Origin of the sequence: Corynebacterium sp. CMW7794, assembly GCF_001563605.1 — a bacterium.
In the GTDB taxonomy this organism is placed as follows: Bacteria; Actinomycetota; Actinomycetes; order Mycobacteriales; family Mycobacteriaceae; genus Corynebacterium; species Corynebacterium phoceense.
The window spans coordinates 1-57,671 of record NZ_KQ961723.1 but is presented as its reverse complement, the minus strand read 5'-3'; the positions used below and the strand labels follow the sequence as shown (position 1 = coordinate 57,671).

The 57,671-nt window shown below is 63.8% G+C and carries 50 protein-coding genes and 1 tRNA gene (1 of these 51 running past the window's edge); 38 read left to right on the top strand and 13 right to left on the bottom strand.

Annotated features, from left to right (window positions below; genetic code table 11):
- The 8 genes in view from HMPREF3227_RS03750 to HMPREF3227_RS03715 are tightly spaced (at most 27 nt apart) and all read left to right on the top strand, a layout consistent with a single transcriptional unit that may run on beyond the window.
- Positions 1-555: the 3' portion of a thiamine-phosphate kinase gene (locus HMPREF3227_RS03750; protein ID WP_082750237.1), read on the top strand. The gene continues 429 nt to the left of window position 1, outside the view; only the last 555 of its 984 coding nucleotides appear in the window; its start codon lies off the left edge, out of view; its stop codon occupies positions 553-555.
- Positions 555-1,157, top strand: coding sequence for a uracil-DNA glycosylase (locus HMPREF3227_RS03745; RefSeq protein WP_066484584.1), 603 nt, complete (start codon positions 555-557; stop codon positions 1,155-1,157). Before HMPREF3227_RS03750 ends, HMPREF3227_RS03745 begins: the two co-directional genes overlap by 1 nt.
- An 11-nt stretch (positions 1,158-1,168) precedes the next feature.
- Positions 1,169-2,506: a DAK2 domain-containing protein gene (locus tag HMPREF3227_RS03740; RefSeq protein ID WP_066510377.1), complete on the top strand. Its 1,338-nt coding sequence runs from the start codon at positions 1,169-1,171 to the stop codon at positions 2,504-2,506.
- Positions 2,507-2,510: 4 nt separating this feature from the next.
- Positions 2,511-4,583 carry an ATP-dependent DNA helicase RecG gene (locus HMPREF3227_RS03735; protein WP_066510371.1) on the top strand — a complete coding sequence of 691 codons (2,073 nt, stop codon included), beginning with the start codon at positions 2,511-2,513 and terminating at the stop codon, positions 4,581-4,583.
- 27 nt (positions 4,584-4,610) lie between these two features.
- On the top strand, positions 4,611-4,838 hold the full coding sequence (locus HMPREF3227_RS03730; protein ID WP_066484565.1) for an acyl-CoA carboxylase biotin carboxyl carrier protein subunit: 228 nt from the start codon (positions 4,611-4,613) through the stop codon (positions 4,836-4,838).
- Entirely contained in the window at positions 4,835-5,416 is a 582-nt protein-coding gene (rsmD, locus tag HMPREF3227_RS03725; RefSeq protein WP_066510369.1) for a 16S rRNA (guanine(966)-N(2))-methyltransferase RsmD, read from the top strand. Before HMPREF3227_RS03730 ends, rsmD begins: the two co-directional genes overlap by 4 nt.
- On the top strand, positions 5,409-5,882 hold the full coding sequence (gene coaD, locus HMPREF3227_RS03720; protein ID WP_066484558.1) for a pantetheine-phosphate adenylyltransferase: 474 nt from the start codon (positions 5,409-5,411) through the stop codon (positions 5,880-5,882). Before rsmD ends, coaD begins: the two co-directional genes overlap by 8 nt.
- On the top strand, positions 5,882-6,622 hold the full coding sequence (locus tag HMPREF3227_RS03715) for a sulfite exporter TauE/SafE family protein (protein WP_066484555.1): 741 nt from the start codon (positions 5,882-5,884) through the stop codon (positions 6,620-6,622). The genes coaD and HMPREF3227_RS03715 overlap by 1 nt, the downstream gene beginning before the upstream one ends.
- A gap of 318 nt (positions 6,623-6,940) precedes the next feature.
- Here the strand turns inward: HMPREF3227_RS03715 and HMPREF3227_RS03710 are convergent, their stop codons facing one another.
- The 4 genes from HMPREF3227_RS03710 to HMPREF3227_RS03695 form a co-directional block, all read right to left on the bottom strand.
- Positions 6,941-7,705 carry an amino acid ABC transporter ATP-binding protein gene (locus tag HMPREF3227_RS03710; RefSeq protein WP_066484552.1) on the bottom strand — a complete coding sequence of 255 codons (765 nt, stop codon included), beginning with the start codon at positions 7,703-7,705 and terminating at the stop codon, positions 6,941-6,943.
- A complete protein-coding gene (locus HMPREF3227_RS03705; RefSeq protein ID WP_066484544.1) occupies positions 7,706-8,629 on the bottom strand; it encodes an amino acid ABC transporter permease in 924 nt (307 codons plus the stop codon).
- Positions 8,622-9,503, bottom strand: a complete 882-nt coding sequence (locus HMPREF3227_RS03700) for an ABC transporter substrate-binding protein (protein WP_066510366.1) — start codon at positions 9,501-9,503, stop codon at positions 8,622-8,624. Before HMPREF3227_RS03700 ends, HMPREF3227_RS03705 begins: the two co-directional genes overlap by 8 nt.
- A 97-nt stretch (positions 9,504-9,600) precedes the next feature.
- A complete protein-coding gene (locus HMPREF3227_RS03695; protein ID WP_066484536.1) occupies positions 9,601-9,888 on the bottom strand; it encodes a hypothetical protein in 288 nt (95 codons plus the stop codon).
- A 66-nt stretch (positions 9,889-9,954) separates the two neighbouring features.
- On the opposite strand from HMPREF3227_RS03695, the gene HMPREF3227_RS03690 reads away from it, so the two are divergent.
- Complete coding sequence (locus HMPREF3227_RS03690; RefSeq protein ID WP_066510363.1) at positions 9,955-11,514, top strand: hypothetical protein; 1,560 nt, start codon at positions 9,955-9,957, stop codon at positions 11,512-11,514.
- Here the strand turns inward: HMPREF3227_RS03690 and HMPREF3227_RS03685 are convergent.
- Complete coding sequence (locus HMPREF3227_RS03685; RefSeq protein WP_066510357.1) at positions 11,511-12,323, bottom strand: DUF368 domain-containing protein; 813 nt, start codon at positions 12,321-12,323, stop codon at positions 11,511-11,513. The genes HMPREF3227_RS03690 and HMPREF3227_RS03685 overlap by 4 nt on opposite strands.
- 287 nt (positions 12,324-12,610) lie before the next feature.
- A tRNA-Leu gene (locus tag HMPREF3227_RS03680) sits at positions 12,611-12,684 on the bottom strand.
- Between the two features lie 99 nt (positions 12,685-12,783).
- Between HMPREF3227_RS03680 and polA the strand changes: the two genes are divergently transcribed.
- Both polA and HMPREF3227_RS03670 read left to right on the top strand, forming a co-directional pair.
- Positions 12,784-15,459, top strand: a complete 2,676-nt coding sequence (polA, locus tag HMPREF3227_RS03675) for a DNA polymerase I (RefSeq protein ID WP_066510354.1) — start codon at positions 12,784-12,786, stop codon at positions 15,457-15,459.
- Positions 15,443-16,378, top strand: coding sequence for a DNA glycosylase AlkZ-like family protein (locus tag HMPREF3227_RS03670; RefSeq protein ID WP_066510346.1), 936 nt, complete (start codon positions 15,443-15,445; stop codon positions 16,376-16,378). Before polA ends, HMPREF3227_RS03670 begins: the two co-directional genes overlap by 17 nt.
- Here the strand turns inward: HMPREF3227_RS03670 and HMPREF3227_RS03665 are convergent.
- Positions 16,375-16,800, bottom strand: a complete 426-nt coding sequence (locus HMPREF3227_RS03665; protein ID WP_066484507.1) for an RDD family protein — start codon at positions 16,798-16,800, stop codon at positions 16,375-16,377. The genes HMPREF3227_RS03670 and HMPREF3227_RS03665 overlap by 4 nt on opposite strands.
- Positions 16,801-16,811: 11 nt before the next feature.
- Complete coding sequence (locus HMPREF3227_RS03660) at positions 16,812-17,552, bottom strand: class I SAM-dependent methyltransferase (RefSeq protein WP_066510341.1); 741 nt, start codon at positions 17,550-17,552, stop codon at positions 16,812-16,814.
- A gap of 287 nt (positions 17,553-17,839) precedes the next feature.
- On the opposite strand from HMPREF3227_RS03660, the gene rpsA reads away from it, so the two are divergent.
- The 3 genes from rpsA to coaE all read left to right on the top strand — a co-directional run bounded on the left by rpsA (position 17,840) and on the right by coaE (position 22,390).
- Entirely contained in the window at positions 17,840-19,297 is a 1,458-nt protein-coding gene (gene rpsA, locus HMPREF3227_RS03655; RefSeq protein WP_066484734.1) for a 30S ribosomal protein S1, read from the top strand.
- Between the two features lie 341 nt (positions 19,298-19,638).
- A complete protein-coding gene (locus tag HMPREF3227_RS03650) occupies positions 19,639-21,705 on the top strand; it encodes a glucose PTS transporter subunit IIA (RefSeq protein WP_066510459.1) in 2,067 nt (688 codons plus the stop codon).
- An 85-nt stretch (positions 21,706-21,790) separates the two neighbouring features.
- Positions 21,791-22,390, top strand: coding sequence for a dephospho-CoA kinase (gene coaE / locus HMPREF3227_RS03645; RefSeq protein WP_066484502.1), 600 nt, complete (start codon positions 21,791-21,793; stop codon positions 22,388-22,390).
- Between the two features lie 137 nt (positions 22,391-22,527).
- On the opposite strand, the gene HMPREF3227_RS03640 is transcribed toward coaE, so the two are convergent.
- Positions 22,528-23,913 (bottom strand): DUF4185 domain-containing protein, encoded by a 1,386-nt coding sequence (locus tag HMPREF3227_RS03640; RefSeq protein WP_066510338.1) that lies wholly within the window; start codon positions 23,911-23,913, stop codon positions 22,528-22,530.
- A 399-nt stretch (positions 23,914-24,312) separates the two neighbouring features.
- Between HMPREF3227_RS03640 and uvrB the strand changes: the two genes are divergently transcribed.
- From uvrB to HMPREF3227_RS03625, 3 genes are all read left to right on the top strand, one after another.
- Positions 24,313-26,424, top strand: coding sequence for an excinuclease ABC subunit UvrB (uvrB, locus tag HMPREF3227_RS03635; protein WP_066510334.1), 2,112 nt, complete (start codon positions 24,313-24,315; stop codon positions 26,422-26,424).
- Between the two features lie 149 nt (positions 26,425-26,573).
- Complete coding sequence (locus tag HMPREF3227_RS03630; RefSeq protein WP_066484488.1) at positions 26,574-27,017, top strand: universal stress protein; 444 nt, start codon at positions 26,574-26,576, stop codon at positions 27,015-27,017.
- A 60-nt stretch (positions 27,018-27,077) separates the two neighbouring features.
- Positions 27,078-27,518: a universal stress protein gene (locus HMPREF3227_RS03625; RefSeq protein WP_066484484.1), complete on the top strand. Its 441-nt coding sequence runs from the start codon at positions 27,078-27,080 to the stop codon at positions 27,516-27,518.
- Positions 27,519-27,633: 115 nt separating this feature from the next.
- Here the strand turns inward: HMPREF3227_RS03625 and HMPREF3227_RS03620 are convergent, their stop codons facing one another.
- The 4 genes from HMPREF3227_RS03620 to HMPREF3227_RS03605 form a co-directional block, all read right to left on the bottom strand.
- Complete coding sequence (locus tag HMPREF3227_RS03620; protein ID WP_066510332.1) at positions 27,634-28,671, bottom strand: App1 family protein; 1,038 nt, start codon at positions 28,669-28,671, stop codon at positions 27,634-27,636.
- Between the two features lie 45 nt (positions 28,672-28,716).
- The gene (locus HMPREF3227_RS03615) at positions 28,717-31,005 is read right to left on the bottom strand and encodes a HelD family protein (RefSeq protein ID WP_066510328.1); all 2,289 of its coding nucleotides are present in this window, start codon (positions 31,003-31,005) and stop codon (positions 28,717-28,719) included.
- Between the two features lie 146 nt (positions 31,006-31,151).
- Positions 31,152-32,090: a DoxX family protein gene (locus HMPREF3227_RS03610; RefSeq protein ID WP_066510325.1), complete on the bottom strand. Its 939-nt coding sequence runs from the start codon at positions 32,088-32,090 to the stop codon at positions 31,152-31,154.
- Positions 32,091-32,196: 106 nt separating this feature from the next.
- Positions 32,197-32,799, bottom strand: coding sequence for an MBL fold metallo-hydrolase (locus HMPREF3227_RS03605; protein WP_066484466.1), 603 nt, complete (start codon positions 32,797-32,799; stop codon positions 32,197-32,199).
- Positions 32,800-32,912: 113 nt separating this feature from the next.
- On the opposite strand from HMPREF3227_RS03605, the gene uvrA reads away from it, so the two are divergent.
- The 21 genes from uvrA to tyrS all read left to right on the top strand — a co-directional run bounded on the left by uvrA (position 32,913) and on the right by tyrS (position 57,370).
- Entirely contained in the window at positions 32,913-35,756 is a 2,844-nt protein-coding gene (uvrA, locus tag HMPREF3227_RS03600; protein ID WP_066484464.1) for an excinuclease ABC subunit UvrA, read from the top strand.
- A gap of 27 nt (positions 35,757-35,783) precedes the next feature.
- Entirely contained in the window at positions 35,784-36,827 is a 1,044-nt protein-coding gene (locus HMPREF3227_RS03595; RefSeq protein WP_066510323.1) for a serine hydrolase, read from the top strand.
- A 220-nt stretch (positions 36,828-37,047) separates the two neighbouring features.
- On the top strand, positions 37,048-37,617 hold the full coding sequence (infC, locus tag HMPREF3227_RS03590; protein WP_141629043.1) for a translation initiation factor IF-3: 570 nt from the start codon (positions 37,048-37,050) through the stop codon (positions 37,615-37,617).
- Between the two features lie 38 nt (positions 37,618-37,655).
- Positions 37,656-37,850 (top strand): 50S ribosomal protein L35, encoded by a 195-nt coding sequence (gene rpmI, locus HMPREF3227_RS03585; RefSeq protein WP_066484451.1) that lies wholly within the window; start codon positions 37,656-37,658, stop codon positions 37,848-37,850.
- Positions 37,851-37,907: 57 nt separating this feature from the next.
- The gene (gene rplT, locus HMPREF3227_RS03580) at positions 37,908-38,291 is read left to right on the top strand and encodes a 50S ribosomal protein L20 (RefSeq protein WP_066484446.1); all 384 of its coding nucleotides are present in this window, start codon (positions 37,908-37,910) and stop codon (positions 38,289-38,291) included.
- A gap of 374 nt (positions 38,292-38,665) precedes the next feature.
- On the top strand, positions 38,666-39,475 hold the full coding sequence (locus HMPREF3227_RS03575; protein ID WP_066510321.1) for a TrmH family RNA methyltransferase: 810 nt from the start codon (positions 38,666-38,668) through the stop codon (positions 39,473-39,475).
- A 250-nt stretch (positions 39,476-39,725) separates the two neighbouring features.
- Positions 39,726-40,772, top strand: a complete 1,047-nt coding sequence (gene pheS / locus HMPREF3227_RS03570; RefSeq protein WP_066510317.1) for a phenylalanine--tRNA ligase subunit alpha — start codon at positions 39,726-39,728, stop codon at positions 40,770-40,772.
- A 29-nt stretch (positions 40,773-40,801) separates the two neighbouring features.
- Positions 40,802-43,336 carry a phenylalanine--tRNA ligase subunit beta gene (gene pheT, locus HMPREF3227_RS03565; protein WP_066510310.1) on the top strand — a complete coding sequence of 845 codons (2,535 nt, stop codon included), beginning with the start codon at positions 40,802-40,804 and terminating at the stop codon, positions 43,334-43,336.
- Between the two features lie 259 nt (positions 43,337-43,595).
- The gene (locus tag HMPREF3227_RS03560) at positions 43,596-44,075 is read left to right on the top strand and encodes a hypothetical protein (protein ID WP_141681527.1); all 480 of its coding nucleotides are present in this window, start codon (positions 43,596-43,598) and stop codon (positions 44,073-44,075) included.
- Between the two features lie 149 nt (positions 44,076-44,224).
- Positions 44,225-45,271 (top strand): N-acetyl-gamma-glutamyl-phosphate reductase, encoded by a 1,047-nt coding sequence (argC, locus tag HMPREF3227_RS03555; RefSeq protein ID WP_066510307.1) that lies wholly within the window; start codon positions 44,225-44,227, stop codon positions 45,269-45,271.
- 58 nt (positions 45,272-45,329) lie between these two features.
- Positions 45,330-46,484 (top strand): bifunctional glutamate N-acetyltransferase/amino-acid acetyltransferase ArgJ, encoded by a 1,155-nt coding sequence (argJ, locus tag HMPREF3227_RS03550; RefSeq protein WP_066484418.1) that lies wholly within the window; start codon positions 45,330-45,332, stop codon positions 46,482-46,484.
- Between the two features lie 13 nt (positions 46,485-46,497).
- Complete coding sequence (gene argB / locus HMPREF3227_RS03545) at positions 46,498-47,433, top strand: acetylglutamate kinase (RefSeq protein WP_066510304.1); 936 nt, start codon at positions 46,498-46,500, stop codon at positions 47,431-47,433.
- Entirely contained in the window at positions 47,430-48,623 is a 1,194-nt protein-coding gene (locus HMPREF3227_RS03540) for an acetylornithine transaminase (protein WP_066510302.1), read from the top strand. The genes argB and HMPREF3227_RS03540 overlap by 4 nt, the downstream gene beginning before the upstream one ends.
- 3 nt (positions 48,624-48,626) lie before the next feature.
- Positions 48,627-49,550 carry an ornithine carbamoyltransferase gene (gene argF / locus HMPREF3227_RS03535; RefSeq protein WP_066510300.1) on the top strand — a complete coding sequence of 308 codons (924 nt, stop codon included), beginning with the start codon at positions 48,627-48,629 and terminating at the stop codon, positions 49,548-49,550.
- A gap of 21 nt (positions 49,551-49,571) precedes the next feature.
- Positions 49,572-50,051 (top strand): arginine repressor, encoded by a 480-nt coding sequence (locus tag HMPREF3227_RS03530; protein ID WP_066484402.1) that lies wholly within the window; start codon positions 49,572-49,574, stop codon positions 50,049-50,051.
- A gap of 219 nt (positions 50,052-50,270) precedes the next feature.
- Positions 50,271-51,485, top strand: a complete 1,215-nt coding sequence (locus HMPREF3227_RS03525) for an argininosuccinate synthase (protein WP_066484400.1) — start codon at positions 50,271-50,273, stop codon at positions 51,483-51,485.
- Between the two features lie 6 nt (positions 51,486-51,491).
- Positions 51,492-52,931, top strand: coding sequence for an argininosuccinate lyase (gene argH, locus HMPREF3227_RS03520; RefSeq protein ID WP_066484398.1), 1,440 nt, complete (start codon positions 51,492-51,494; stop codon positions 52,929-52,931).
- A gap of 219 nt (positions 52,932-53,150) precedes the next feature.
- The gene (locus tag HMPREF3227_RS03515) at positions 53,151-54,659 is read left to right on the top strand and encodes an amino acid permease (protein WP_066484395.1); all 1,509 of its coding nucleotides are present in this window, start codon (positions 53,151-53,153) and stop codon (positions 54,657-54,659) included.
- A gap of 61 nt (positions 54,660-54,720) precedes the next feature.
- Positions 54,721-55,749 (top strand): ornithine cyclodeaminase, encoded by a 1,029-nt coding sequence (locus HMPREF3227_RS03510; protein WP_066484716.1) that lies wholly within the window; start codon positions 54,721-54,723, stop codon positions 55,747-55,749.
- A gap of 112 nt (positions 55,750-55,861) precedes the next feature.
- Entirely contained in the window at positions 55,862-56,044 is a 183-nt protein-coding gene (locus HMPREF3227_RS03505) for a Trm112 family protein (RefSeq protein ID WP_066484388.1), read from the top strand.
- A gap of 66 nt (positions 56,045-56,110) precedes the next feature.
- The gene (gene tyrS / locus HMPREF3227_RS03500) at positions 56,111-57,370 is read left to right on the top strand and encodes a tyrosine--tRNA ligase (RefSeq protein WP_066484386.1); all 1,260 of its coding nucleotides are present in this window, start codon (positions 56,111-56,113) and stop codon (positions 57,368-57,370) included.
- Positions 57,371-57,671: the final 301 nt, after the last annotated feature.

Here is a 57,671-nt window from a genome sequence, read left to right as displayed (position 1 = left end):
GTGTCCATTACCGCCATCGGCGCGCTGGGCGGCGACCGCCAGGCGCTCACGCTCGACCGCGCGCGCCCCGGCCAACAGGTCGTCGCGCACGGCAAGATTGGTTGGTCCGCTGCCGGCCTCGCGCTGCTCGAGCGCTTCGGCCGCGCGCTGCCCGAAGAGCATTCCGAGCTCTGGCCGCTCATCGACGCCCACTGCGCGCCGTGGATTACCCCCGGCCGCGGCCAAGTCGCCCGCGCCACCGGGGTGACGGCGATGACCGATAACTCGGATGGCCTCATCCCGGACCTCAGCACCATCGCCGCGTGCTCCGGGGTAAGCATCGACCTCTTCGCCGACGCCATCAAGCCGGATCCTCTGCTCGTTCAGGCCGGCGCGCTGCTGGGCCGCGACCCGCTCGAGTGGGTCCACGCCGGCGGCGAGGACCACACGCTGCTCGCCACGACGGCCAAGCCGGCCCCCAGCGGCTTCCGCGTCATCGGCGAGGTCGTGCGCGGCGAGAGTGTGACCGTCGACGGCAGGCCGTCCCCCTATACGAAAGGCTGGGCCTCCTTCTAATGCACCCCACCTGGGAAAATATCCTTCACGACGTCCCGCGCCCCCACATCGACGGCGAGTTCCTGCCGCCCGCAGCTGACGTCTACCGCGCCTTCGACATGCCGCAGCCCGACGTCAAGGTACTCATCGTCGGCCAGGACCCGTATCCCACGCCCGGCCACGCCATGGGTCTGGCATTCTCCACCGCAGCAGGCGTGAAACCCCCGCGCTCGCTCGTCAACATCTATAAGGAACTCTACGACGACCTCGGCATCGACGCGCCGCACGACGGGGATCTGACGAAATGGACCGAGCAAGGCGTCCTGCTGCTCAACCGCGTGCTCACCACCGCGCCGGGTCAGGCGGGTGCGCACCGTCGCCAGGGCTGGGAGGCCGTGACCGAGGCCGCCATCCGCTCGCTCAACCGGAAGCCCATGGTCGCCATCCTCTGGGGCAAAGACGCCCAAGCCTGCGCGCGGTTTATCCCGGATGTCCCGCGCATCGAGTCGCCGCACCCGTCGCCGCTGTCCGCGCGCCGGGGCTTTTTCGGCTCACGGCCGTTCTCCCGTGCGAATCAACTTCTGGCGGACCAAGGTGCCGCCCCCGTGGACTGGCGCTTGTAAGATACGTGACTATGTCTCAACCGGAATCCTTAGACGCGGACGGCCTCTACCACTGGGCGCAGCGCGCCGTGGCGGAGCTCGCCCGGCACCGCGCCGATATCAACGCACTCAACGTGTTTCCGGTCCCGGACGCTGACACCGGCTCCAATATGGCGCACACCATGGAGGCTGCGCTCGCGCAGGCCGACCGTGGCGGTGACGTCGCCGAGGCCCTCGCCGTCGGCTCCGTGCGTGGCGCCCGCGGCAACTCCGGCATGGTCTTGTCCCAGGTCCTGCGCGCGCTCGCAGACTCCACCACGGACTCCCGCGTGGACGCCGCCGCGCTTGCCGATGCCCTCTCGCTCGCCGTCGAGCTCGTCGACCGCGCCATCGCCGACCCTGTCGAAGGCACCATCGTCACCGTCTTGCGCGCGTCCGCCGCTGCTGCCGATGCCGCCCTCGCCGAGGGCATAGCTCTCTACCCGCTGCTCCAGCGCGTGCTCGCCGCGGCACAGGAAGCCCTCGATGCGACGCCGTCCCAGCTGCCTGCCCTGCGCGAGGCGGGCGTCGTCGATGCCGGCGGCGCGGGCCTGCTCGTGCTGCTCGATGCGCTGCGCGCGGAGCTCGACGGCGCGCAGCTCACCGAGGCCGCCGTACCCGCCGAGTCCACCGGCGAGCTCGAAGTCATCTTCTACTTCGAAGGCGACGTCGACGCGCTCACAGCCGACATCGCGCCGCGGGGCAATTCGCTCGTCGTCGCCCGCGATGGCGAGCGCGCCGCCCGCGTGCACATTCATACGACCGAGGCCGGACCGCTCGTCGAACTCGCGTTTGCGCGCGGCGCCGTGTCGAACCTGCGCCTGGAGGCGCTGCCGGGCGTGCCGGAGGGGGCATCGGAAAGCGTGGGGCGCACGGTGTGGGCTGCGGCTCCGGCCGGTCCCTTGGCCGAGCTCTTCGCGGGCGCGGGCGCAGAGGTCGTTGAACCCGGCCGCGCCGTCGAGGCGAACCCCGGCGATATCTTCCTGGTCAACGGCTCGAAGGGCGACGCCGGGGAAGCGCGCGTCGTGCCCACAGATTCCTACGTCGCGGGCATCGCGGCGCTGTCGGTCTACGATCCCACGAACGCGGACACCGATGCCGTGGTGTCGACCATGCGCGATGCGGCGCGGTCCATGCGGGTCGTGCGCCCGGCGGCGGTGACCTTTGATGCGCTCGTCGTGGCGACGCGCCGTCTGCTCGCCGAGGGCGGGGAACAGGTGACGATCCTCTCCGCGCGCGCCGTGGACGCGACGGCGCTAACATCGAAGCTCGGGGTGGAAGTCATGGCGCTCACGGCCCCGGGGATCGAAACGGAAATCGGAGTGGAGTAGGCACATGTTGGGGTGGCGTGACGACCGGCCGTTGGCAGACGTCTTGCCTGCGGAGGCCGTAAAAACCCTGCGGAAGTCCTTTAAGTTTTCCACGTGTGGCGACCTGCTCGCGCACTATCCGCGCACATACCTGCGCGGCTCGACGGATGTCGGGGCCGGCGGGGCCATCGAGGGCGAGTACGTCACCGTCACCGCGTCCGTCGTCAACGTCACTCAGTCCGAGACGCGCACGGGCAAGCGGGTTATCAACGTGGCGCTCGACAACGGCTTCCAGGCCGCGTTCTTCGGCCAAATGTGGGTCTTCCGCGTGCTGCGGCCGGGCGCGCGCGTGATCATCGCCGGCAAGCTGAAATTTTTCCGGCATACGCCGCAGTTGCAGAACCCCAAGTTCATGCTGCTGGGCAAGGATGCGAAGAAGGCCCAGGGGACGAAGGAGTTTCGGGAGCTGGCGATGTTCGGCTCGCTCGCCGAGCTGCTCGCGGACCGGCCGTGGATTCCCATCTACCCGGCGACGGACAAGGTGAGCTCGTGGTTCCTGCTCGGTGCCATTCACCAGGTGCTCGAGTCGCTGCCGGAGATCCCGGAGCCCCTCGACTACGAGGTGCCGCTGAGCTATGACCAGGCGCTGCGCCAGGTCCACGAGCCGCCCTTCGAGGGCCCGTATATGGCCATCCACCGCTTGAAGTACAACGAGGCGTTAACGGTAGGGCTCGTCATGGCGCTGCGCCGCCGCGATGCGCTGGGCCACGTCGCCCCGGCTTTGCCGCCGCGCGAGGACGGCCTGCGCGCGGCGCTGCTGTCCTCGCTGCCGTTCGAGCTCACCCAGGGGCAGCGCGACGTGCTCGGCGAAATCTCGCACGATATCTCGCAAGTCTTCCCCATGCAACGCCTGCTCCAGGGCGAGGTCGGCTCGGGTAAGACGATGGTCGCGCTGCTTGCGATGCTTCAGGCCGCGGACTGCGGATACCAGTCCGCGCTGCTCGCGCCCACGGAGGTCCTGGCCGCGCAGCATTTCGCGTCGATTTTCGCGCAGGCTCCGGCGGGGGTCAACGTCGTGCTGCTTACCGGCTCGATGAAGACGGCGGCCAAGCGCCAGGCGTTGCTCGATATCGTCAGCGGCGAGGCCGACATCGTGATCGGAACGCACGCGATCATCCAGGACACCGTGGAGTTCTACGACCTGGGTCTCGTGGTCGTCGACGAGCAGCACCGTTTCGGCGTCGAGCAGCGCGACACGCTGCGCGGCAAGGCACAGCAGTATCCGCACATGCTCGTGATGACGGCGACGCCCATTCCGCGCACGATCGCCATGACGGTCTTTGGCGACCTGTCCGTCTCGACGCTGCGCGAGCTGCCCGGCGGACGCAAGCCCATCCAGTCCTTCGTCGTGCCGGAGTCCAACGAGGCGTGGGTCGCGCGCGGTTGGGCGCGCATCCGCGAGGAAGTCGCCAAGGGCCACCAGGCGTATATCGTGGCGCCGCGCATCGAGGAGGCCGGCGGCGTTAAAAAGCTCATGGAGGAACTTGAATTCGGGCCGCTGCGTGGGCTGCGCTTGGCGATGCTCCACGGCAAGATGTCCGATAAAGACGAGGTTATGGCCGCCTTCGCACGCGGGGAGTACGACGTGCTCGTCGCCACGACCGTCATCGAGGTCGGCGTCGACGTGCCGAATGCGACCATCATGCTCATTCGCGAGTCCGAGAACTTCGGTGTCTCCCAGCTCCACCAGCTGCGCGGCCGTGTGGGCCGTGGCGGCAACGCCTCGCTGTGTCTCTTCCACACGCTAGCCGCGCCCGGGTCGGCGTCGTTCCAGCGCGTGAACGCCATTGCTCAGACGAGCTCCGGCTTCGACTTGGCCGAGCTCGACCTCGCCAACCGCAAGGAGGGCGACATCCTGGGCACGCTGCAGTCCGGCGAGCACCGCACGCTGCGGTTGCTCAACCTGCTTACCGACGGCGAGACCATCTCGCGGGCCAGCTTCGACGCCACCGGGCTCGTGGCGCGCAACGAGCAGCTTGCGCGAGAACTCGTTGCGGAGCTCACGGAGGACGAGCAAGCGTATCTCGACAAGTCCTAGCGGAAGCCGTGCGCTAAGGTGTTACGCATGAACATTTGCGCGCCTTTTGCTGGTATCGTGCGCTACCACGTCGCCGCGGGCCAAGCCGTCGAGGCCGGGCAGGTCATCGCCACGGTCGAGGCCACGAAGCTTGAGTCTCCCGTCGCTACGCCTGGGCCCGGCGTCGTCACGTCCTTGGCACACGCGGACTTTGATGACGTCCATGGGGGAGACGTTCTGGCCGTCGTGGGGGCATTGGAAGCAGGTGCGGCATGACGCGCATTATCGCAGGCGAAGCGCGCGGACGCCGGCTCAAGGTGCCCGAGGAAGGCACCCGGCCGACCTCGGACCGTGCGCGCGAGGGCCTGTTTTCTTCGCTCACCATGCGCTGGGGCTTTGAGGGATCGCGCGTGCTCGACCTCTTTGCAGGCTCCGGCGCGTTGGGACTCGAGGCCGCCAGCCGCGGTGCCGACGAGGTCGTGCTCGTCGAGCAGTCTTCCGCTGCCGCCCGCGTCATCCGCCATAACATCGGGGTGGTCAAGCATCCAGGCGTGACGCTCAAGGAAATGAAGGTGGGCACGTATTTGGCGACGGCGCCGCGCGGGTACTTCGACATGGTGCTCGCGGACCCGCCCTATGCGTTTGATGACGTGGACGGGCTCGTGGCCGCCATTGAGCCGGTGCTTGAGGACCGCGCCATCGTGGTCATCGAGCGGCCCGTGGACTCGGCGCCGACGGTTTGGCCTGCCGGGTTTACGGAGACGGGCCAGAAGTTGAAGAAGCGCACGTTTGGTATCGCGCGCATGGATATGGCGATTTTCGACCGAAGCGAACTGAAGGCGAGCAATGACTAAGAAGGCCGTGTGCCCGGGGTCCTTTGACCCGATGACGATGGGGCACCTGGACATTTTCACCCGCGCGAGCCACCTCTTCGATGAGGTGACAGTGCTCGTGACAGGTAACCCGGATAAGCCGTCAGGGCTGTTCACGGTAGAGGAGCGCGTCGCGCTTATCCGCGAGGTCGTGCCGGAGAATATCAAGGTCGATTTCTGGTCGGGCTTGCTCGTGGACTACACCTCGGAGCACCACATCGACACGATCGTAAAGGGGCTGCGTTCCTCGCTCGACTACGAGTACGAGCTGCCCATGGCGCAGATGAACCGTCGTCTCACCGGCGTAGAGACCACTTTCTTGCTCACGGATGAGAAGTACGGCTACATCTCGTCCTCGCTGGCCAAGCAGGTCGCGCAGTTCGGCGGCGACGTCACCGGGCTCTTCCCAGAGCCCGTCCATCGAGCAGTCGTGGAAAAATTCGCGTAATGCTCGTCGCTCTGGGTGTTTTTGTCTCTATCTTCCTCGGCTCCTGTCTTCAGCGCGTGTCTGGCATGGGTATGGGACTCGTGGGCGGGCCGCTGCTCATGCTCTTGCTCGGTCCGGTGCAAGGCATCATGGTCATTAACGTGTTGGCGTGTATCAACGCGGCGATGCTCACCTACACCGCGCGCGAACGCGTGGACTGGCGCAAGTTCGGTGCCATTGCCTCCGTCATGGTCTTTGGCTCCATCCCGGCGGCGTTCCTCATTCGCTCCATCGATACCGCACCGTTGCTCGTCATCGCGGGCGCGGCGCTGCTCATCGCGCTCGGCGTGGTGACCTTTGGCAAGAAGTATGTGCCGCACCTGCACGGCCTGGGTCCCATGCTTTCGGCCGGCGTGCTGGGCGGCTTTACGAATACGCTCGCGGGCATCGCGGGCCCCGTCATCACGGTCTACGCGCAGGCGGCGCGCTGGGAGCACTCCATGTACACGGCGACGCTTCAGCCCATCTTCATGGTCGGCGGCGCCATCTCTGTGACGGCAAAACTCGTCACGGGTGCGGGATCGCTCTCACACGCCTCGTGGCTCGTATGGCCGGCGGGCATCCTGGGCATGATTCTGGGCATCGCCATCGGCACGCGCCTGGCTGGGCGCATTCCGCGCGACAAGGCGCACATGCTCTCGCTCGCCGTGGCCGCAGCGGGTGCCGCCGTGGCGATGTTCCGTGGTGTGGGTCAGCTCTAGCTGTTCGCGAATTCCTCCTCGAGCAGTTGCCTTTCTTCTTCCACCCACGCCGCTCTAAGACCCCGCGACCATCCATCTCGTTGACGGCGTTGTGATAGTGGCACGCAATCGTAAGTTTCTCCGACTCGGTCAAGCCGCGTACCTCGTCTGCGATGTCGAGCCCCGGGCCAACAGGCTGGCCAGCTTCCCCATAATGGTCGTGCACCATACACTCAAACGAACGCAGTCCTCCGGCAAGCGGAGGACTGCACATTTTTTGTGGAACCCAAAAGATACTGGGGCACAAGCTGCGCGAACGGGGTCGCGGCGGCGATAACTTTACAGCAGGGAGGACAGGAAAGACTTCGTGCGATCGTGCTGCGGGTGGTCGAAGACCTGTTCCGGAGTTCCGTGCTCGAGGACGCGGCCGCCGTCCATGAAGTAGACGGTATCGGCGACCTCGCGGGCAAAGCCCATCTCGTGAGTGACAACGAGCATGGTCATGCCGCCGGCGGCGAGGTCCTTCATGACACGCAGGACTTCGCCCACGAGCTCGGGATCGAGGGCAGAAGTCGGCTCGTCGAAGAGCATGAGCTTCGGATCCATGGCGACGGCGCGGGCAATAGCCACGCGCTGCTGCTGGCCGCCGGAGAGCTGGACGGGGTAGGCATCCGCCTTGTGGGCGAGGCCTACTTGGTCGAGGAGCTCCATGGCGCGCTTTGTGGCGGCATCGGCAGGCTGCTTTTTGACCTGGACGGGAGCCTCGATGATGTTCTCGAGGACCGTGCGGTGGCTAAAGAGGTTGAAGGACTGGAAGACCATGCCGATGTCCTGGCGCTGGCGGGCGGCTTCCTTCTCCGAGATCTCGTAGAGGACGCCGTCGCGCTCCTTGTAGCCGATGATCTCGCCGTCGATGTAGAGGCGGCCAGCGGTGACCTTCTCCAGGTGGTTGCAGCAGCGCAGGAAAGTGGACTTGCCGGAGCCGGAGGGGCCGAGGAGGACGGCAACTTCGCCGGGCTGGACGGTGAGATCGATGCCCTTCAAGACCTCGAGCTGGCCGAAGGCCTTGTGGACGTTAACCGCCTCAATCATGGGAGTAGTCATTTACTTGCCCTCCTGGGTGTCGGGGATGACGGAGATATTGCGGGGGATGGTGCCTTCGGCGTCGGCGAGGGAGGCCAGCTGGCGGGCAGTGAGCTCGCGGGTGGCGCCGCGCTCGAAGTAGCGCTCGAGGTAGTGCTGGCCAACCATGAGGATGGACGTGATGACCAGGTACCAGGTCGCGGCGACGAGGAGGAGCGGGATGGGCTCGAAAAGAGCGGCCGAGATATCCGTGGCGCGGCCAAAGATTTCGTGAGTGTAAGGGATGGCGACAACGAGAGACGATGTCTTGAGCAGAGAGATGAACTCGTTGCCGGTCGGCGGGATGATGATGCGCATGGCCTGGGGGAGGACGGTACGGCGCATGGTCATGGCCCAGCCCATGCCGAGGGCCTTGGAGGCTTCCTTCTGGCCCTCGGGGACGGAGGAGATGCCAGAGCGGACGATTTCGGACATGTACGCGGCCTCGTTAAGACCGAGGCCGAGGACGGCGAGTACAAAGGCGTTGGTCAGCACGCCCTCGAGGGAAATCTCGGCGAAGCCCAGGTTAATGGACTGGTAGAGCGCGGAGAGCAGGCCCCAGAAGACGAGCTGGACGTAGACTGGGGTGCCCCGGAAGATCCACAGGAAGACCCAGGCGACGGCGCTTAAAACCGGGTTGGGCGAGAGACGCAGGACGGCGAGGAGCACGCCGCCGACGACGCCGATGATCATCGCCAGCAAGGTAATGGCGATAGTGTGCAGCGAGGCCACTGCGATGCGCGTGTCGAAGAGGTACTGGAAGTACGTGCCCCAACCGTAGGCCTCGTTGCGGGCAGCGTCGATGATAAACCACGCGGCGAGGACGACGAGGAGGACGGCGAAGCACACGCGCCATGGATGGCGCAGCGGGCGCGCCTCGATCTTTTCAGGAGCTGAATTAGGCATTGATCGGCCTTTCGTTAATCATGGCGTGCTCGACGAGTCCTTCGTCGATGCCCCATTGGTGGAGAATCTCGGCGTAGACGCCGGTGTCGATGAGATGTTGGAGAGCCGCTGCGGCGGCGGGGCCGAGCGAGGAGTCCTTGGGAACTGCGAAGCCGTAGGGGGCGGCATCGAAAATTTCGCCGGTGGTCTCCATCTTGCCGTCCGCACGGTTGACAGCCCAGGCGGCGACAGGGGAGTCGGCAGACAGGGCGTCGGCGCGGCCGGTGAGCACGGCGAGCGCCGCGTTGTCGGCCGTGTCGTAGGACAGGATGGTGATTTCGTCCTTGCCTTGCGCGAGGCATTCCTCGTTCTTCGGGCGAACGTCGTCGGTTTCGGAGACCGTCGTGCGCTGCACAGCGACGGTCAAGCCGCAGGCATTGTTGGGATCGACCGGATTATCCGGGCGTTGGACCCACTGGATGCCGGCGTAGAGGTGGTCGATGAAGTCGTAGTTCTTACGGCGTTCCTCGTTGTCCGTAAAACCGGAGCCGCCCATATCGGTCTGCCCGGAGGAAATGGCCGGCAGGATCATGGAGAAGTCCTGCTGCACCGGCTTGAATTCGAGGCCCATGGTTTGGGCCACGGCGCGGGCGAGATCCATCTCGAAGCCCACGATGTTGCCCTCGGAGTCCTTGAATTGGAAAGGCGCGAAGGGCGGGTTGGTGCCGACGGACAGGATGCCGTCAGAGTCGGAGACCATCGCGGCGATCTCGGGGACCGCCTTGACGTCGATCTGCTGCCAGCCGTCGGGGACGGCGGGCTCGACGTTGGTCACGCAGCCTGTCAGCGCGAAAGCGCTCAGCAGAACCGCGGCCAGCGGAAGCGTGTGTTTCATATGTGCAGCCCTTGTCGAAGCTCAAAGTGGAATCCGGCCGCAATGAATGAATTGCGGTGGGATGTATTATTTCCAAATTAGCACGGGGCTGCCGAAACTAAGGGATCAGGCGCATGATTTCGCCGACGATGGAGCCGACGACCACGAAACCGAGAAGCGCGAAGGCGCCGTCGACGAGCACCTGGAGGAATTTATTGGTGGCCTCGTTGTCCGTGGGCGAGACGTTTTCGTCGAGCCACTTGATGTAGGACGAGCCCTTGAGGTTGGACTCGCTGGAGGCGTCCGACTGGGATACCTGAGACGAGGATTGGTCAGCGGCGATGGCCTGCAGCGGGGCGAGGGTGACCGTGGCGGCGGTAGCGATGGCGACGAGAGTGCGGCGCATGGAAACTCCTTGGGGTAAAGCGTCTACAGTCTGGGGTCTAACCCTAGCACCGGAGGAGGCGAACGTATGAGGACGTGGATCCTCGTTGCCCTGGGACTCGCCGCGCACGCGGCGCTGGCCGCGGGCGGATGGTTCTACTGGGACGACTTCACGCTGCAGGCGCAGGCGCGCGAGACTGGCTGGTGGGAGCTCATGTGGACGCCGCATGACGGGCACCTTATGCCGGCGGGCTGGATCGTGGTCAAGGTGCTGGCGCACGCGGCGTATCTGTCGTGGCCGGCGGCGCTGGCGGCGTTGCTCGTTCTCCAGGCAGGAGCGGCGGTGGCGGTGTTCGCAGGGTTGCGCGAGGTCGTGCGGCTCATGGATGGGCCGACGTGGCGCGTCGATACGGGGCTCGCGGTGTATTTCCTGTTGCCGGTGGGCTGGCCCGCGGCGGCGTGGTTCGCGGCGGGGCTTGCGTCGCTGCCGGTGCAGGCGGGCCTGGGCCTGGCGATGTGGGCCGCAGCGCGGTGGGTGCGCACGGGCCGGGAACTGTGGATCGTGCCCGCGGCCGTACTGGGTGCGGCGGCGTTCTCGGAGAAGGCCTTGCTTATCGCGCCGGTGGTGGTCGCGGTTCTGCTGCTCGCGCGGCGGCCGTGGTGGCCCGTGGCCGTGGCCGGCGGCGTGCCGACGCTTGTGTGGGGCGCGCTCTACCTGTGGCTCGTGCGCCGGGAGACAGAGCCGGTGGGCGGACTGCTGGGCTTCGTGGCGGAAGGCTACCTGCGGGCGGCCGTGCCGGGCATAAGTGGGACCGCTTGGCAGTGGCAGCGCTGGCATCCGGGCCCGCCGTTCCTTGATGCTGCGTGGTGGTCCCTCGCGGCGGGTGTCGCGGTACTCGCTTACGCCGCGTGGCGGCTGCGCCGCTGGGCGTTGCTGCCGCTGCTTTATCCGATCGTGCCGCTCGTGGCGCTCTACCTCGCGCGTTCGAATGCAGAGGCAGGCGTAGAGCAGGCCATGGCGCTGCGCCAGTTCGCGGAAGGCGCGGTGGTCGCGGCGTTCGCGGTGGCGGCGGGCTGGCGGCCGGTCCGCCATGCGGCGTACAAAACGGTGCACAAAGCGGTGGGGGCGGTGCTCGCGGCGAGCGCGCTCGTGGGCCTCGTGGCCTTCGGCGCGCGGTGGTGGGACCAGCCCGCCCGCGAGTATGTGGGCACCCTGCGCGCGGCCGAAGGCCCGGTCCTCAACCAGGACGTGGATTGGGATGTGCTCAGCCCGGCGGTCGCGCCGTACAACACGGTGGCGGCCCTGGCTCCGGAGAAGGTGGCGCCGGCCGTCGAGCGGCTCCAGCGCGTCCAGCCTGATGGGACGGTGAGGGATGTGGAGATGTGGAATATGAGGGCAACGGAAAGCTCCTGCGCGGGGGAGCTGGCCCTCGATGGGCCCTTGATGGACCGCGAGTGGACGGTGCGTCTGAATTATCTCGCGCCTGCGGAGGGGGACATCGCGGTGGCGCTGGACGGCGCGGCCACGACCTTCACGGGGAAGGAGGGTCTGCACCAGGTGTATCTGCACGTCACCGGCGGCGGCTCAACCCTGCGGGTGAGCGCGCCGGCGGGCACGTGCTTCGGCGTGAGCCAGATTGGGCTTTAATTCTTCGCCATGCGGCGGTCGATGAGGATGAAAGCACCGACGATGGCGATACCCGCCGCCATGGCGAGCACAATGCTTCCGATGCCCGCATCCTGGCCTTCGCCGAAGGGCCACAGCGCGCGCAGGGAGCCGAGCATAAAGCCGGACATCGCCATCAGCGTCGGCGCGCGGTGGTTATCGAGCAGGTAATTGAGGAGCTTGACGAAGCCCGCGAGGCCGCACAACGCGCCCGCCATGAAGACAAGCAACGTGGGAATGTGGCGGTCCGAGACTGCGCCGATGATGGGGGCGTAGAGGCCCATCGTAAGCAGGATGAGCGAGCCGGATACGCCCGGCAGGATGAGCGCGCACACCGCGATGGCGGCGGCGAAGAAGACGATGATGAGGCTCGGGTCCTCGTGCGGGGCGGAGGTGAAGCCGGTGACGAAGAAAGTGGCGACGGCCGCGACGATGAGCGCAATCCAGCCCGAGGGCTTCTTCTTTTCTTCCGCGCCGAGCATGGACAGCGGCACGATAACGGAGATGGCGACCATGCCGAAGAAGAGCGCGTTGGACACCGACACCTGGGACTCGACGAAATTGTGGAGGATCGTGGAGAACCCAAAGACGGCGGCGAGCATGCCCACTGCGACCGAGATGAGGAAGCCCCACTCGATTTTCTTGAACTTGCACGAGAAAATGAAGTTGGCGTTGTGCAGGGCGCGCTCGTAGATGCCGACGATGAGCGCCACCGTGCCGCCCGAAATGCCCGGGACGAGCTCGGCCATGCCGATGAGAGCGCCGCGCACGGCGTTGAGTATGTAATGCATGCGCCTCAAGATATAGGGGACAGGTGCACGAAGGGGACTGCCGCGCGGGTGAGTACTGGTGAAACCACCAGGGCGATCTGAAATGCTGCGTCGCGCGGATCCGGTCAGCGCAACCGTGGAGGAGGCGCCGTCTGCTCGTCCTTTGCGTTGATGATAACCGAGCGTACACGGGCTGATATTTCTCCCCAGCGGTTCGCTGGCGGGAGGATTTCTTGGGACATTGAGTCGATTCGTGCGCTATGCATGCACAATCGCCGGCCAGAAATTTCTCTGACCGGCGATGATTGTGCCCCTGGTGAGACTCGAACTCACACTGAACGGGTTTTGAATCCGTTGCCTCTGCCAATTGGGCTACAGGGGCGCACGCGTCCTTCAACGCTGGGACATACTTTAGCGGAATCCAATCCTTGCGTCCTAATCGGTACACCCATCCGGCGAGCAGCGGCCCATGGCCTCTAGGATGGGCCAGGTGACTGACTCAACGACGCCTCGCCTTTTGCTCATCGACGGCCACTCCATGGCTTTCCGCGCGTTCTACGCGCTGCCGGCGGAGAACTTCTCTACGACTGGCGGCCAGCACACCAACGCGGTCTACGGATTTTTGTCCATGCTGGCCAATATCGTGGCCGAGGAGAAACCGGATTCTATGGCCGTGGCCTTCGACGTGGGACGCAAGACGTTCCGCACGGAGATGTTCCCGGAGTACAAGGCGCAGCGCGAGGCCGCGCCGGAGGAGTTCCGCGGCCAGGTTGAGCTCATCCGTGAGGTCCTGCAGACGCTGGGCATTACGACGCTCTCGCGCGAGAACTTTGAGGCCGACGACATCGTGGCCACGCTCGCAACGGAGGCGACGAACTACGACACACTCATCGTCACCGGCGACCGTGACTACCTGCAGCTCGTCAACGACACGACGACGGTGCTCTATCCTATGCGCGGCGTGTCGACGCTGCATCGCTTTACGCCCGCCGCGGTGGAGGAGAAGTACCAGCTCACCCCGGCGCAATACCCGGACTTCGCGGCGCTGCGCGGCGACCCGTCGGATAACCTGCCGGGCGTGCCTAAGGTCGGCGAGAAGACCGCCACCAAGTGGATCCTCCAGTACGGTTCGCTCGACGAGCTCGTCGCCCACGCGGACGAGATTAAGGGCGTGGCGGGCCAGAACTTCCGCGACCGCATCGAGCAGGTGAAGATGAACCGCACGCTCACGCAGATGATCACGGACATGGACCTTGAGGTCGGCCCGGACGATCTCGCATTTAGGGGCGCGGCTGTCGCCGAGGTCGCCGCGAAGTTCGATGAGCTCGAGTTCGGTACTAACCTGCGTGAGCGCGTGTTGGCCGCTATCCCCAACGACGGCGGCAGCGCGCCGGAGGCGCAGCCGGCCGACGCGCCGACAGTGACTGTGGATGAGCTCAACCCCGGCGAACTGGCCAGCTGGCTCACCGGCTCCGCCGGCGAGCGAAAGAGTGGAGTCGCCGTCTACATCCAAGGCAACGGTCAGCCCGGTCGTGGCGATGCGTCGGCCCTTGCGCTCGTCGATGCGGAACATCACGGCATCCAGCTCGAGCTCGCGGACTTGGATGCCGCGGACGATAAGGCGCTCAAGGCCTGGCTTGAAGACGAAGAAGCGCAGAAGTATCTGCACGACTCCAAGGCGGCGTACCACATGCTGCTGGGCCGCGGCATTGAACTGGCGGGCGTCGCGCACGACACGGCGCTGGCCGCGTACCTGCTGCGCCCGGGTCAACGCACTTACGAGCTCTCGGACGTGTACCAGCGCCACCTGCAGCGCACGTTGGGCACGCCCAGCGATCAACTCTCGCTGCTAGAGGACACCTCGCTCGTCGATTCGGCGCTCGCCATCGCGGAGCTGGCCGTGGCGCTCACGGCGGACCTCGAGGAGATCGACTCGCTCGAACTCTACGCCGACCTCGAGCTGCCGCTCGCGGGCATCCTCGCGCGCATGGAGGCCACCGGCATCGCGGTGGACATGAGTCGCCTGGAGGACCAACTCGAGCTCTTTGCCGAGCAGGTCGCGCAGCAGGAGCAGGCCGCGCGCGAGATTGCTGAAGACGACAAGCTCAACCTCAATTCGCCCAAGCAGCTTCAGGTCGTCCTCTTCGAGACGCTCGATCTGCCGAAGACGAAGAAGACAAAGACCGGCTACTCCACGGCCGCGAAGGAAATCGAGCAGCTTGCCGCGGAGCACCCGCATCCGTTCCTCGACCACCTCCTCGCGCACCGCGAGTACCAAAAGCTCAAGGTCACCCTCGAGGGCCTTATCAAGACGGTGCAGCCGGACGGGCGCATTCACACGACGTTCAACCAGACAGTTGCCTCGACCGGTCGACTCTCGTCCGCCGAGCCGAACCTGCAGAATATCCCGGTGCGTACTGAAGCGGGTCGCAAGATTCGCTCCGCCTTCGTCGTCGGCGAGGGCTACGAGACGCTGCTTACTGCGGATTATTCACAGATCGAGATGCGCGTCATGGCTCACCTGTCGGACGACCCGGGGCTCATCGAGGCTTACCGCGAGGGCGAGGACCTCCACAATTACGTCGGTTCGAAGGTCTTCGACGTCCCCGTCGACGAGGTCACGCCCGAGCTGCGCCGCCGCGTCAAGGCTATGTCCTATGGTCTCGTCTACGGTTTGTCCGCCTTCGGCCTGTCCCAGCAGCTGGGCATCCCGGCTGGCGAGGCGAGGACCATCATGGAGGCGTACTTCGACCGCTTCGGCGGCGTGAAGCGCTACCTCTCCGAGGTCGTCGAGCAGGCCCGCAAGGACGGCTACACCGCGACCATTTTCGGCCGCCGCCGCTACCTGCCGGAGCTCAACTCGGATAACCGCCTGGCCCGTGAGAACGCCGAGCGCGCCGCGCTCAACGCGCCGATTCAGGGCACGGCGGCGGACATTATCAAGATCGCTATGATCCGCGTCGACCGTGCGCTGCGCGGCATGAAGTCCCGCGTGTTGCTGCAGGTTCACGACGAATTGGTCGTCGAGGTCGCGCCGGGCGAGCGCGACGAGGTCAAGGCCATCCTCGAGCGCGAGATGGATTCCGCCATCGAGCTCAAGGTTCCGCTCGAGGTCTCCACCGGCGAGGGCACGGACTGGGATGCCGCAGGCCACTAACCGCGCGCTCGGCCGCGCCCGCCTCGCCACCCAAGGCCTAAGCACTCGCCGTTGGGCCTCGCCTGCCGATGCCGCCTCCGCCTTCGGTCTCATGCAAGGCCAAGACGTCGCCTCGGCGTTGCTCTCGCTGGAGCTGCGTGGCGGTCAGCTCACCGATGCGGACTGGGCCGAGCTGGTGCGCGGTTATCCCATGCGCAACACGTTGTTCGTGGGGACGCGCGCGGACATGGGCTGGATGACGGACCTCTGCGCGCGGCCGTTCAAGGAACACGTCGGGCAATTCCGCGACGTCCTCGAAGAGATTCCGGAATCCGGTTTTAGCCGCGCCGAGTTTAAGGCCCTGGCCACGCGCCTTCATCCGGAGCTGCCGCAGTACCGGGTGCTGCGCACGCTCATGGAGGAAAACCTCGTCTATTACACGGGGCGGGAGCAGCTCGTCACGCGGTTGCGCCTGCCGGGTCTCGCCGAGGTCTTCGGCGAGACGGAGGCCGCGCGCCGGGCGGCCGTCACGGAGCTCGCCACGCGCTACTTCCGGACGCATGCGCCGGCGACGCTCGATGACTTCGCGTGGTGGTCGAAGCTACCCAAGCGCACCATCGCCGCGGCCGCGCGCGACCTGCCGGATGACCTCGAAGTGCGTGATGGTCAGGTCATCGCCCTTGACGCGCCCGCACCCACTCCGCGCACGGCCTTCCTTCTCGGTGGTTTCGACGAATACATCCTTGGCTACCAGGACCGTCTCTTCGCGAGGGACGTGCAGACTCACGAGGTCCTCGTGCCCGGCAACCGCGGGGTGTTCCGTCGGCCCGTCGTCGTCGACGGCCAGGTGCGCGGCATGTGGACGAAGGCAGGCATCGAGGACCGTGGCATCCCGGCTTACGCGCAGCCGAAGCTCCGCCGCGCCTTTAAAGCACTCTAGGAGTGTCGTTCGACCATCGCGCCCGCGAGCAGGTCGAAGGGAGTCTGGCCCACGGCAAGCACGCTGAGCGCCAGGACCGCGACAATGATCTCGGTCGTGTACTGCGCCCAGCCCGCGCCGGTGAGGGTGAGCAGCGGCAGGAGGAGGTATGCGTTGCGCAGCGCCGCGCCCACGACGCCGCGGCGTGTTGCGAGGATCTCGAGTCGCAGAGACCACTTGCCTAGCGAGGTGTTCTTCCACCCCTCGAGGCCTACGCGGTAGGCGAAGAAGACCAGGGGAGTGAGCAGCGCCTCGACGTTGAAGGCCGGGTCGGCGAGTGCAAGCCAGGCCGCGCGCACCGCGATGACAACGACGGCGACGAGGAGGCCGTCGATCCACCACGCCAGTCCGCGGCGCACGAGCAAGAGGGCATTATCACGCATGGTGGATAAGCCTAGCGTTTCTCGTTCACGCAGCAGAAGATGGCGGTTCCGGGGAAGATCTCCCCGCGCAGCGGCGACCACTGGCCCCACGTCGTGGTGAGATGCTCGGGCCACTCCGGCTCGATGAGGTCCACGATGCGGAACGACCCGTCGGTCTGGAGGGCACGCAGCCACTGGCCCATGGTGCGGTGGAACTCGGCGTAGGTGAGCTCGCCGTCGGGCGAGTGCTCGAGGTAGGCGCCGTCGAAGTAACTCATCTCGGCGGTAAGCGCCTGCGGGTCGTCCGGGAAAATCCAACGCATGGGGTGGGGGACTGCGGCGACGAAGCGGCCTGCGGGGCGCAGGACGCGGGCGGCATCGGCAAGCGCAGCGTCGAGATTTTCAATAAAGGGGAGCGCGCCGAAGGCGGAGAAGACAACGTCGAAGGTGTTGTCGGCGAAGGGGAGGACGAGCGCGTCGGCCTGGACGAGGGGAGCGCCTTCCGGGGCACGGTCCAACATGGCGCGCGAGATATCCATGCCGATGGCGTAGGCGCCCTCGCCACGCAACCATGCGGTACACGGCGCGGAACCGCAGCCGAGCTCCAGGACGCGCTTGCCTCGGACGTCGCCTAACAGGTGGGCGTCGCGCTCGTGCAGCATCTCCGGGCACCAATAGAAACTTGAGAGATACTCAGGATGTTCCGAGTGGTATCGGGCGGCGTCCTGGTCCCAAAATGTCCGATTTGCCTGCGATGACGTCCGAATAGGCATTGTTTCTCCGATTGTTATTGTCGCGAGCCGCGCTGGCCGCGCGTAGCGTCGATTGTGTGCGGTGGGCGCGTCACCATTGTGTAGTGAGCTGCGAGTATGTAAGATGTTAAAGGCGTGTCTATGCCGCGCGCGCTTCCCGGCTACCGTAGGAGAGTCTCGAAGGGTGCAGCGACGGGATCAAAACCATCCTCCAACTAGTGCAGCTTTGCGCTGGTCGCGGGACGTTTTGAGATGACACGTAAATGTCCATTTACGACCTCCTACACCACATTCGGAGCATTTCTTACATGCCTACTTCTAACACCCCTCAGGTTGCGATCAACGATATCGGAACCGCTGAGGACTTCCTCGCCGCCGTCGACGCGACCATCAAGTACTTCAACGATGGTGACATCGTTGAGGGCACCGTCGTCAAGGTCGACCACGACGAGGTTCTGCTTGACATCGGATACAAGACCGAGGGCGTTATCCCGTCCCGCGAGCTGTCCATCAAGCACGACGTTGACCCGGACGAGGTCGTCGAGGTCGGTGACACCATCGACGCACTTGTTCTTACCAAGGAGGACAAGGAAGGCCGCCTGATCCTGTCCAAGAAGCGTGCTCAGTACGAGCGTGCCTGGGGCGCTATCGAGGATCTGCAGGCCAAGGACGAGCCGGTTACCGGTACCGTCATCGAGGTCGTCAAGGGCGGCCTCATCCTCGACATCGGCCTGCGCGGCTTCCTGCCGGCATCGCTCGTCGAGATGCGTCGCGTCCGCGACCTGGAGCCGTACATCGGCCAGGAGCTGGAAGCCAAGATCATCGAGCTCGACAAGCAGCGTAACAACGTTGTTCTGTCCCGCCGTGCATACCTCGAGCAGACCCAGTCTGAGGTCCGCTCCGAGTTCCTGCACCAGCTGCAGAAGGGCCAGGTCCGCAAGGGCGTCGTGTCCTCCATCGTCAACTTCGGCGCCTTCGTCGATCTCGGCGGTGTCGACGGCCTGGTTCACGTTTCCGAGCTGTCCTGGAAGCACATCGACCACCCGTCTGAGGTCGTCACCGTCGGCGACGAGGTCACTGTTGAGGTTCTCGACGTCGATCTCGACCGCGAGCGCGTCTCCCTGTCCCTGAAGGCTACCCAGGAAGATCCGTGGCGCGTCTTCGCCCGCACCCACGCTGTGGGCCAGATCGTCCCGGGCAAGGTCACCAAGCTCGTTCCGTTCGGTGCGTTCGTTCGCGTCGAAGAGGGCATCGAGGGCCTCGTTCACATCTCCGAGCTGGCTCAGCGCCACGTGGAGGTTCCGGACCAGGTCGTCACCGTTGGCCAGGAAGTCATGGTCAAGGTCATCGACATCGATCTCGAGCGTCGTCGTATCTCCCTGTCTGTTAAGCAGGCAGACGAGGACTACACCGACGAGTTCGATCCGTCGAAGTACGGCATGGCCGACTCCTACGACGAGCAGGGCAACTACGTCTTCCCCGAGGGCTTCGATCCGGAGACCAACGAGTGGAAGGAAGGCTTCGACGAGCAGCGTCAGGCTTGGGAGGCTCGCTACGCCGAGTCCGAGCGTCGCTTCAACCTGCACACCGCTCAGATCGAGCGCAACCGTGCAGCTGCCGCCGAGGCTGCCCAGCAGTCCGAGGCTTCGAACTACTCCTCCGAGTCCGCCGATGCAGCTCCGGCATCGAACGACAACGAGACTCACGGTTCGCTGGCTTCCGATGAGCAGCTCGCTGCTCTGCGCGACAAGCTCGCTGGCAACTAAAGGCTTTACGCCTTTCGCTCGTGCCGGTGTCTAACGCACCGTGCATGAACGAGGCCGCCGTCTGATTGAGGAATCAATCAGGCGGCGGCCTTCGCGCGTCTTGCTATGGCTCGCCACGCGTGAGAAATGCAACGCGCTGCTGTGATCTTTAAGACGCCCACGCGGGGCATAGGCACGTTTGTTCAATAGTGACCTTGCCTTTTGTCTCTGTTAAGTGTGCGTTAAGGCACAATCGGGCGTCTACGGTCTTTTGATCATGCCCGGATTAGAGTAATCTTCACAATGATATAGCCGCACACTGAGTGGTTATCACCATACGTCTCAATGAAGAGGAGTACGCCGTGGCATCGACCAAAGATACCGCGCAGCACATCATCAAAAATATTGGTGGCGCTGACAACATTACGTCTCTGACGCACTGCGCAACGCGCTTGCGTTTTCAGCTTGCTGACCCATCCAAGATTGACGAGAAGACTCTCGAATCTGACAAAGCCGTTCTCGGCACCGTGCACCAAGGCGAGCACGGATACCAGGTCGTCATGGGCGGCGGCGTCGCTGACTACTATCAGGCAATCATTAAGGAGCCAGGCATCGATCCGTCGGGCGAGCACAAGGGCAACGCACGCGGCCCGAAGATCGGTGCCGACGGCAAGAAGGAGTACGGCGGCATCCGCAAGACCGGGTGGGTCGACTACTGCTTCGAGTTCCTGTCTGACACCTTCCGCCCCATCCTGTGGGCGCTGCTCGGTGCCTCGCTGATTATCACCTTGCTCATTCTGGCCGATACTTTCGGCCTGCAGGACTTCCGCGCCGACATGGAAGACCAGCCGGCGGGCTACCAGCTCATGCATGCGATGTGGAGGTCAGTCTTCTACTTCCTGCCCATCATGATTGGCGCCACGGCGTCGAAGAAGCTGGGCGCGAACGAGTGGGTTGGCGCTGCTATTCCGGCCGCGTTGCTCACCCCGGAATTCATGGGTCTGTCCAATATCGCAGAGACGACCACGTTCCTGGGTGGCGACGCACAGAAGGTCGAGATCTTCGGCCTGCCGCTCATTCTCAACGACTACTCGTCCCAGGTCTTCCCGCCGCTGCTCGCTGCTATCGGTCTGTATTGGGTGGAAAAGGGCCTGAAGAAGATCATCCCGAGCTCTCTGCACATGGTGTTCGTGCCGTTCTTCTCCCTGCTCATCATGATCCCGCTCACGGCCTTCCTGCTCGGCCCGTTCGGCATTGGTATCGGCAACGGCATCTCCAACTTCCTGGCCGCCGTCAATAATTTCTCGCCGTTCGTCCTCGCTATCGTCATTCCGCTGCTGTACCCGTTCCTCGTCCCGCTTGGCCTGCACTGGCCGCTCAACGCGATTATGGTGCAAAACCTCGCCACCCTGGGTTACGACTTCATTCAGGGTCCGATGGGTGCCTGGAACTTTGCCTGCTTCGGTCTCGTCGCCGGCGTCCTCGTTGTCTCCATCAAGGAGCACAACAAGGCCATGCGCCAGGTCGCCACGGGTGGCCTCGCCGCAGGTCTGCTTGGTGGTGTTTCCGAGCCGTCCCTGTACGGTATCGTTCTGCGCTTTAAGAAGACCTACCCGCGCTTGCTGCCGGGCTGCTTCGCTGGCGGTGTCGTCATGGGTATCTTCAACATTAAGGCCAACGCCTTCGTCTTTACCTCGCTGCTTACTATCCCGGCCATGACCCCGGCTCTGGGTTACCTGCTCGGTGTCGCCGTCGCATTCTTCGTGTCCTTCTTCCTCGTCCTCTTCTTCGACTACCGTTCCCCGGAGGAGCGCGACGAAATCCGCGCCCAGATTGCGGCCGAGCGCGAGGCTGAGGGCAAGGAGCCGGTCGAGGTTGTCACTCCGGCTGCCGATGCCGCCCCTGCCGCAGCCGCCGCTGCAGCCCCGGCCGCCGTAGCCGTTGCCGCTCCGGCTTCCGAGGCCATCAAGCTCGACTCGCCGCTCGAAGGCGAAGCTGTAGAACTGTCCGAGGTTCCGGACCCAATTTTTGCTGGCGCCAAGCTCGGCGAGGGCATGGCCATCAAGCCGACCGGCAACACGGTCTACGCACCGGCTGACGGCAAGATCCTCACGGTCCAGAAGTCTGGCCACGCGGTCGGCCTGAGCCTCGATAACGGCGTCCAGCTGCTCATCCACGTCGGTCTCGACACCGTCGAGCTGGCCGGCGAGGGATTTACCGTCCACGTCGAGAAGAAGCAGCGCGTCTCTGCAGGCGACAAACTCATCACCTTCGACCATGAGTTCATCGAGTCCAAGGGCTACAACCTCATCACCCCGGTTGTCGTCACGAATACCTCCAAGTTCTTCTCCATCGAGGGCAAGGCCGGCGCGGTGACCCCGTCTGACCAGCTGCTCACGGTCACGCCGAAGACAAAGTCCGAAGAGTAATCAGCTCGCTTCGCCGCCGCGCTCGTCGCGGCGGCGTTCGCGTTTTTCCTGCCGGTGGCCCGCAGCTGTCGTAGGCTTGAACACCATGAAGCTCATTGGACTCACTGGCGGTATTGGCAGCGGCAAGTCGACGGTCGCGAGGCTGCTCGCGGAACGCGGGTGGAGCGTCGTGGACGCTGACCAGATAGCGCGCGAGATCGTGGAACCGGGGGAGCCGGCCCTCGCGGAACTCGTGGAGGCCTTCGGTGCAGACATCCTCGACGAGGCGGGCACGCTTCAGCGTGCCGAGCTCGCCCGCCGCGCCTTCGTCGACGCTGAGCACACTGCGAAACTCAACGCTATTACCCACCCGCGCATCCAGGAGCGCACACAGGAGCGCTTCGCCGAGGCGCGCGTCGCCGGCGTGGAGTACTGCGTCTACGATATGCCGCTGCTCGTGGACAATGGGCTCGATAGGGACATGGACGAGGTCCTTGTGGTCAACGTCGACGTGGAGGAGCGCGTGCGGCGTCTCGTCGCCCACCGCGGACTCGACGAGGCCGACGCCCGCCGCCGCATCGCGCAGCAGGTGCCCGACGAGGTGCGCCTGGCCGCGGCGACCTACGTCATCGACAACAACGGCGTGCTCGAGGACTTGGCACTCCAGGTCGATCGCGTCGCCGCCGCCATCGAGAAGGCCGAGTAACGCACCCGCATTGCTGCCCGACGAGTCTCGCTGCCGCGGCCGATCCTTGTCCCCTCCGCTGCGAAAAATGCGGCAACCGCGCGCCTCAGTCCGAGGACCGGCGGCGTGCGGTGTGCGCGTGAAGAAGCGAAGAAAGGCTACTTGTCTTCAGCGACGACGTCGCCGACGACCTTGACGCTGATATCCGCCGATGGGTTGTTCACGGCGTAATCGAGGTCGGTACGCATGACGTAGGTGTTGTAGTCGCCCCACGTCGACAGGACGTAGTAGAGGTTCTGGTCGTCGAGCTTCGGCAGAATGAAACCGCCGTAGAGCTGCGGGACATCGTGGCCGGAGATGAGCTCACGCGGCGCGGACCATTCGCCCTCGGGCGTATCGGCGGTGCGCATGACGAGTGCGTACTTGGCGGAGTCTAAGTACAGCGCCACGTACTTGTTGATGTACTTGTTGTAGACAACGGACATCTCGCCGAGCTTGCCAGGGTTCGAAGGACCGAAGACCGGCTCCAGGTCGCGGCGATCGGAGCTCCAGCTGTGGCCGTCCCAGTACTCGAAAGCAGACTCGGACGGGAACTCGCTTTCCTTGGCGCGGGAGAGATACGCGGTGCCCGCGCGGCCGTTCGGGGTGGAGTAGCGGTAGACGTAGCCGTCCTTGTCCGGGGTCTGGAGGAACGCGGACATCTGGAGCTTCTCGTTGCCGGTGTCGTAGCCCTTGCGGCCCGGCAGGATGATGTCGTTTGTGGCGTGCTCGTTGACGCGGGTGGAGTCACCGACGACGGACCAGGTGCGGCCGTCGTCCGTGGATTTCATGGTCGCAGCGTAGTTGGTGACCCACGGTGCATCTTTCGGCCATTTCTTGACGGACATGTAGTCGATGTAGTGGGTGCCGTTGATTTCGATGCCGGCGGTGGGGATGGTGGTGTGCTCGACGCCTGGGTTCTTCTCCGAGGAGATGAACTCGCGGGCCGTGCCGGAGCTCTGCCAGCCGTCGGAGGTGAGCGCCTGGTGGAGGCTCACGCCGTCGCCGTAGTTGAAGTCGCGGGTGCGCAGCAAGACATTGGAGCGCCAGCCGTTGCCCGAGCCGCTGCAGGAGAAGGTGTCGCCAAAGGCGAGGTACATGCGCGGCGTATTTTCTTCCGAGTTATCGAGGTAGGCGATGCCCAAGTCCGTGCTTGTGATACCCCACTTGCGGTCCGTGCGGTCCGGAGAGGAGGGGCCGGTGAGGAAGTGCATGGAGCGCGTTGGGCCCTCAGCCGTGATGAGCTGCTTGGCGACGCCCGTGGACGTTGCTTGCTTGACGGCGTCGGCCTGGGCGGGGCTGAGCGAGGAACCGCCGAAAGAGGAGCCGGCGAAGGAACCGAGGAGATCGGCAGCAGCATTGGCCTTGGGGCTTCCCACCTGGGAGGTGGACTGGGACGTGCACTGCTCCGCCTGCGCGACCGGAGTGGGTGCAAGGGTAGTAAACGGCAAGATGGCAATCGCTGCCGCGGTCGTAGACAGCTTGAGGAGAGAGGACTTCTTCATGGAGCCTTAGTCTAAACGTTTTGCGGCGCGAATGTTCATGTTGCCGCTGTGAGTTGTTCGCTGTGAGTTGTTCATTGTGGGGGATGAAGGTCCAGGGCCAGAGGAACGTGGGATTGTGGGCTTTTCAATAATCACACGGCCGTCGAGCTGCTCTCCGCCCTGCGCACCGGGACCTTTTGCCTCGCGGACTTTCGGCGCTCGTGCGTGCCGGTGGGTGAGGCGGCATCGGAAAGCAGGTGCATGGATGGGGAAGTCGAGGCCTGTGTGGCGCTCGGGGCGCACGCGAGCCAGCCGGTGGCGGATCGACGCCGTGTGGGAAGCCACAGGCGAGGCGGAGCGCTGGCCGCGGGCGATGCTATCGGCTAAGCCTGAAGGTGCGCGGGCGCTAGACTGGGCGGCATGGCTTTTGCTGCTGAACACCCCCTGCTTCCCGAATCCGAGCACCGCGTCGTTGGCGACATCGAGCGCAGAGAGAAGAAATTCGAGGTCGTCTCCGAATACAACCCGTCGGGCGACCAGCCCGCGGCGATTGCGGAGCTCGACGAGCGCCTGAGCCGCGGCGAGCGCGACGTCGTCCTCATGGGTGCGACCGGTACCGGTAAGTCGGCGACGGCCGCGTGGCTCATCGAGAAGCAGCAGCGCCCGACGCTCATCATGGCGCCGAATAAGACGCTCGCCGCGCAGCTGGCCAACGAACTGCGCCAGTTGCTACCGAATAACGCGGTGGAGTACTTCGTCTCGTACTACGACTACTACCAGCCGGAGGCGTATATCGCGCAGACGGATACCTACATCGAGAAGGACTCTTCGATTAATGAGGACGTGGAGCGTCTGCGCCACTCGGCGACCTCGGCGCTGCTTTCGCGGCGTGACGTCGTGGTCGTCTCCTCGGTGTCCTGTATCTATGGCTTGGGTACGCCGCAGTCCTACTTGGACCGCTCGGTGGTGCTCGATGTCGACGATGAGGTGGATCGCGACCGCTTCCTGCGCCTACTCGTGGATATTCAGTACGAGCGCAATGACGTTGGTTTTACCCGCGGCACGTTCCGCGTTAAGGGCGACACCGTGGATATCATTCCGGCCTACGAGGAGCGCGCAGTGCGCATCGAGTTCTTTGGCGATGACATCGACGGTCTCTACTACATCCACCCGCTCACCGGCGACGTCATCGAGCAGGTCAACGAGGTCCGCATCTTCCCCGCGACGCACTACGTGGCGGGCCCGGAGCGCATGGCGCGCGCGGTCGAGGACATCAAGGCGGAGCTCAAGGAACGCCTCGAAGACCTAGAAAACCGCGGCAAGTTGCTCGAGGCCCAGCGCCTGCGCATGCGCACGGAGTACGACCTCGAGATGATCGAGCAAGTCGGCTTCTGCTCCGGCATCGAGAACTACTCGCGACACATCGATGGCCGCCCCGCGGGCTCGGCGCCAGCGACGCTGCTCGATTACTTCCCAGAAGACTTCCTTACGATCATCGATGAGTCCCACGTCACCGTGCCGCAGATTGGCGGCATGTTCGAAGGCGATATGTCGCGTAAGCGCAACCTTGTGGAGTTCGGCTTCCGCCTGCCTTCGGCGGTGGATAACCGGCCGCTCACCTTCGACGAGTTCGAGGAACGCGTGGGACAGACCGTCTATATGTCGGCGACGCCGGGCAACTTCGAGCTCACCGCATCCGACGGCGAGTACGTGGAGCAGGTCATTCGCCCGACCGGCCTCATCGACCCGAAGGTCACGGTGCGCCCGACCAAGGGCCAGATCGACGACCTCATTGACGAAATCCGCACCCGCACGGAGAAGAAGGAGCGCGTGTTGGTCACGACGCTCACTAAGCGCATGGCCGAGGACCTCACGGACTACCTGCTCGAGCACGGCATTAAGGTACGCTACCTGCACTCCGATATCGATACGCTCCAGCGCGTCGAGCTCCTGCGTCAGCTGCGCATGGGCGAATACGACGTGCTCGTGGGCATCAACCTTCTGCGTGAGGGCCTCGACCTCCCGGAGGTCTCGCTCGTGGCTATCCTCGACGCGGATAAGGAAGGCTTCCTGCGTTCCACGACGTCGCTCATCCAGACCATCGGTCGCGCCGCGCGTAACGTCTCCGGCGAGGTCATCATGTACGCGGATAAGGTCACTGACTCCATGGCCGAGGCCATCGAGGAGACGGAGCGCCGCCGCGAGAAGCAGATTGCGTACAACAAGGAACACGGCATCGACCCGCAGCCGCTGCGCAAGAAGATCGCGGACATCCTTGACCAGGTCTACGAGAACGCGGATGCTGCCGATGCCGCCGAGGGCGCGGCGGCCGCGTCCGACCCGGCGTCCATGGTGGAGCGTCCGGATGTTTCGTCCATGGCGACGGAGGAGGTCCAGAAACTCATCGACGACCTCACGGCGCAGATGGGCGAGGCAGCGCGCGAGCTCAAGTTCGAACTTGCCGGCCGCCTGCGCGATGAGATCATGGATTTGAAGAAGGAGCTGCGCGGTCTCAAGGAGGCGGGCATCTAGCGACGGATGTCGCGCGCGGCAGCTGGCGCGGCAAAAGCTCGCCGCGGGTTCGTGCGCGAGTTTATACTCAACAGTAGTGTGTGACGAATCGCACCATGAGTGGGGCGCCGTCACTTTTTCTCAAGTGTTGATGTGAAAGGAATTCTCTCATGCGGTATAAGACTATTGCGGTGGGAACGGACGGCTCTGATACCTCGCTGCGTGCCGTGCGCACCGCTGCGTCGATGGCGGCGGCGTACGACGCGGAGCTCATCATTGTCTCCGCGTTCGGCAGCCACGAAAACGTGGGCACGCGCTCGGGCGGAACTGCGGAAACGCCGATTATCTCCGAAGACATGTCGCAGACCTTCCTTAAGTCTGCCCAGGATGTTGCCGCGGAGGAGGGCGCGAGCAAGGTGCGCATTATCGCGAAGTCCGGCGACCCGGTGGCGACGATGCTCGAGGTGGGCAAGTATCACCGGGTTGACCTGCTCGTGGTGGGCAACAAGGGGCGCAATTCTGTGCGCGACCGCGTCATGGGGTCCGTGGCGACGGAGCTGATGCGCAAGGCATACGTCGATGTCGTTGTGGCGCACACAACGGAGGATCGCTAAACCTGCCAAATGGGGCTAGACTGGAACATCGACTGAGATCCCCCTCTATGAAAGGCCGCCATGAGCGATTACAACAAGATTGTCGTCGGTACCGATGGTTCCAAGTCCTCCCTGCTTGCAGTGGAGCGCGCAGCCAAGATGGCTGCCGCTTTCGACGCCACGCTGATTATCGGCTGCGCGTACTACGAGAACAAGGAAGAGGCGTCCAAGACCCTGCGTCAGGACTCCGTAACCATTCTGGGTGACGACAAGGCGAAGGCAAACCTTTCCGCAGGTCGCGAGCATGCAGAGAAGTTCGGTGTGAAGAGCATCGAGACCGCCGTGCGCCCGGGCACCCCGGTGCAGGCCCTCATGGCCATCGTTAACGAGTTTGGCGCCGACCTCCTCGTTGTGGGTAACCGCGGCATCAACTCCCTGACCGGTCGTCTGCTGGGCTCCGTCCCGGCCGACGTTGCTCGCCAGTCCGACTGCGACGTGATGATCGTCCACACTGTCAACTAAGACGGTGGCCGCGCCGAGCGCGCCGCGAACAGAAAGCCGGCCGGACTGAATTTTCGTTCAGTCCGGCCGGCTTCGTCGTGTCCGGTTCTAGAAACCAAGGTGGAGAAACACCGGTTTAGAATTCCCTCGCGCGGTAGGCCTCGAGGAGTTTGTTGCCGTCCGCGCCCTGGATGAAGGGGAGGGGGCCGAGCGCGGAGTCGCGTTCGTCCACGAGCGGGGTGAGCGAACCGTGGGAGAGCAGCTGCTCGCCCGGGGTGAGATTGCGGATAGCGATGGCTCGGACGCGGTCTGGGTGCTCCTCGGCTGCGTCGCCGTACGTGAGCGGGTCGTGTTGGCCGTCGTCGCCGACGAGAATCCACTTAATCTGCGGGAACGCAATGAACAGGTTGCGCAGCTGGACGCGCTTGTGTTCCTTGCCGCTGCGGAACAAGCCAGTGGGCGTGGGCCCCCAGTCCGTGAGCAGCATGGGGCCCTTGGGCAGGCCATTGTGCTCCAGGAAAGTCTCGAGGGTATCGAAGGTGTTCCAGGCACCGGTCGACAGGTAGATGACGGGCGCGTTGGGGTGGTCTTCGCGTAGCTTCTCGTAGAAGCGCGCCATGCCCGGTACCGGCTGGCGGGCATTTGTGCGCTTGACCCAGGAGTTCCAGGCGGCGGTCATGGCGCGAGGCAGCCAGGTGATGAGCACCGTGTCATCGATATCGCTTACAATGCCGACATCCTGGTCGTCGCCGACGATGAGAACCTCCGCCGTCGTGGGCGGCTGGTCAGTGGGGATACCAGCGTTGGGATCTGCGAGGACCTCGATGGTCACGTCGTGCCAGCCGGGTGTGAGTCCGTGCCCATGGAGCTGGACGTCCACGTAGCCCTGGGCCGTGGAGTGCGTCGTGGCGGAGGCCTCGCCCGCGGTCACGCGGACGGGGATGCCGGGGGCTTGGACAGTGAAGAACTGCCGGTAGCCGCGCTGTGCCCACGCCTCGTTCTCGGGGGCTGCGGGATCGCCGTAAAGCACGCGGCCCAGCACGTGGACAGTCTCTTCGGAGCCATAGCCCTTGTAGGCAGTGACCTGAGGAAGCCAGCCACGCGCGGCGCTGCGCCGCACGTTGTAGTCGTTGATGGTGCGTTCAGCCTTACGGACGATATCTGAGAGTGCCATGGCCCCAGACTACGGAATCTCGCCCGACCGTGTCCCTCGGCTGCGTTAGCTTTCGGGGACCTCGGCGGGCAGCGGGCCGACGACGGTGAGCGTCTGCGTCGCGCGGGTCACGGCGACGTAGAGGTTCTGCCAGCCCTGTGGCGAGGCCTCGACAATGGCCCGCGGCTCGACGACGGTGACGTGGTCGAACTCGAGGCCCTTGACTGACTCCGCGGTGGCGGCGGTGACCACGGCGTGAAGGCGGCCTTCGGAATCGGTGAATGAAACTGTCTCGGAGCCCACCGCGTCTCGCGCGGCGTCGAGCGCGGCGGCGGTCTCGGCGTCGAGTTCGTCGGCGCCCGCGAGGAAGCGTACTGGCTCGCCGTCGCGGACGGCTTGGGCCGGGGTGGCGTCGGGGTCGATGACGGCGAGCAGGCGATTGGCAACCTCGGTGACGGGCTCGGGCGTGCGGTAATTGACCGTGAGCGCGTGGTGGCGGAACCGGGTGCCGACGAAGGCTTCGAGGGTTTCGGCCCAGGAGTCGACGCCTGCGGGGGAGCCGGTCTGCGCGGTGTCGCCGACGAGCGTCATCCAACGCGAGGGGCTGCGGCGGAAGACCATGCGCCACTCCATGGGCGTGAGCTCCTGGGCTTCGTCGATGATGACGTGGCCGTAGGCCCACGTGTGGTCAGCCTGGGCGCGCTGCGCCGTCGTGCGGTGGTCGCGGACCTCCTGGCGGCGGGCGAGGTGCTCAGCGTCGATGACGTCGGCAGCGGAGAGGATTTCCGCGTCAAACATGTCGTCGTCGTTATCTGTGGAATCTGACGAGGACAGGATGTCGAGGGCGTCCTCGGCGTCCGCGATCTGCTCGCGCCACGCGCGGTCTTCGGCCTCCTGCTGTTGCTGAGGGTCGGGCATGCCGATGAGGACGGCGAGCTCGTCGAGGAGTGCAGCATCGGAGGCGCTCCACGCCTCCGCGTCGGCGCGGTAGAGCGCCTCGCGCGTCTCGTCGTCGTAGTCGCCCGCGGCGAGGTCGATGGCGTCGCGGTCGCCGAGGAGCTCCGCGAGGACCTGCGTGGGCGTAAGCTCCGGCCAGTGCTCGTCAATGAAGTCAGTGACGACGCGGGTCTCCGCGAGATCGTCGTGGAGCTGATCGATGTCCGCCTGGCCGAGGAGGTTCTCGCCGCCGAGCGGGTCAGCACCGATCTTGTCTGCGAGTTGGCGGGCGAGCTGATCGATAAGGTGTTCCGCGAAGGCGCCGCGCGCGTCATTGTGCGGGCGGCGCGAGCGCCGTGCGCGGGTGCGCGCGGCCTTGACCATCGCCGGTGTCACAGTGAGGTCGAGGTTATCCACGCGCAGGGTCGCGGCTGATTCGGGGAGCGTTTGGTAGGCGCGCACCGCGTTAGTGAGAATTTCAACCATGGCCTCCGAGCCTTTTACTTCGCGGGCGTCGAGCGACTCGGGTTGCGTGCCCTCCACGCCGGGGAACATCGAGCCCACGGTGGCGAGCACGACGCCGGTCTCGCCGAGCTCGGGCAGGACGCGCGAAATGTAATCGAGGAACGTCGGGTTCGGCCCGATGATGAGCACGCCGGTGCTAGCGAGCAGATCGCGGTGGTTGTAGAGGAGGTAGGCCACGCGGTGGAGCGCGACGGCGGTTTTGCCGGTGCCGGGGCCGCCCTCGACGACCATGACGCCGCGTGTGGCGTCACGAATGATCTCGTCCTGCTCGCGTTGGATGGTCTCGACGATGGAGGCCATGCGGCCCGTGCGGGCGCGCTGCAGTGCGGCGTGGAGGGCGGACTCTCCAGCGACGTCGCTGGAGGCGGCACGGCCAAGCTCGGCGCCGGAGAGCACCTCGTCGTTGATGCCGGTGACGGTGCGACCCTTCGTCCGAATGTGGCGGCGGATGGTAACACCCTCGGGCTGGGCCGTGGTCGCGAGGTAAAAGGGGCGGGCCATGGGCGCGCGCCAGTCGAGCAGCAGCGTACGGTAGTCGTCCTCGCGGTCGTCCAGGCCCATGCGACCGATGTAGCGGCGGTCGAGGCCTTCGGGCGTTGGGTTATTGCCTGGGGCGTCGATATCGATGCGGCCGAAGACGAGGCCGAGCTGCGCGAGGTTGAGCTTGTCCAGCTTGCCCTGGAGGGCGTGGTACTCCGTCTCGCGGCGCACGAGGGCGTCCGAGTCCGGGTTCTGCGGATCGACGTCGAGCATGACCTTGCGCAGGCGCTCGTTGGAGGCGGCGACTTCGTCGTCAAGGCGTTGGAACAGGCCGTCGACATACGCCTGCTCGGCGCCGATGGCGTGGGTGGTGGCGTCGAGATGCTGGGAAGAATCTGGGGATGAATTCGGCATGAGGCAGACTCCTTGGCGTGACGCGGACATAGGCGGCGCGAGTGCGCCGGCATAAGAAGTGCAGACGGATAAGCATACGCCTGTGCGAAGAAAAACGCGGCACGCGGCGAACGACGTGGTGTCGTTCGCCGCGTGGGAGCGGGAGACTAGATGCGGTCGCCCAGCTTCTTCAGGGCCTTAGCGATAGCCTTGTCAGCCTTGGCCTGCAGCTGGTCGGCCTTCTTTGCTGCCTTGCGCTGGTTGCGGGCAACGTCGATCTGGGAGACGGCCTTATCGGCGCGGGCCTGTGCCTTGGAGGCGTTCTTCACCAGAGCCTTGCGGGCGGTCTTCGAGTTGTCCTGGGCAGCGGCGAGGAAGTCCTGGCCCTGCTTCTTCCAGTCATCCGCGTTGTCATCGATGAAGCCCTCTACGGCCTCACGTGCGTCCTCGACGTAGGACTTGGCGGTGTCGAGGAAGTTACGGCCGGCCTTCTCCCAGTCGTCGCGGTTGTCGTCGACGTAGGCCTGAGCCTTCTCCGAGGTCTCGGTGAACCAATCCTGGGCCTGGGAGGAGAACTCCTGGGCGCGGTTGGAGACGTTGTCTGCGAACTTCTCGGACTCGGACTTGGTGGGTAGCGCCGCCTGAACCTTCTTAGAGGTGCGCTTGGTGACATCCTGTGCGCGCCAGCGCAGGGACGGGTTGCCCTCCGTGTCCTGGGTGAGGATGGCCAGGGCGCCGAGGAGCGCGGCGTTGGTGACGAAACCGTTGCGCTGGGATTCCTTCTCGGCCTTATCCTTGGCCTCCCAGAAAGCATTGCGTCCCAGGAGGGTCGCCAGCTGGGTAGCAGCGAGGATACCGGCCGAGGTGCGCGGGGCCTTGCCGAGGGCGAAGAGGGAACCAGCGCCGACCTTAGCGCTGCCCAGCCCGCGGGCAACGAGCTCCGGGTCGTTGGGGATGTAGCCCTTGTACTGGGCCGGCACGACCGTGCGGATCTTCTTGAGCAGCGACTCGGTCTCCTTGACGTGGTCCGAGGTGTTGCGCAGCGTGTCGACACCGTCCCAGACGAATACGGAAGCCAGCGCGGGGCGAGCAATCTTGCGGATCATGCCTAACTTCTCCTTGCGGTTTATTGGATTACTAACTAGTGCCTAGAGTACGCGGGATTACTGCGTGACGGGGCGAAAAACACAGGGGTGGGGTGAACCGAATGGCCTACCAGCGGCGCTCCCACCACTCAGGCAGGTGCGGGCGCTCGTCGCCCAACGTCGTGGGTTTGCCGTGGCCAGGGTGCACGATGGTCTCGTCCGGGTAAACATCAAAAAGACGCTCGGTTACATCTTTATAAAGACGAACGAAATCATTCTCCGAATTGGTCTTGCCTACGCCACCCGGGAAGAGGCTGTCGCCCACAAAGAGGTTGGTCATGCCGTCTATCGATGCCGCCAGCGCCGCGCCGCCTGGCGTGTGGCCGCGCAGAATAATAATGGGCAGCTCCTCGCCGGCGAAGTCGATGTGGTCGCCGTGCTGCAGCTCGACGTCGACGGGCGCGGGCAGGGCGGGAGAGTCGAGGAAGGCCGCGTAATGCGTGGCGCCGGTCTCGCGGAGGATCTCCTCGAGTGCGCGGACGTGATCCCAGTGGCGGTGGGTGGTGAGGACGGCCTCGATGGTCACGCCGGTATCGCGCGCCATCTGGAGGATGGCCGGGGCGTCATCGGCGGCGTCGATGAGGAGGCCGTGTGTACCGTCGTGAAGCAGGTAGCAGTTGTTGTCCATCTCACTGACGGAAATATGTTCTAATTTCAGTGCGTTAGTCATAGTGACAACCCTACGGGTATTTTTAAAGTTCGGAGCACAACCCAACCGGGCCGCCCCTTCTCGCGTCGCGTGGGAACGGGATGACGCGCCCGCTAAGAAGGGAAAGAAAACTAGTGGCAGATCGCCTCATCGTCCGCGGCGCCCGCGAGCACAACCTCAAAGGCGTCGACATCGACATCCCCCGCGACAAGATGGTCGTCTTTACTGGCTTGTCCGGTTCGGGAAAGTCCTCACTCGCGTTTGACACCATCTTCGCGGAGGGCCAGCGCCGCTACGTCGAGTCGCTGAGCTCCTATGCGCGCATGTTTTTGGGCCAGATGGACAAGCCGGACGTGGAATTTATCGACGGTCTCTCGCCGGCGGTGTCCATCGACCAGAAGTCGACGAACCACAACCCGCGTTCGACGGTGGGCACGATTACGGAGGTCTACGACTATCTGCGCCTGCTTTTCTCTCGTGCGGGCACGCCGCACTGCCCGGTGTGTGACGCCGTCATCGAGCGTCAGACCCCGCAGCAGATCGTTGATACCGTGCTGGAGAACGAGGAGAAGCTCAAGTTCCAGGTCCTCGCGCCCGTTGTGCGCAAGCGCAAAGGCGAATTCGTCGACCTCTTCGCGGACCTGTCCGCGCAAGGTTTTTCCCGCGTCCGCGTGGACGGCGAGATCCACCAGCTCACGGATCCGCCGAAGCTGAAGAAGCAGATCAAGCACACTATCGATGTGGTCGTCGACCGCCTGCAGGTCAAGGCCTCGGCGAAGCAGCGCCTCACGGACTCCGTGGAGACCGCGCTCAAGCTGGCCGATGGCCTCGTGACCATCGATTACGTGGACAACGAGGAGCTCACTCACACGTACTCGGAGAAGACCTCGTGCCCCAACGGGCACACACTCACCATCGAGGAATACGAGCCGCGCGCGTTCTCCTTCAACGCGCCCTTCGGCTCCTGCCCGGCCTGCGACGGCCTGGGCACGCGCCTCGAGGTGGACACGGAGTTGCTCATCCCGGACCCGGACGCTCCTGCCACGGAGGCCATTCAGCCGTGGCATTCCTCGCCGAACTCCCGCTATTTCGTAAAACTTGTCGAAGGCCTGGGCAAGACGCTTGGCTTCGACCCGCAGACCCCGGTGAGTGAACTTACCGAGGAGCAGCGCCACGCGCTCATCTATGGCACGGACGTGGAAGTCAACGTCCGGTATAAGAACCGCTACGGCCGCACCCGCAACTGGACCGCGCCCTTCGAAGGCGCCGTGGGCTTCCTCGAGCGCAAGCTCGAGACCGCGGATTCCGATTCGCAGAAGGACCGCCTCCTGCAGTACACGCGCCGCGTCGCCTGCCCGACCTGTGGCGGCACGCGTCTCAAGCCGGAAATTCTCGCGGTGCGCCTGGAATCCACCGCGCATGGCGAGCAGTCCATCGCGGGTCTCACGGCGCTGTCCATCGAGGACGCCGCGGAGTTTCTCGACTCGCTCGTGCTCGGATCCCGCGAGGAAATCATCGCTGGCGCCGTCCTTAAGGAAATCCAGGCCCGCCTGCGCTTCCTCCTCGATGTGGGGCTCAACTACTTGACGCTCGACCGCGGCGCTTCCACGCTGTCTGGCGGCGAGGCCCAGCGTATCCGCCTCGCCACGCAGATTGGCTCCGGCCTCGCCGGCGTCCTCTACGTCCTCGATGAGCCGTCCATCGGCCTGCACCAGCGCGATAACCAGCGCCTCATTAAGACCCTCAAGCGCCTGCGCGACATCGGCAACACGCTCATCGTCGTCGAGCACGACGAGGACACTATCCGCGAAGCCGACTGGCTTGTGGACGTCGGTCCGCGTGCCGGCGAATACGGCGGCGAGATCGTCTACCAGGGCGAGCCGGCCGGCATTGAGAAGGTCGAGGACTCGCTCACAGGCGCCTACCTCTCCGGCCGCCGCGAGCTCGCCGTGCCGGATCACCGCCGTGAGATCGATAAGGACCGCACGCTCAAGGTCGTCGGCGCCCGCGAGAATAACCTCAAGGGCATCAACGTGGAAATACCGCTGGGGGTCATGGTGTGCATCACCGGCGTCTCGGGTTCGGGCAAGTCCACCGTCGTCAACCAGATTTTGGCGAAGACCCTGGCCAATAAGCTCAACCGCGCCCGCCAGGTGCCGGGCCGCGCCAAGCGCGTCGAAGGCATCGAGCACCTGGACAAGCTCGTCCAGGTCGATCAGTCGCCCATCGGCCGCACGCCGCGCTCCAACCCGGCTACGTACACGGGAGTCTTCGACAAGATCCGCAACCTCTTCGCCGAAACCCAGGAGGCGAAGGTGCGCGGCTACAAGCCGGGACGCTTCTCCTTCAACGTCAAGGGCGGCCGCTGTGAGGCCTGCCACGGCGACGGCACGCTCAAGATCGAGATGAACTTCCTGCCGGACGTCTACGTCCCGTGCGAAGTCTGCGGCGGTGCGCGCTACAACCGCGAGACGCTCGAGGTTCACTACAAGGGCAAGAACATAGCCGAGGTCCTCGACATGCCGATTTCCGAGGCCGCCGAGTTCTTCGAGCCGATTACCTCCATCCACCGTTACCTCGCCACGCTCGTTGACGTGGGCCTCGGTTACGTGCGCCTGGGCCAGGCCGCGACCACGCTCTCCGGCGGCGAGGCCCAGCGCGTCAAGCTTGCTTCCGAGCTGCAGAAGCGCACCAACGGCCGCACTATCTACATCCTCGACGAGCCAACCACCGGCCTGCACTTCGAGGACATCCGCAAGCTCATGCTCGTCATCCAGGGGCTCGTGGACAAGGGCAACTCGGTGGTCATCATCGAGCACAACCTGGACGTTATCAAGGCTGCAGACTGGATTGTCGACATGGGGCCGGAGGGTGGCGCCGGCGGCGGCACCGTCGTGGCGCAAGGCACGCCGGAAGACGTCGCGAAGGTGGAAGGGTCCTACACGGGACAATTCCTCAAGGAGTTGCTGCCGCACTAGCCCGCGGCGTGCTTTAGACTCATGCGAATGAAAAAGTCGTTTCTGTGCGCAGGACTCATCCTCCCGCTCGCCGCATGCTCGCCAGCGCAGGAGCAGCCTTCCGATGCCCCCGCAGCCGCCGCTGGGGCCTCCGCCGCGGCGTCTGCGTCGGGCGAGTCAGGCCGCGCGGGGATTGAACGGCGTCTCGACGACCTCGTGGCCGACCTCGTTAAAGAACACCACGGTGCGGAGGTGGGCATCGCGCTCACGGATGCGCAGGGTACGCTCGCCGCCGGTGCGCCCGGCAAGGGCCCAGCGTGGTCCACCATCAAGGTTCCCATCGCTATTACCGCGCTGCGCGACGGTGCGACGACCGACCTCGTCGACGCAGCGATCACAGAGTCCGATAACGACGCGGCCTACGCACTGTGGTCCAAGGTGAAGTGGAGCGAGGACAACGCCACCGCCGCCATCGACGAAGTGCTCGCCGAGGGCGGCTCGAAAGCCACGTGGCAAAAGCCGGACGCGAACGGCGACGTGAGTTTTGGCTATGCCGAATGGCTCATCAAGGATCAGGCGACCTTTGCGGCGCACCTCAACTGCGTGGCCGATCACAAGCAGGTCTCGCGCGCAATGGGCGATATCGTCGAGTGGCAGCAGTATGGTCTCACCGCACTGGACAACACGCGTGCGAAGGGCGGCTGGGGCTTTGACGAGGACAGCGGACGCTATACCCAGCGTCAGTTCGGTGTCCTTGACGTGGGGGACACGAAGTCAGACGCGCACGGCTCCATCGGTATAGCGCTCACCGTGGTCTACAACGATATGGATGACTTCGGTTCCGAGCAGGACGCCTACGACGACGCGGTCAAGGCCCTTGACGACGCAGCGGGCGACCTCAAGGACATGATTTCCGAGGGTATCGACGACGGAACGCTCACCCCAGTTCACGACTGCGACGGCCTGCCGCGTGCACAGGCAACCTCTGCGCCGGAGCACGCCTCGGAGAAAGGGGCATCGGTAAGCGCGGCGACGAGTTCCGAACCCGCCAGCTCGAGCCGTAGGCCAGCGGCGAACTCGGCGCGGAACTAGGCGGCGTGGCGAATTTGGTTCCGCGGGTCGGTGGTGTTAGTCTTAGTTCCACTACCGCCCGCAGAACCTTCCAGGAGGTCTCGGGTCACAAGCGGAGTTTCTCCCACCTGATGCCGCGTCTCGCGCGTTGGCTCAAGGTAAAAAGGGTCACCAGGCTTTCGGGTTTGGCAATTCTTTCGAGAGCTCCCGGCTGTGCACGCACAGACCGGGATTTTCGTTTGTGGTCGAGGTAGGCACACTACGAATCATCTTTATCAAGGAGACCACAATCAGCGCTGAAGCTCGCATTAATGAGCGTATCCGAGTGCCCGAGGTCCGACTCGTCGGCCCGGGCGGTGAACAGGTGGGCATCGTCCGTACCGATGATGCTCGCAAGCTCGCTTATGAAGCAGACCTAGATCTGGTCGAGGTTGCACCGAAGGCCAAGCCGCCGGTCGCCAAGATCATGGACTACGGCAAGTACAAGTACGAGCAGGCCCAGAAGGCTCGCGAGGCTCGCAAGAACCAGCAGCAGACTGTGGTGAAGGAACAGAAGTTCCGTCCGAAGATCGATGAACACGACTACGAGACCAAGAAGTCGAACGTGGTGCGCTTCCTGGAGAAGGGTTCCAAGGTCAAGGTGACCATCATGTTCCGTGGCCGCGAGCAGTCGCGTCCGGAGCTGGGTTTCCGCCTGCTGGAGCGTCTCGCCGAGGACGTCCAAGAAGTTGGCGTCGTCGAGTCGCGCCCCAAGCAGGATGGTCGCAACATGACCATGGTTTTGGGACCAGTCCGCAAGGGCAAGAAGTAGAACGAACAGAACTTTCGGGAATTAAGGACTTAACTCTCATGAAGCAGAAGACCCACAAGGGCATGGCCAAGCGTATTAAGGTGACCGGTTCCGGCAAGCTGCGCCGTGAGCAGGCTGGTCGTCGCCACCTGCTCGAGGGCAAGCCCTCCAAGCAGACCCGTCGCCTCAAGGGCGAGAAGGATGTCGCTCAGAACGACATCAAGCGCGTTAAGCGCCTGCTCGGCCGCTCCTAATAGCGCCGAATCAACCCACACTCAATAAACCACTAGATTTTTTAAGGAAGTATTACTGTGGCACGAGTCAAGCGCTCCGTTAACGCTAAGAAGAAGCGTCGCGCAATCCTCAAGTCCGCTAAGGGCTACCGCGGCCAGCGTTCCCGCCTTTACCGTAAGGCCAAGGAGCAGTGGCTGCACTCCATGACCTACGCTTACCGCGATCGTCGCGCCCGTAAGTCTGAGTTCCGCAAGCTGTGGATCCAGCGCATCAACGCTGCTGCCCGCATGAACGACATCACCTACAACCGTCTCATCCACGGCCTGCGCCTGGCTGAGATCGAGGTTGACCGCAAGATCCTCGCTGACCTTGCCGTTAACGACTTCGAGGCATTCTCCGCTCTCTGCGAGGCCGCTAAGGCTGCGCTGCCGGAGGACGTCAACGCTCCGAAGGCTGCCTAATTACTTAGGCTGAAGCTTCTTATGCCTCCTTCCACGTTTCTCGTGGAAGGAGGCGTTTGCGTTGTCTAAGCAGGCTTGTAAGGAAACACGCATGAAGGCAACGAGTTGGATGGGGGCATTGCTCGGAGCGTGGGGCGGATTCGCTGGCGCGCCCGTGTGCTTTTAAGGCGTTGCGTTGGAACACTCAACCGATGCGGCTCGCAGCTTTGGTTTTATGGCGCCTTGGGGCCTCCGTTTGGGCCTGAGGCGCCATAAAACCAAAGTTGGCGTCGTGTGGCAGTAGCGCGCTATGTCTGGCTCGGGGTTGCGCCCGGCGCGGCTCCGCGAGCGAGGAGGTTGGAAGGGGCTCTGGCGTGGCTGATAGATTTGGGGGCATGAACCTCGACTTCGATAATGCCTTTACTGAGCGCACCCCGCGCATCGTCAACGCCGCCAAGCTGCACCGTTCCAAGGAGCGCAAGAAGGCAGGAAAGTTCATTATCGAGGGCGAAAATGCCGTCGACGCAGCAGTGTCGACCGGCGCCGCCACGGATATCTTTGTCACCGAGGCCGCCGCGCAGCGCTTTGACTATATCTTGACGGCCGCTGGCTACATGGACGTCTACGTCCACCCGATTACGGATAAGGCGGCGAGGCACCTGTCCGATACCGCAACGACCACGGGCCTCTTCGCGCTGTGCAAGCCCGTGTTGTGGTCCGCCGGCAAGATCCTCGCTGGCAAGCCGCGGCTGGTCTCCGTGCCCGTGCTGACCTCCGAGCCAGGCAATGCGGGCACGCTCATCCGTACCTCGGACGCGATGGGCGCGGACGGCGTCATCTTCGCGGGGGAGACGGTGGACCCTCTGGGCTGTAAGGTGGCGAGGGCATCGGCAGGCTCGCTGTTCCATGTCCCCGTCGCGCGCGAGCAGAACATTAAGGACGTGCTGGGACAGCTGCGAAAGTCCGGCATGCAGATCCTCGCTACGGCGGCCGATGGGGAAGTAGACCTTGCGGAGGCTGACCTCACCCAACCCACCGCTTGGCTCTTTGGCAATGAGGCCCACGGCTTGGGTGAGCTGCTCGAGGAAGCTGACGTGCGCGTGCGCATTCCCATCCGGGGCCGCGCTGAGTCCCTCAACCTCGCGACGGCGGCATCGATTTGCCTGTACGAGTCTGCGCAAGCGCTGAATTCTTCAGGCGCCTAACGCGTCGCTTGTGCGCCGTGCGCTTGCTCTTGACAACCCCCAAGTCGCTGGGGCGGGAGCCGTGACCCTCTGCGTCATTGCCGCGGAAGTAGCTGGTGGCTATGTGTGGCGGAAGATGACGTACCACGCCCGCCGGGACCGTTCTACTATGCCTGTGCACGGGGCGCCTATCCCGGTTGCCTGTCGGACTATTGAACTGCGCTAAGATAGCGGGCGTTAGTTTTCGCGCAAGAAGAAGGTTTTAAGGCACGTGTCCGACACTCCTCAGATCGAATTGACCGAAGCTGCGCTGGGCGCGGCTGCCGAATCCGCCATCGCGGCCTTCGACGCCGCTACGACGCTCGATGAGCTCAACGCCGCTCGCCGCGAGCACCTGGGTGACCAGGGCTATATCCCGCGGGCCCGCATGTCGCTGGGGCAGCTGCCGAAGGACGAGCGCAAGGACGCCGGCAAGGCCGTCAACATGGCCCGCGGCCGCATGGAAAAGCGCTTCGCACAGGTCAAGGAGGTGCTCGAGGCGCAGGCGCGTGAGGCACAGCTCAAGGCCGAGACCGTTGACGTTACGGTACCGACCACTCGCGCACAGACCGGTGCGCTGCACCCGATTACGACGCTGTCCGAGCGCATCGCCGACATCTTCATCGGCATGGGCTGGGAGATCGCGGACGGTCCCGAGGTCGAGGCCGAGTACTTCAACTTCGACGCGCTGAACTTCAAGCCGGACCACCCGGCCCGTACCCTGCAGGACACTTTCCACGTCTCGACGGCAGGATCCAAGCAGGTTTTGCGCACGCACACCTCGCCGGTGCAGGTGCGTACGATGCTCTCGCGCGACGTTCCGCTGTACATCGCCTGCCCGGGCCGCGTGTTCCGCACGGATGAGCTCGACGCGACGCACACTCCGGTCTTCCACCAGGTTGAGGGTCTTGCCGTGGACAAGGGTCTGACCATGGCGCACTTGCGCGGCACGCTCGACCACCTGGCCAAGGTCCTTTTTGGTCCGGAGACGAAGACGCGCATGCGCACCAACTACTTCCCGTTCACCGAGCCCTCGGCCGAGGTCGACGTCTGGTTCCCGAACAAGAAGGGCGGCGCCGGCTGGATCGAGTGGGGTGGCTGCGGCATGGTCAACCCCAACGTGCTCCGCGCCGTGGGTGTGGATCCGGAGGAGTACACCGGCTTCGCGTTCGGCATGGGCCTGGAGCGCACCCTCCAGTTCCGTAACGGCCTTACTGACATGCGCGACATGGTCGAAGGCGACGTTCGTTTCACCCTGCCGTTCGGCGTGCAGGCATAACCAAGAACCCAGAAAGGAAGAAAAGAACAATGCTTATTTCCCAGAGCTGGGTCACCCGCCTGCTGGATGCAAAGAACCCGGGCTGGTCCGTTACCGCCGAGGACCTCGACGCTGGCTACGTCCGCGTCGGCTTCGAGACCGAGGGCTACGAGCACCTGCCCGAAATCAAGGGCCCGCTCGTCATCGGCCGCGTCGAGTCCTTCGAGGAGCTCGAGGGCTTCAAGAAGCCCATCCGCTACTGCCAGGTCAACGTGGGCGACGCCAACGGCACGGGTGAGTTGCAGGGCATTATCTGTGGCGCCCGCAACTTCCGTCTCGGCGACTACGTCGTCGTCTCGCTTCCGGGCGCGGAGCTGCCCGGCGGCTTCAAGATCGCTGCGCGCAAGACCTACGACCACATCTCCAATGGCATGATGTGCTCGGCCGCGGAGCTCGGCATGTCCGAGAACTCCGCGGGCATTATCACCTTGGGCGAGGAGGTCGCTGACCTCGTGGGCCAGGACGCCCGTCCGGTTATCGGACTCGACGACACCGTCTTCGACGTCAACATCACGCCGGACCGTGGTTACGCGCTTTCGTTGCGTGGCCTCGGCGGAGAGGTTGCCTCTGCCTTCGGCCTCGAGTACGCCTGCCCGGCCGAAGATCCCTCCGTCGTGGGCATCGATGTCTCCGGCGTTCCGGCACCGAGCGGTGAGCTCATCGATGTCGACCTCAAACCGGAGACCAAGGCCGTGCGCTTTGGCCTGCGTAAGGTCAGCGGCATCGACCCGAACGCCCGCACGCCGTTCTGGATGGAGCGCGAGCTCATGCTGTGCGGTCAGCGCCCAGTCAACCCGGCGACGGACGTGACCAACTACGTCATGCTCCTGCTCGGCCAGCCCATGCACGCTTTCGACGCGAACGCCATCGAGGGTAACCTCGTCGTGCGTAACGCGCAGGCGGGCGAGAAGTTCGAGACCCTCGACCATGTGAAGCGCGAGCTTGACGCAGAAGACGTCGTCATCTGCGATGACAATGGCATCCAGTCCCTCGCGGGCGTCATGGGCGGTACCAAGTCCGAGATCGCGGACGACACCACGGACGTCTATTTCGAGGCCGCGAACTGGGATCCGATCACCGTGGCGCGCACCTCGCGCCGGCACAAGCTGTCCTCTGAGGCGTCGCGCCGCTTTGAGCGCGGCGTGGACCCGGCCATCGTCGAGGCTGCCCTCGATATCGCCTGCGCGCTGCTGGTGCAGATCGCCGGCGGCACCATCGAGTCCGGCCGTACGCTCGTGGGCGAGGTTCCTGCGCGCGAGCAGATCACGCTGCGGGCCGCGAAGCCGGCCGAGTACGCGGGCGTTGACTACTCGCGTGAGACCGTCATGAGCCGTCTCTACGAGGTGGGGTGCGAGATCGAGCAGTCTGGTGAGAACCTCCTGGTCACCCCGCCGACGTGGCGCTCCGACATCACGATGGACGTCGACCTCATCGAGGAAATCCTGCGCCTCGGGGGTCTGGAGGATATCCCGACCATCCTGCCGACCCCGGTGGGCGGCCGCGGTCTCACCCCGGCTCAGAAACGTCGCCGCGCCATAGGCCACGGCCTGGCCTACGCGGGCTACGCCGAGGTCATCCCGGCGCCGTTCGTCCGCAACGACACCTTCGACGTGTGGGGCCTGGACGCTGATGACGAGCGCCGCAAGACCGTCGAGGTCCAGAACCCGCTCGAGGCCGACAAGGCTATCCTGTCCACGACGCTGCTGCCGAACCTCCTCGAGGCCATCGCTCGCAACGTCGCTCGCGGCCGCACGGATCTGGCCCTTTACGGCCTGCAGCAGGTCTCCTTCAAGCGTGCGGATGCTTCGCCGATGCCGTCGGTCGAGTCTCGTCCGTCCGAGTCCACGGTCGAGGAGCTGCTGGGCACCCTTCCGTACCAGCCGCTACACGTCGCGACGGTCGCTTCCGGCAACATTGAACACGAGGGTCCCTGGGGCCAGGGCCGCGCGTACACCTACGCCGATTCCATCGAGTCCGCACGCCTCGTCGCGCGCGCCGCTGGCCTGGACCTGGCCGTTGAGTCGGCCTCCGAGCTGCCGTGGCACCCGGGCCGTTGCGCCGCCCTCAAGGTCGCGAACGCGGACGGCACGGTTGCTGCCGATGCCCCCATCGTCGGCTACGCCGGCGAGCTCCACCCACAGGTCGTTGAGGCCTTGGGCCTTCCGGCCCGTACCTGCGCCATGGAGCTCGACGTCACGGCGCTGCCGCTCGAGGAGCGCTTCCCGGCGCCGGTGCTCTCCGCTTTCCCGGCGCTGCACCAGGACATCGCCCTTGTCGTCGACGAAGCGACACCGGCCGAGGACGTGCGTCGCGTGATTGAAGAGGGCGCGGGCGACTTGCTCGAAAACGCTGCGCTCTTCGACGTCTTCCGTGGAGCGCAGCTGGGCGAGGGTAAGAAGTCTCTGGCCTTCACGCTGCTCTTCCGCGCGGGCGACCGCACGCTCACCGATGAAGAGGCCAACGAGCACCGCCTCGCCGCGGCCGAGCTGGCCAAGGAGCGTCTCGGCGCTGAGATGCGCGCGTAGTTACGTTTGCGTCTGAGGAACGGCACGACCATGTCGATGGTCGTGCCGTTTGCCTGTCGTGGGCGGAGCCGAGCGTACGCGCCTGTGGTCGACCATGGCACCGGAGCGCGGGCGGAGTGCGTTGCGCTGTCTGTGCTGACGGAATGTTGTGTGCCACGGAGCGGTGTCCAGTGAGGTGTTCGACGAAATAATGTTGCACACAGGGTGATGCGGATCATATTTTGGGAGTGGAATTGTTTCCCAAACTCAAGGACCTATCATGACCCATCGCTTCTTTTCCTCTTTGGCCCGCAGGGCAGCCGCCGTCCTCGGCGGTACCGTGCTGGCCAGTGCGCTGTTGGGAGCCCCGGCTGCTCAGGCGCAGAATCTGCGCGGCCTGTCGAACGCGGACGGCAGCATTCAGTGTGAATACGGCGACGTGGGTGGCACGTACATCCGCTGCCACAGCCCGGGCGCACGCGCCACGCGCACTGAGTGCAATCCACCCAACTATCTCGTTCCGCGCGTTCAGTATTCCAACGGTGAGTCGTGGGCGGACTGCTTCAATCAGGGGCTGTCGGTGACGAACTTTAAGAAGCTGCGCCCGGGCGAGGTATTCCAGTTCAAGGAGCTTGCGGTCATCGCTGACCTGCAGGGTGGCCTGCACCTGGTGAGCCCTAGTGGTTACGCCGGTTACGTGGGCAAGACGGCTATTGATGATGCCTCGGGCATGGGCAAGGTGTCTTCCCGCGCTGTCTAAGGAAGCGCATCGGGCCGACACCGCGCCGCTTCGAGTGGCGCCGCGTGCGACTCGGGGCGGTGCGTCGTGCGGCGTGGGGGATTCGGTCGGGGGAAAGAAATAGCGCCTGCATAATTTACAGTCGATTGCATATTTGCTAGGATGTCTCCATGGCTATCACAGTTGCAGTTGCAGGCGCCTCCGGTTACGTCGGTGGCGAAGTCTTGCGCCTTCTTTTGAATCACCCGGCGTACCTGTCGGGTGAGCTCGAGATTGGCGCCCTGACCGGACACTCCACCGCGGGGGAGTCCGTGGGCGCGCTTATGCCGCACCTTCCGCAGCTGCGCGAGCGACGTATCGTCGATACGACTGTCGAGAACCTCGCCGGCCACGACGTTGTCTTCTTGGGTCTGCCGCACGGCCACTCCGCGGAGATCGCCAAGACGCTGGGGGAGGAGGTTCTCGTCATCGACTGTGCCGCGGACTTCCGTTTGAAGGATAAGGCGGCCTGGGACGCCTACTACGACGGCGAGTACGCGGGCAGCTGGCCCTACGGCATCCCGGAGATGCCGGGGCACAGGGAAGCCATCGCGCAATCCAAGCGCGTGGCCGTGGCCGGATGTTTCCCCACGACCACAACGCTGGGTGCGTTGCCGGCCGTCGCCAAGGGGCTCATCGAGCCGGACATCTCGGTAATCGCCGTGACCGGCGTGTCCGGCGCGGGCAAGAAGGCCTCCGTGGCGCAACTGGGCGCAGAGACGATGGGCAACGTGCGCGCGTACAAACCGGGCGGCTCGCACCGCCACACGCCGGAGATGGTGCAGAACCTCTCCGAGTACTCGCAGCAGGGTCCAGTCGCCGTGAGCTTTACGCCTGTGCTGGCGCCCATGTCGCGCGGCATCCTTGCGACGATCACAGCCAAGCTTGCCCCAGGCGTGGACGCTGCGGCGGTGCGCGCAGCATACGAAGAGTTCTACGCAGACGAACCGTTCTGCCTCGTGCTGCCGGAAGGCCAGCAGCCGGAGACCCAAAACGTGGTGGGGTCCAACATGGTCCACATCCAGGCGCACGTCGATGACATCACGGGTCGCCTCATCGTCACGGCAGCGCTCGACAACTTGTGCAAGGGTACCGCCGGTGGCGCGGTGCAGTGCATGAACCTGGCGCTCGGCCTGCCGGAGACCGCAGGGCTGCCGCAGGCGGCGGTGGCCCCCTAAAGGGGCGGATTGACGATATTGAGCCAACTAGATGCAGGGTGAAGAGGAAAATAGAAACATGACTATCGGTGTACTCGCAGCGCAGGGTTTCGCGGCCGGCGCGACGACGGCAGGAATCAAGCCGTCCGGAAAATCAGACATGGCGCTCGTGGTCAATGAGGGCCCGGAATTCAACGCCGCCGGCGTCTTTACGCGCAACCGCGTCAAGGCCGCACCCGTGAAGTGGTCGCAGAAGATTATTGCTGATGGATCGCTCCACGCGCTCGTCATCAACGCAGGCAACGCGAATGCGTGCAACGGCGCTCAAGGTGACGAGGACGCGCAGGCGATGGCCGAGGCCACGGCGCAGGCGCTAGGCGTTGATGGCACGGACGTCGCGGTGTGCTCGACGGGCCTCATCGGCGAGCCCATGCCTATGGACAAGGTGCTCGCGGGTATCGAGTCCGTAACAAAGCTCGGCGCGGCGGGCAACGACGCCGCGATGGCAATTATGACGACGGATACGGTCTCTAAGGAAGTCGGTGTCGAAGGCAACGGGTGGACCCTCGGCGGCATGGGCAAGGGCGTGGGCATGATGGCGCCAAACCTCGCCACCATGCTCGTGTGTCTCACCACGGACGCGAAGGTGACGCCGAAGGCTCTGCGTGCGGCGCTGGAGGCGGCATCGGCAGTAACGTTCAATACCTTGGACGTGGACGGCTCGACGTCGACGAACGACACCGTCATCATCATGGCCAACGGTGCGTCCGGCGTGGAACCTACCCAGGAGGAGCTCAACGCGGCGGTACTCGAGGCCTGTGCCGGCCTAGCCGACATGATGCAGGCCGATGCCGAGGGCGTGACCAAGCGCGTGAAGATCACCGTCGAGGGCGCCGATTCGGACGCCGAGGCGCTCAACGCCGCGCGCACCATTGGCCGCGACAACCTGTTTAAGTGCGCGATGTTTGGCTCAGATCCGAACTGGGGCCGCGTACTCGCAGCCGTGGGCATGGCGGATGCCGCCATGGAACCGGAGAAGATTTCCGTCTTCTTCAATGACCAGCCGGTGTGCGTGAACTCCACTAGCGCGCCTGGTGCCCGCGATGTGGACCTCTCCGGCGAGGATATCGACGTGCGCGTCGACCTCGGCACCGGCGGACCGGGCTCCGCCTTCGTGCGCACGACTGACCTCTCCCACGCCTACGTCGAGATCAACTCGGCGTACAGCTCCTAAGGCGGCCGATACCATGATGAAAGGTCTTACCGATCAGGATCGTGCGACAGTCCTCTCTGAGGCACTGCCGTGGCTTCAACACTTCCGCGACAAGATCGTCGTCGTGAAGTACGGCGGCAACGCGATGGTGGACGACTCGTTGCGGGAAGCATTCGCCAAAGACATGGTTTTTCTGCGCACCGTGGGCGTCAAGCCCGTGGTCGTTCACGGCGGCGGGCCTCAGATTTCCCAGATGCTGGCACGCACGGGCCTGGAAGGCGAGTTCAAAGGTGGCTTTCGCGTCACCACTCCCGAGGTTCTTGAGGTCGTACGGATGGTGCTCTTTGGAAAGGTGGGCCGCGAACTCGTGGGGCTCATCAATTCCTACGGCCCCTATGCGGTGGGCACCTCCGGCGAGGATGCCGGGCTCTTTACCGCCGAAAAACGACTGGTAGAAGTCGACGGGACTCCCACAGATATCGGCCAAGTCGGCGATATCGTTGACGTTAATCCAGCAGCCTTGATGGATATCATCGATGCGGGCCGGATTCCGGTGGTCTCGACGATTGCGCCGGGCACCGACGGCGAGGTTTACAACATCAACGCTGACACCGCAGCGGGTGCGCTGGCCCAAGCAATCGGCGCGGAGCGCCTGCTCATCCTCACCAATGTTGAGGGCCTCTATACCGACTGGCCAGACCGCGATTCCTTGGTGTCCAAGATTGAAGCGGCGCAACTCGCGTCCCTGCTGCCGCGGCTCGATTCGGGCATGATCCCCAAGATGGAGTCGTGCCTGCGGGCCGTCGAAGGTGGCGTCGCCGCTGCCCACGTCATCGACGGCCGTTCGGCCCACGCCGTGCTCCTTGAGCTGCTTACCCCCGGCGGCATCGGCACGATGGTGTTGCCCGATGACTACAACCGCAACGAATACCCCGACGGAACCATCTTCAGGAAGGACGATCGCGCATGAGCGACAACAACAAGGGCCTCGTAGCCCGGTGGGGCGACAACCTCATGGACAACTACGGCACGCCGCCCATTGGCATTGTCTCCGGCTACGGCTCCATCCTCGTAGGCGAAGACGGCAAGGAATACATCGACTTACTCGCCGGCATTGCCGTCAATGCGCTGGGACAGGCACACCCCAAGGTCGTTGAGGCCGTCACGGAACAGATCTCTACGTTGGGTCACGTGTCTAACCTCTTCGCGTCGCAGCCGGTTATCGACGTGGCGGAAAAACTGCGGGCTCGTGTCGGAGATACTTCTGCCCGCGTTATCTTTGCCAACTCCGGCGCCGAAGCCAACGAGGCGGCCTTCAAACTCGCGCGTCTGACTGGCCGCCGGCGCATACTGGCCGCTGAACACGGTTTCCATGGCCGCACGATGGGCTCGCTCGCGATGACGGGGCAGCCCAGCAAGCGGAAGGCCTTTGAACCGATGCCCGGTGGAGTGGAGTTTTATCCCTACGGGGATATCGACTACTTGCGAAAGCTCGTAGAGATGAACCCCTCGGACACCGCAGCTATCATCCTGGAACCGATTCAGGGCGAAACCGGGGTCATCCCGGCGCCGGAGGGCTTTCTCCAGGGGGTGCGCGCTCTCTGTGATGAAAATGGGATGCTCATGATCGTCGACGAGGTGCAGACCGGAGTCGGCCGTACGGGCGAATTTTTTGCGCACACGGCGGCCGGGGTTAAGCCCGATGTCATCACTATGGCGAAAGGGCTCGGCGCCGGGTTACCTGTTGGCGCGTGTATAGCACGGGGAGCGGCAGCGAAACTATTCACGCCGGGATCGCACGGTACGACATTCGGCGGAAACCCGGTAGTCTGCGCAGCGGCCAACGTTGTACTGGACTTATTGGACGAGGACTTCTTGGCAGAGGTAGCGCGCAAGGGCGAGCTATTTGTGCGTGAGCTGAGCACAATACCGTATATTATGCAGATCCGCGGACGAGGGCTTATGCTGGGAGCCGTATTAAATGCACCCGTGGCCAAGCAGATTGTCGCGAAGGGGCTTGAGCACGGACTCATCCTCAACGCGCCGGCAGCTGACGTTATTCGTTTGACGCCGCCGCTCATCATCACCGACGAGGAAATTACTCGGGCAGCCGCGGGACTGGCAGCCGTTGTCGAGGAGATTGAAAAGGAGGAAGCCTAGACCATGCGCCATTTTCTCGTAGACGATGATCTGTCGCCGGCGGAGCAAGCAGAGGTGCTCGACCTTGCTGCACAGATGAAGGTGGACCGCTTTGCGCACCGCCCTCTCGAAGGCCCGCAGTCGGTTGCCGTGCTCTTCGATAAGACATCGACGCGCACTCGCTTCTCCTTTGAAGCAGGTATCGCGGAGCTGGGCGGCCACGCTGTTGTGACCAACACTGGATCGACGCAAATGGGCAAAGGAGAGACGCTGCAAGACACGGCGGCGGTGCTCTCCCGTTATGTTTCGGCCATTGTGTGGCGCACCTATGACCACGCCAATTTTGCGGCTATGGCGGAGACTACGCGCGTGCCGCTCATCAACGCGCTGTCTGAGGATTTCCATCCGTGCCAAATCCTCGCCGACTTGCAGACGATCCGTGAGAACTTTGGAGCCACCCAAGGGTTAAAGGCGGTCTACCTCGGCGATGGCGGCAACAACATGGCCAACTCGTACATGATTGGTTTCGCCACCGCCGGTATGGACATCGCTATTGTCGCGCCACCGGAGTTCCAACCCCGCGCAGAGTACGTGCAGCGCGCCGAAGCGCGAGCGGAGCTTACGGGGGCGACCGTGACGGTTACGGAGTCGCTTGACGCCGTTGCAGGTGCCAATGTTGTGATCACTGATACCTGGGTGTCGATGGGACACGAAAATGACGGGATCGACCGCCGGACGCCGTTCCTGCCGTACCAGGTCAACGGCGCTGTCATGGACCGTGCGGCGGAAAACGCCATCTTCCTGCATTGCCTTCCGGCGTACCGCGGCAATGAGGTGGCGGCCAGTGTCATCGACGGCCCGCAGTCGCGGGTATTCGACGAAGCAGAAAATCGCCTGCACGCGCAAAAAGCCGTGCTTGCGTGGCTGCTTCGCCACCAAAACGATTAACAAACGAGGAGATCAACCCCCATGCCCACCAACCCGGCCAATCGCAACGCGCGCCAAGCAAAGATTTTGGAAATCCTTGATCGCTCGCGCGTGACGAGCCAGGTGCAGTTGTCTGAAATGCTGCTCGAAGAAGGCATCGACATCACGCAGGCCACGCTGTCGCGTGACTTAGATGAGCTGGGGGCCAAGAAGGTCAAGCGGGACGGTGGTCGCTCGTTTTACATGGTGGGTGGTGAGCTCGAGCAGTTCGATGACCAGGTCAATGGACCGCGGGAGAAATTGCGTCGCATGCTCGATGAGCTCGTCACCACCACGGATCACTCAGGCAATATCGGCATGCTGCGCACACCCGCGGGCGCGGCGCAATACCTGGCGTCCTATATCGACCGTGCTGGGATTCCAGATGTTGTGGGCTGTATTGCTGGCGATGACACGATCTTCATCCTGGCTCGAGATCCGATCACTGGTGAGGAATTGGTGCGCAATTTGGTGCGTAATTAGTTGATGTTTTAGCCCTGCTCCCGCGCTGCGCCGCTGTCCGGCTCCCGCGGGTGGCAGGGCATGAGTGCCTCCACCGTCATAGACCATTTTCCGCGGTCAGGCGGTTGCACAGTGCGCGCGCAGTCATCATCGAAAGGGAGTGTTTTACATCCCGCATACGTTTCGTATATTATCGAGTCTATTGTATTATTTCCACAATCTCGCAAGGAGATAGAAACCATGACTGCACGCGTTGTGCTCGCGTACTCCGGTGGCCTGGATACCTCGGTCGCCATTCCGTACCTCGCTAAGATGACCGGCGGCGAGGTCATTGCCGTCTCGCTCGACCTAGGCCAGGGTGGCGAGGATATGGAGTCCGTGCGTCAGCGCGCACTGGACTGTGGCGCCGTGGAGTCCATCGTCGTGGACGCCAAGGACGAGTTCGCAGACAACTACTGCCTGCCGGCCATCCAGGCCAATGCCATGTACATGAAGCAGTACCCGCTGGTCTCTGCTATTTCCCGCCCGCTCATCGTCAAGCACCTCGTTGAAGCTGCCCAGGAGCACGGCGGCACGCATGTCTCCCACGGCTGCACTGGTAAGGGCAATGACCAGGTCCGCTTCGAGGTCTCCTTCCGCGCCCTCGACCCGTCCCTGGAGATCATTGCACCGGCGCGTGACTACGCCTGGACTCGTGATAAGGCGATTGCCTTCGCTGAGGAAATCAAGCTGCCCATCGAGCAGTCTGCGTCCTCGCCGTTCTCTATCGACCAGAACGTCTGGGGCCGTGCCGTCGAGACCGGCTTCCTCGAGGACCTGTGGAACCCGCCCACGAAGGATCTCTACGCCTACACCGAGGATCCTGCCCTGGGCAACGCCCCGGACGAGGTCGTCATTTCCTTCGAGGAAGGCAAGCCTGTCGCCATCGACGGCAAGAAGATGACCGTCCTGCAGATTATCGAGGAACTCAACCGCCGCGCCGGCGCTCAGGGCATCGGCCGCCTCGACATGGTCGAGGACCGCCTCGTGGGCATTAAGTCCCGCGAGATTTACGAGGCACCGGGCGCCATCGTCCTCATCAAGGCCCACGAGGCCCTCGAAGACGTCACCGTGGAGCGCGAGCTCGGCCGCTACAAGCGCCTCGTCGACTCCCGCTGGTCCGAGGAGGTCTACGACGGTCTGTGGTTCAGCCCGCTCAAGCGCTCCCTCGACGCCTTCATTGGCGAGACCCAGAAGACCGTCTCGGGCGATATCCGCATGGTTCTGCACGCGGGTACCGCCACCGTCAACGGCCGCCGCTCCTCCCAGTCGCTGTACTCCTACGATCTGGCCACCTACGACACGGGCGACACCTTCGACCAGACCGCAGCCAAGGGCTTTGTCCAGCTTCACGGCCTGTCCACCCAGATCTCCAACCAGCGTGACCGCGAGGGCGGTTTCCCCACCGGAAAGTAGGTTCACATGGAGCAGCACAAGACGAACGAAGGCGCGCTGTGGGGCGGCCGCTTCTCCGGCGGCCCGTCTGAGGCCATGTTTGCCCTGTCCGTGTCCACGCATTTCGACTGGGTGCTCGCTCCCTATGACGTGCTGGCCTCCAAGGCCCACGCCAAGGTCCTGCACAACGCCGGTCTGCTCACGGACGAGGATTTTGCCACCATGCTCAACGGGCTCACGCAGCTCGGAGAGAAGGTCGCTTCGGGCGAGTTCCGCCCGCTGCCCACAGACGAGGACGTCCACGGCGCCATGGAGCGCGGCCTCATCGATATCGTTGGCCCCGAGGTCGGCGGCCGCCTGCGCGCGGGCCGTTCCCGCAACGACCAGGTCGCCACCCTCTTCCGCATGTGGGTCCGCGACGCCGTGCGCGACATCGCCATCCAGGTCACTGAGCTTGTCGATGCCCTCTCGGCCCAGGCCGCAGCCCACCCCGATGCCATCATGCCGGGCAAGACCCACTCCCAGGCCGCCCAGCCCGTCCTGCTTGCACACCAGCTGCTCGCGCACGCGCAGCCGCTGCTGCGTGACTGCGAGCGTATCCAGGATCTTGACAAACGCCTGGCCATCTCGCCCTATGGCTCGGGTGCCCTGGCGGGTTCCTCGCTGCACCTGGACCCGGAAGCCATTGCGGAGGAGCTCGGCTTCGACTCCGCTGCGGAGAACTCCCTTGACGGTACGTCCTCGCGTGACTTCGCGTCCGAGACGGCCTTCGTCCTGGCTCAGATTGCGATCGACATGTCGCGTCTGGCGGAGGAGATCGTCTACTGGTGCACGCCGGAGTACGGCTATGTGACTCTCGACGACGCATGGTCGACGGGCTCGTCAATTATGCCGCAGAAGAAGAACCCGGACGTCGCCGAGCTCACGCGCGGCAAGACCGGCCGCCTCATCGGAAACCTCACCGGACTTCTGGCAACCCTGAAGGCGCAGCCACTCGCGTATAACCGCGATTTGCAGGAGGACAAGGAGCCCATCGTGGACTCCGTGGCGAACCTCAACCTGCTGCTGCCCGCGTTGACCGGCCTAGTCTCTACGTTGACCTTCCACGAGGACCGCATGCGCGAACTGGCCCCTCGTGGTTACACCTTGGCCACTGACTTGGCCGAGTGGATGGTGCGCCAAGGGGTGCCGTTCCGTGAGGCACATGAGGCATCGGGAGCATGCGTGCGCATCGCCGAGTCCCGTGGCGTTGACCTTATCGAGCTGACCGATGAGGAGCTCGCCAGTGTCGACGCGCGACTGACACCGGCTGTACGCGAGGTACTTACTATCGACGGTGCGGTTGCGTCGCGCTCAACGAAGGGCGGCACCGCCGGTGTCCGCGTCGCCGAGCAGCGAGCCAATGTCGATGAACTTGCCGCCGACTTTCGGTCGTGGGCCGCCACCCCGGTGATACCCCACAAGTAAACGGCATATCCCCCGTACGTGGGGGTTAACGATAGTCCTATTGAAAATGGCCCAGCACGTAGTGTGCTGGGCTTTTTTGTGTCTCGCTACTCTGTGTCAAGTGAGACACGACTTAAAATAAGTGAAACCAGTCACTGAAAAGCGTGCTTTTCGTTACTCTTCTATGTCGGCGAAGGTTTTCGCGAAGAAATTTACTAACTGTCTGTGAAGGTACACCGCATGTCTATAACTTCTCGTCCGGCGCCCTCAGAAGAGGGACGCGCGGTCTTTGACGCTGAGGATCATGGTCTTCAGCAGGGAATGGGCAAGCGCCAGCTGCAGATGATTGCCATCGGCTCCGCCATCGGCACAGGTCTTTTGCTTGGCTCAGGTAGCCGTCTGCAAACTGCTGGCCCCTCGCTCGCCATCCTTTATCTCATTTGTGGCTTCTTTGGCTACATCATTCTCCGGGCCCTCGGCGAACTTATTGTCTACCGCCCGAGCTCTGGTTCCTTTGTTTCTTACGCTCGTGAGTTCTATGGAGAAAAGGCCGCCTTCGTCACGGGGTGGCTCTATTGGGGCAACTGGGCTATGACCCTCGTTGCCGACGCAACGGCGGTCGCGATTTACATCAAGTGGTTTGGCCAGTACACCACGTGGCTTGATGGAATTCCCCAGTGGACACTCGCCCTCGTCGTGGTCGGTTTCATCTTCTTCTTCAACATGCTCTCCGTCGCTATCTTCGGCAAGCTCGAGTATTGGTTCTCGATGATCAAGGTCGTTGCACTGGTGATCTTCATGCTCATTGCCATCGGCGTCCTCATTCTCGGCCACCCAGAGGGGACTCCCACCGGCTTTAGCCTCATTACGGACAACGGCGGATGGATGCCGAACGGCCTGCTGCCCGCAGTGATCGTAATTCAGGGCGTCGTGTTCGCCTACGCCGGCATCGAGCTCGTTGGCACCACCTCGGGTGAGACTGAGGACGTGCAAAAGCACATCCCGTCGGCCGTGAACTCGGTTCTCTTCCGCATCGTGGTGTTCTACTTCGGTTCTATCCTGTTGCTCACGCTCGTTCTTCCCTACACGGCATACGCCTCGGATACCTCACCGTTCGTCGTATTCTTCGAGTCACTCGGCATCCCGTACGCTGCCGCTATCTTCCAGTTGGTCGTGATTACCGCCGCCATCTCGTCGCTCAACGCCGGGCTGTATTCGACTGGGCGCATCATGTACAACATGTCGCAGGCTGGCTCCGGCCCTGCCTTTGGCAAGCGCATGTCAGACTCCGGCGTGCCCTACGGCGGCATCGTCATGGCTGTGCTCGTCGCACTAGCTGGAGTTTTCCTCAACTACGTGGTGCCCGAAATGGCCTTCGAAATCGTCTTGAACCTCGCAGCTCTTGGCACCCTCGCGTCGTGGGTCGCCATCGTTTTGGCACACCAGCGCTTTGTTCGTCTAGCCGCGCGCGGGAAGTTTACCCGCCCGGATTATCGCTCGCCCTTTGGCGTCGTTGGGGATTGGGTGACGGTGATCTTCGTAGGCATCGTCCTCGTGCTCATGGCCTTCGACTATCCCATCGGCTCCTATACGCTGCTCGCGACCATCGGCCTCATTCCCGTCTTCGTTGGCCTGTGGTTCTTGTGGCGTGACCGCATCAACGCCATCGCGGAGGAGCGCAAGCGCACGCATCTGCCAAGCTTCCGCTTTACGGCGGATCCGCACCAAGATCTGCACCCGAAGCGGTAACATCTTGCTTCGGCCACGCTGAACACATTTTGACTTTGAGAAAGGACTCATTTCCCCAATGATGATTAAGTTTGTCGACGTGACCAATATGGCCCGCTGGATCCAGCGTGATGGAGTTGAAAACATCATCACCGGCATGGTCGACTACCTCGAGCGCGACTACAAGCGCTGGGCTCGTTTCGACAAGATCCCGCGAGTAGCTTCGCATACGCCCTTTGGCGTAATCGAGCTCATGCCGACGTCCGACGGCGAGGAATACTCGTTCAAATATGTCAACGGCCATCCCTCCAACCCCGCACGCGGTTTCCAGACCGTGACTGCTTTTGGAGTTCTTGCGGACGTAGATAACGGTTATCCGACCTTCGAAGCGGAGATGACCCTTCTCACTGCCTTGCGCACTGCTGCAACGTCCGCGATGGTGGCAAAACACCTCGCCCGCCCGGATTCCAAGCGCATGGCCATGATCGGCGCTGGCTCTCAATCCGAGTTCCAGGCCTTGGGCTTCCGCGGTGTCCTCGGCATTGAGGATCTCACCATCTATGACATTGACCCAGCGGCGGTAGAGAAATTCAAGCGCAACCTCGAGCCGCTTGGCTTCAACATCACGGTGTGCTCGAGTGTTGATGAAGCAGTGGTAGGTGCCGACATCATCACCACATGCACGGCCGACAAAGCGCAAAACCAGATCTTGGCCGAGCGTCACGTCGCCCCCGGCGTGCACCTCAACGCGGTGGGCGGTGACTGCCCAGGAAAGACGGAGCTCGAGGAAAAGATCCTTGATATGTCGAAGGTGTTCGTCGAGTTCCCCGAGCAGACCCGTATCGAGGGCGAAATCCAGCAAAAGCCAGCAGACTTCCCAGTCGTCGAGTTCTGGAAGGTGCTTACCGGCGAAGAGACAGGTCGCGATAATCCTGAGCAGATTACGTTGTTCGATGACGTCGGATTTGCCATCAATGATTTCTCTGCGCTGCGCTATGTGCGCGATGCAGTTGCGGGGACGGATCTAGAATCTGAGATCGACATCATCGCTAATCCCGACGACCCAAAGGATCTCTTCTCACTCGTTGCCCACGTCCCAGCTCCGCTCTGATCTGGTCTGACCCGGGTCGTACCGGATGACTGGTGCGACCGCTCGAGGGGGTGAGTACGCCGCGCGTGCCTGACGCAGTCTGCGCGCGGCGTCCCGTGTACCCTATGAAGTTATGAGTCTCGATCCGAAGTTGCTAGAGGTCCTTGTTTGCCCGCAGGACAAGGGCCCTTTGACGTATCTGGAGGACAAGCAGGTGCTTGTCAATGAGCGCAAGGGGATTGCCTATCCCATCGAAGATGGCATCCCTGTCATGCTCGTCGATTCCGCCATGGCCTGGCCACCGGACGCCGCCTAGGCGCGAAATTTTCCACACGTCACAGCCGCGCACAGCGGCTACTTCGAAGAGAAAGATCACACTTCCATGAACATCATTGATGAGCTGCAGTGGCGCGGCCTCATTAATCAGTCCACCGACCTTGATACGCTCCGTGAAGCGTGCGAGAACCCCATCACGCTTTACTGTGGGTTCGACCCGACGGGCGATTCCTTGCACGCCGGCCACCTTGTCCCAATGATCATGTTGCGGCGTTTCCAAAAAGCTGGACACCACCCGCTGGCGCTGGCCGGTGGCGCAACCGGCTTCATTGGTGATCCCCGCGACGTGGGGGAGCGCTCCATGCTCTCCGAAGAAACCATTCAGCACAATCTCGAGGCCATTAAGAAGCAGCTGCGCCGCTTCGTCGACTTCGACGGTGAGAACCCCGCCGAGATGGTCAACAACGCTGATTGGACTGCGAACATGTCCGTCATCACCTTCCTGCGCGACGTGGGTAAGAACTTCTCGCTCAACACCATGCTCGACCGTGACACGGTCAAGCGCCGCCTGGAGTCCGACGGCATTTCCTACACGGAGTTTTCCTACATGCTGCTCCAGGCCAACGACTTCCTCACGCTGCACCGCGAGAAGGGTTGCGACCTGCAGATCGGCGGCGGCGACCAGTGGGGAAATATCGTCTCCGGTGTCGACCTTATCCGTCGCGTGGACGGCGACAAGGCCCACGCCCTGACCGTTCCTCTTGTCACCGACGCGCAGGGCCAGAAGTTCGGCAAGTCCACCGGTGGCGGCAAGTTGTGGCTCGATGCGGAGAAGACCTCCCCGTACGCCTGGTACCAGTACTTCCTCAACGCCGGTGATTCCGTGGTCATCGACTACCTGCGTTGGTTCACCTTCCTCACCCAGGAAGAAATCGCCGAGTACGAGGAGAAGGTCGCCAACGAGCCCTTCCGCCGCGAAGCCCAGCGCCGCCTGGCACAGGAGATGACGAACCTCGTTCACGGCGAGGATGCCACCAAGGCTGTAGAGCTCGCCGCCCAGGCTCTCTTCGGCAAGGCCGAACTCACCGAGTTGGACGAGGCCACCCTTGCCGGTGCTCTCCAAGAGACCACCGTCGCCGAGATCGCCGCTGGTGAACAGCGCACCATCGTCGATCTGCTCGTCGCCTCCGGTCTCGCCGACTCTAAGGGTGCGGCTCGCCGCACCATTAAGGAAGGCGGTGCCTACGTGAACAATGCACGCATTGAGTCCGAGGACTGGGAGCCGGCCGACGAGGATCTGCTCCACGGTTCCTGGCTCGTGCTGCGCCGCGGTAAGAAGAACTTCGCTGGTGCGAAGCTTGCCTAGCTAGCACAGCTGCAAGGTCGTTGGCTGTGGTTTCCACAGATTCACCGCCCTAAGTTCGTCCCCCTCGCCCTCGTGACGTGGGGGACTTCGTCTTTAACCTGCAGATTTGTGGGAAACAACGGAGCTGTGTAGATTATTCCAAGTCGCCGCGGAAACGAGGTGACAACGACATGAACTGCAGGTTGACAAGCCTTAAAGACTTGCACTACAGTGAGTGTTCGACCGCTTCGAGAAGGGGTATCCCGGTAGGATGAAACTTTTTGAGTGCGGATGATGTTTGAGAACTCAATAGTGTGCCAAT

Coding starts and splice junctions, on each gene's coding strand:
- HMPREF3227_RS03745 (WP_066484584.1), top strand. CDS start 555: ATGCACCCCACCTGGGAAAATATCCTTCACGACGTCCCGCGCCCCCAC.
- HMPREF3227_RS03740 (WP_066510377.1), top strand. CDS start 1,169: ATGTCTCAACCGGAATCCTTAGACGCGGACGGCCTCTACCACTGGGCG.
- HMPREF3227_RS03735 (WP_066510371.1), top strand. CDS start 2,511: ATGTTGGGGTGGCGTGACGACCGGCCGTTGGCAGACGTCTTGCCTGCG.
- HMPREF3227_RS03730 (WP_066484565.1), top strand. CDS start 4,611: ATGAACATTTGCGCGCCTTTTGCTGGTATCGTGCGCTACCACGTCGCC.
- rsmD (WP_066510369.1), top strand. CDS start 4,835: ATGACGCGCATTATCGCAGGCGAAGCGCGCGGACGCCGGCTCAAGGTG.
- coaD (WP_066484558.1), top strand. CDS start 5,409: ATGACTAAGAAGGCCGTGTGCCCGGGGTCCTTTGACCCGATGACGATG.
- HMPREF3227_RS03715 (WP_066484555.1), top strand. CDS start 5,882: ATGCTCGTCGCTCTGGGTGTTTTTGTCTCTATCTTCCTCGGCTCCTGT.
- HMPREF3227_RS03710 (WP_066484552.1), bottom strand. CDS start 7,705: ATGACTACTCCCATGATTGAGGCGGTTAACGTCCACAAGGCCTTCGGC.
- HMPREF3227_RS03705 (WP_066484544.1), bottom strand. CDS start 8,629: ATGCCTAATTCAGCTCCTGAAAAGATCGAGGCGCGCCCGCTGCGCCAT.
- HMPREF3227_RS03700 (WP_066510366.1), bottom strand. CDS start 9,503: ATGAAACACACGCTTCCGCTGGCCGCGGTTCTGCTGAGCGCTTTCGCG.
- HMPREF3227_RS03695 (WP_066484536.1), bottom strand. CDS start 9,888: ATGCGCCGCACTCTCGTCGCCATCGCTACCGCCGCCACGGTCACCCTC.
- HMPREF3227_RS03690 (WP_066510363.1), top strand. CDS start 9,955: ATGAGGACGTGGATCCTCGTTGCCCTGGGACTCGCCGCGCACGCGGCG.
- HMPREF3227_RS03685 (WP_066510357.1), bottom strand. CDS start 12,323: ATGCATTACATACTCAACGCCGTGCGCGGCGCTCTCATCGGCATGGCC.
- polA (WP_066510354.1), top strand. CDS start 12,784: ATGGGCCAGGTGACTGACTCAACGACGCCTCGCCTTTTGCTCATCGAC.
- HMPREF3227_RS03670 (WP_066510346.1), top strand. CDS start 15,443: ATGCCGCAGGCCACTAACCGCGCGCTCGGCCGCGCCCGCCTCGCCACC.
- HMPREF3227_RS03665 (WP_066484507.1), bottom strand. CDS start 16,800: ATGCGTGATAATGCCCTCTTGCTCGTGCGCCGCGGACTGGCGTGGTGG.
- HMPREF3227_RS03660 (WP_066510341.1), bottom strand. CDS start 17,552: ATGCCTATTCGGACGTCATCGCAGGCAAATCGGACATTTTGGGACCAG.
- rpsA (WP_066484734.1), top strand. CDS start 17,840: ATGCCTACTTCTAACACCCCTCAGGTTGCGATCAACGATATCGGAACC.
- coaE (WP_066484502.1), top strand. CDS start 21,791: ATGAAGCTCATTGGACTCACTGGCGGTATTGGCAGCGGCAAGTCGACG.
- HMPREF3227_RS03640 (WP_066510338.1), bottom strand. CDS start 23,913: ATGAAGAAGTCCTCTCTCCTCAAGCTGTCTACGACCGCGGCAGCGATT.
- uvrB (WP_066510334.1), top strand. CDS start 24,313: ATGGCTTTTGCTGCTGAACACCCCCTGCTTCCCGAATCCGAGCACCGC.
- HMPREF3227_RS03630 (WP_066484488.1), top strand. CDS start 26,574: ATGCGGTATAAGACTATTGCGGTGGGAACGGACGGCTCTGATACCTCG.
- HMPREF3227_RS03625 (WP_066484484.1), top strand. CDS start 27,078: ATGAGCGATTACAACAAGATTGTCGTCGGTACCGATGGTTCCAAGTCC.
- HMPREF3227_RS03620 (WP_066510332.1), bottom strand. CDS start 28,671: ATGGCACTCTCAGATATCGTCCGTAAGGCTGAACGCACCATCAACGAC.
- HMPREF3227_RS03615 (WP_066510328.1), bottom strand. CDS start 31,005: ATGCCGAATTCATCCCCAGATTCTTCCCAGCATCTCGACGCCACCACC.
- HMPREF3227_RS03610 (WP_066510325.1), bottom strand. CDS start 32,090: ATGATCCGCAAGATTGCTCGCCCCGCGCTGGCTTCCGTATTCGTCTGG.
- HMPREF3227_RS03605 (WP_066484466.1), bottom strand. CDS start 32,799: ATGACTAACGCACTGAAATTAGAACATATTTCCGTCAGTGAGATGGAC.
- HMPREF3227_RS03595 (WP_066510323.1), top strand. CDS start 35,784: ATGAAAAAGTCGTTTCTGTGCGCAGGACTCATCCTCCCGCTCGCCGCA.
- rpmI (WP_066484451.1), top strand. CDS start 37,656: ATGAAGCAGAAGACCCACAAGGGCATGGCCAAGCGTATTAAGGTGACC.
- HMPREF3227_RS03575 (WP_066510321.1), top strand. CDS start 38,666: ATGAACCTCGACTTCGATAATGCCTTTACTGAGCGCACCCCGCGCATC.
- pheT (WP_066510310.1), top strand. CDS start 40,802: ATGCTTATTTCCCAGAGCTGGGTCACCCGCCTGCTGGATGCAAAGAAC.
- HMPREF3227_RS03560 (WP_141681527.1), top strand. CDS start 43,596: ATGACCCATCGCTTCTTTTCCTCTTTGGCCCGCAGGGCAGCCGCCGTC.
- argC (WP_066510307.1), top strand. CDS start 44,225: ATGGCTATCACAGTTGCAGTTGCAGGCGCCTCCGGTTACGTCGGTGGC.
- argJ (WP_066484418.1), top strand. CDS start 45,330: ATGACTATCGGTGTACTCGCAGCGCAGGGTTTCGCGGCCGGCGCGACG.
- argB (WP_066510304.1), top strand. CDS start 46,498: ATGATGAAAGGTCTTACCGATCAGGATCGTGCGACAGTCCTCTCTGAG.
- HMPREF3227_RS03540 (WP_066510302.1), top strand. CDS start 47,430: ATGAGCGACAACAACAAGGGCCTCGTAGCCCGGTGGGGCGACAACCTC.
- argF (WP_066510300.1), top strand. CDS start 48,627: ATGCGCCATTTTCTCGTAGACGATGATCTGTCGCCGGCGGAGCAAGCA.
- HMPREF3227_RS03530 (WP_066484402.1), top strand. CDS start 49,572: ATGCCCACCAACCCGGCCAATCGCAACGCGCGCCAAGCAAAGATTTTG.
- HMPREF3227_RS03525 (WP_066484400.1), top strand. CDS start 50,271: ATGACTGCACGCGTTGTGCTCGCGTACTCCGGTGGCCTGGATACCTCG.
- argH (WP_066484398.1), top strand. CDS start 51,492: ATGGAGCAGCACAAGACGAACGAAGGCGCGCTGTGGGGCGGCCGCTTC.
- HMPREF3227_RS03515 (WP_066484395.1), top strand. CDS start 53,151: ATGTCTATAACTTCTCGTCCGGCGCCCTCAGAAGAGGGACGCGCGGTC.
- HMPREF3227_RS03510 (WP_066484716.1), top strand. CDS start 54,721: ATGATTAAGTTTGTCGACGTGACCAATATGGCCCGCTGGATCCAGCGT.
- HMPREF3227_RS03505 (WP_066484388.1), top strand. CDS start 55,862: ATGAGTCTCGATCCGAAGTTGCTAGAGGTCCTTGTTTGCCCGCAGGAC.
- tyrS (WP_066484386.1), top strand. CDS start 56,111: ATGAACATCATTGATGAGCTGCAGTGGCGCGGCCTCATTAATCAGTCC.